Raw genomic sequence first — 44838 nt, forward strand, 5'->3', positions numbered from 1 at the left:
GTCAGCTCAAACAGCTTGAAAGATACTCGCTTAATCAGAGGAACAACTTTGTTGCACTTGACTTGACAATTGGGGATTCTTATATTTTACTTAGACATGCTCATTCAAGATTTTCAAGTGATGATTTTAATAGAACTTTGTCAGAAAAAGGATTTTCATCTCTTGATCAGTTAGAGTTTTTGAATTCTTTTAATATTGATTATTATTTTTCTAGTCCTTATAAACGAGCATTTGAAACAATTAATAGCTCGCCAATTCAATTTGATAAAATAGTTCTTGATAATCGGTTACGAGAGCGAAAATTATCTTCAACCTTTATAAAAGATTCTGAGTTTGAAGACAGTATTAAATATTTATGGCAAAATCCCAGTGAATCTCTTTCAGAAGGGGAATCAAATCAAGATGCACTAGCTAGAGTACTAAATTTTTTAATGGAATTGGAAGAGAGATACTCAGAAAAAACGATTTTACTTAGTTCACACGGGAATTTGATAGGAATACTACTACATCATTTTGATTCCAGTTTTGATTATGAAAAATGGGAGCAGATGACCTTTCCAGATTGTTTTCTAATTGATAGAAATGGGATTGTGAAAAGAATTATGAAAGATTAGTTCTTTGATTAAATAGTGATTCATATTGATCAAAATAGTTTGCCTTTTTACAATTCGTAACCTGCCCCTAATGGCAGGTTTTTTGGTGTTTTAAGGAAACTATTAAACCAGAATTTCTGACTCAAAAGCATTATTTTAAGAGAGAAATATCTAATTTCATAATCTATAAGCAAACGCTTGCATTCTTTTTTTTATTGGACTATAATAGGTTGGTATAAATCCTTCTGTAATAATATTGAGAAGGTGTAGAAAGTAAGGATTTAGAATATTTGTAGTCAAAAATACAATGTTGTTTCTTACGATAAGGAGATAGATATGGCAATGATAGAAGTGCAACATCTTCAGAAAAATTTTGTGAAGACAGTAAAGGAGCCAGGATTGAAGGGAGCTTTGCGCTCCTTTATTCATCCTGAAAAGCAGACCTTTGAAGCGGTCAAAGATTTGACCTTTGAGGTGCCCAAGGGGCAGATTTTAGGATTTATCGGAGCAAATGGTGCTGGGAAGTCGACCACCATCAAAATGTTGACAGGAATTTTGAAACCGACATCTGGTTTTTGTCGGATTAACGGCAAGATTCCACAGGACAATCGCCAAGATTATGTCAAGGATATTGGAGTCGTTTTCGGACAACGTACCCAGCTATGGTGGGATTTGGCACTGCAAGAGACTTATACGGTCTTAAAAGAAATTTACGATGTACCAGACTCGCTCTTCCATAAACGCATGGACTTTTTGAATGAAGTTTTGGATTTGAAGGAATTTATCAAGGATCCTGTGCGGACTCTTTCACTAGGTCAACGAATGCGGGCGGATATTGCAGCTTCCTTGCTTCACAATCCCAAAGTTCTCTTTTTAGATGAACCGACAATTGGTTTGGATGTGTCGGTCAAGGATAACATTCGCCGGGCTATTACTCAAATCAATCAAGAGGAAGAAACAACTATTCTCTTGACCACTCACGATCTGAGTGACATTGAGCAACTCTGTGATCGGATTTTTATGATTGACAAGGGTCAGGAGATTTTTGATGGGACGGTGAGCCAGCTCAAGGATACCTTTGGAAAGATGAAGACTCTTTCCTTTGAACTGCTACCAGGTCAAAGTCATCTCCTTTCTCACTATGAAGGCTTGCCTGACATGACCATTGATAGACAAGGAAATAGTCTCAACATTGAATTCGATAGTTCTCGCTACCAGTCAGCTGATATTATCAAGCAAACCCTGTCTGATTTTGAAATCCGCGATTTGAAGATGGTGGATACGGATATCGAGGATATTATCCGTCGCTTCTATCGAAAGGAGCTCTAAGATGACCAAATTGTGGAGACGTTATAAACCCTTTATCAATGCAGGGATTCAGGAGTTGATTACCTATCGAGTTAACTTTATTCTCTATCGGATTGGTGATGTCATGGGGGCTTTTGTGGCCTTTTATCTCTGGAAGGCTGTCTTTGATTCTTCGCAAGAGTCTTTGATTCAGGGCTTTAGTATGGCAGATATCACCCTCTACATCATTATGAGTTTTGTGACCAATCTGTTGACCAAGTCAGATAGCTCTTTTATGATAGGGGAAGAGGTCAAGGATGGGTCCATTATCATGCGTTTGTTGCGACCAGTGCATTTTGCGGCCTCTTATCTCTTTACCGAGCTTGGTTCCAAGTGGTTGATTTTTATCTCTGTTGGACTGCCATTTTTAAGTGTCATTGTTTTGATAAAAATCTTATCTGGGCAAGGTATTGTAGAAGTGCTGGGATTAACTGTCCTTTATCTCTTTAGCTTAACTCTGGCTTATCTGATTAACTTTTTCTTTAATATCTGCTTTGGATTTTCAGCCTTTGTATTTAAAAATTTATGGGGTTCCAATCTACTCAAGACTTCAATAGTGGCATTTATGTCTGGAAGTCTGATTCCCTTGGCTTTCTTTCCAAAGGTTATTTCAGATATTTTATCCTTCTTGCCTTTTTCATCTTTAATTTATACCCCGGTTATGATTATCGTTGGGAAATACGATGCCAGTCAGATTCTTCAGGCGCTTTTGCTACAGTTCTTCTGGCTCATAGTGATGGTGGGCTTGTCTCAGTTGATTTGGAAACGAGTCCAGTCATTCATCACTATTCAGGGAGGTTAGTATGAAAAAATATCAACGTATGCATCTGATTTTTATCAGACAATACATCAAGCAAATCATGGAATACAAGGTTGATTTTGTGGTAGGTGTCTTGGGAGTCTTTCTGACTCAAGGCCTGAACCTCTTGTTTCTTAATGTACTCTTTCAACACATCCCTTCGCTAGAAGGTTGGACCTTTCAAGAGATTGCCTTTATCTATGGATTTTCCTTAATTCCAAAGGGATTAGATCATCTCTTTTTTGACAATCTCTGGGCTTTAGGTCAACGACTAGTTCGAAAAGGGGAGTTTGACAAGTATCTGACTCGTCCTATCAATCCTCTCTTTCACATCCTCGTTGAGACCTTTCAGATTGATGCCTTGGGTGAGCTCTTGGTCGGTGGAATCCTACTAGCAACAACGGCGACTAGCATTGCTTGGACTCTTCCCAAATTCTTGCTTTTCCTAGTCTGCATTCCTTTTGCGACCTTGATTTATACTTCTTTGAAAATCGCAACAGCCAGTATCGCTTTTTGGACCAAGCAGTCAGGTGCTATGATTTACATTTTCTATATGTTCAATGATTTTGCCAAATACCCGATTTCTATATACAATTCACTTCTTCGTTGGTTGATCAGTTTTATCGTGCCTTTTGCCTTTACGGCTTACTACCCTGCCAGCTATTTCTTGCAGGATAAAGATGGAGTCTTTAATATTGGTGGTTTGATTCTGATTTCTCTTATCTTCTTTGGAATCTCTCTAAAACTCTGGGACAGGGGCTTGGATGCCTATGAAAGTGCGGGTTCTTAATAGCAAAAATTGGACCAAATCATGAAAGGATTTTATGATGTTTGTAATTGAAGAAGTGAAAGATGCCAATCAAAAAATGGCAGTTGTCGCTGAAGTTTTAAAGGATTTGCCAGAATGGTTTGGAATTCCAGAAAGTACGCAAGTCTATATCGAAGAAGCCAAGGACTTGCAAGTCTGGGCTACCTATCAGGAGAGTGATTTGACTGGATTTGTAAGCTTGTCCTATTCTAGTAAAGATTGTGCAGAGATTGATTGTCTAGGTGTAAAAAAAGCTTATCAAGGCAGAGGAATTGGGAGTCAATTGCTTGCTGCTTTAGAGAGTGAAGCACGCAAAAACGTTGATTATTTACAAGTGAAAACAGTAGCAGAAGGCTCTAATAAAGATTATGATCGAACAAATGTCTTTTACCGCAGTCTTGGCTTTAAAAAATTAGAGATTTTTCCACAACTTTGGGGGCCTCAAAATCCTTGTCAGATTTTGATTAAAAAGATGGGTTAAGAATCCCTTGACATCCTTTCTTATAGTGCTATACTATAAGTGGAATCGCCGATTTAGCTCAGTTGGTAGAGCACCGCATTCGTAACGCGAAGGTCACAGGTTCGATCCCTGCAATCGGCATAAGAAAGAGCAATAAAATAAATATTATATTAGTTTATTAGAATCATCAATACTCATCAAAATGAGGAGGAGTATCATGAAAAAGAAAGAACGGATAAAACAAGTAGATAAGACTCACGTTCGAAAAGGAACTTCATCTAGATTGGCAGAAACCCTTTCTACAATTAATAATATAAAAATGTATATCGGTCTTGCCATAACAGCTCTAGTTATAATCATTGTTGCTAGCATCTTTTTAAATTCACCTAATCTCAAGCAAGAAGCAAATCAAACTTCTTCCTCATCTAAGACTGAAGAGACGACAAAAAGTCAGGGGAAAGAGGATGATAAGGATAAGGTAAAGGAAGAGGAAATTCAAAAGCTAAAGGAGCAATTGGCTGATTTGGATACCAAGATCTCAGAAGCGGAGCAGCATGTTAGTCAATTAAAAAAAGAAGCTTCTGTTCTCAAATTAGATATTGAAGCCCTCAGAAATAATGATTTATCAAGTTTAGAGGGTACTTGGCGGACACAGTCTGGTAATGAATATATCATTAATGATTCAGGGGAAGTCCAATCTTCTTGGATATACAATGATCAAAAGCATGAGTCTATTGTTGAATTGAAAGTATCAAAAAGTCAGAATGATCGCAACCCAGAAACAGTAGCCCTTGGTGCTTGGGCAAAAGGTTCTCAGGCGGGAGGGTTTGTGGTAGTCGTTGTACCAAGTGGTGTTGTCATGGAACCTGGTGGTGATGGTAAAATAACAGACAATTCCAATCACACTGAGGATAGACTCTTTGCAGGACAACAATATGAAGGAATGTTGATGCATCCAGAAAATGTTTACTATCGCGTTAAACCAGATACGAGCCAATTAGAATCAGAAGAGAAGAATTTAGCGAAATTGAAAGCTGATCGTGATGCCATCAAATCAGCTTTAGAGTCTAAAGAAAAATGAAAAATGAATGAAAAGAAGCCAGCAATGGCTTCTTTTTTAGAAAAATTCTGACCACATAGTCTATCATATCTGCCACATAGACAAAAGCTATTGTTTGCGATTTTTATTTCTGTTATAGTTGTAATTGTTAAAGGGAGATAAAACTTCCTAACAAAATAGAAAATGAGGTCGTATCATGAAAAAAGTAGTAGGTATCGGATTTTTAGTCGTTGCAGTAGCAGTTTTGTATTTTGGTTTTGTTGGATGGCCAAGTTTAGATGTCAACATCTGGGCCCTCTTTCCAGTAGGTCTATTTCTATTTTTTACTCTTGAAAATCTAGTAAAAAAAGATTACAGGGCCAGTATCATGTGCTTGATTATTGCTTTTATCATTGCTAATGCCATTCTTGATATCTTGCCTATTTCAAATGGTGTAGTTATCGGTGCTGGAGTTCTGGCTTGTGTCGGTCTAGGTTTTCTATTTCCAGATAAAAATGTAAATTAGTTACAAAAAGTCTCGAGAACTCTCGAGACTTTTGATTTATTTTCCAGCGTAATATTTTTGGATACCCTTGACAATACCTGCAACCAATTTATCTTGGTAGCGAGAGTCACGGATACGTTGGCTTTCATCAAAATTATCCATATATCCTAATTCGAGTAAAACAGCTGGTTTATTAGTTTCACGCAGTACTGCAAAGCTACTTCGTAGACGACCTGCATCCTTAGCACCAGTTTCAGCTAAAAGAGAAGAGTGGATGTCTGCAGCAAGTCGATTACTTTCACTGATACGATCAGGATGATTATGCCAGTATGGATTGATCTTAGAAGGATAGCCAGTAGCTTCTTCATAAGAATAAGTCTGAATCCCAGCTTTATTTGAAGCTGGATTTCCAGTAGCATTGAAGTGAATACTGATAAATATATCTGAGTCCGTCTTATTGACCATTCTTGAACGTTCGGTGACAAAGTCGACAAAGACATCACTATCTCTTGAAGTCAGAACAGTGTAACCAAGGGCTTCAAGTTCTTTTCGAAGTTTCTTGTAAACTTGCATGTTCAGTTCTTTTTCAGTGATGTTATAATAAGCAGCACCAGGGTCTTTACCTCCATGGCCTGGATCTAGGAAAATAATATTGTTGTATTTTCCTTTTTCAAACCCGTGGCTTGCAGAAGCTTCGCCAAGCCATTTTCCATCACTTTGAAATTGCTGGTTTTTCCCATTGATTTTATAGGTCCCTGTAACATAGACTCCATTTTCATCTACATAGTAACGAGCTTTATAATAACTGTCATCAATCCATTCGCTCTTAGCCATGTAGCCACCTGACTTGAGATAGTAGGAGCCAATCCATTCACGCTCTGCATAGGTACCACCAGATTTTAAGTAGAACCAGCTATTATAGTTATTATCGAAAATCCATTCTTTTTCAGCCATAGCTCCGCTAGCTTTTAGGTAGTAGCTACCTTGCCATTGGTTGCTTGCCATAGTAGCATCTTTGTTAAAGTAGTACCAGGTACCACTAATTTTATCCCACTTATTTTTGATTAGCTTACCAGAAGTAAGAGCATAGTACCATTGTCCATCTTGTTTTACCCAAGAATTTTCAGCCATTGCCCCACTATTGGTAAACAGATAGTCATCAAAAATTGTGTTGCTGAGCATGACACCTTCTTTGTCAAAGTAGTACCAGACGCCACCGATCTTTTCCCATTTTTGTTGAGAAATTTTTCCATAAGCATTAGCGTAATACCATTTTTCTTGGAGTTTACTCCAACCAGAATCGACCATTGCGCCACTACTAGTAAGGATATATCCATCAAAAATAGTATCACTCAGCATGACCCCATTTTTATTAAAGTAGTACCATTTCCCGTGGATTTTTTTCCAGTTAAGAACAGGGGCATTGTTTTCATAGAAACGCCAGTGGTTTTCCTCTAATACCCAACCTTCTTTTTGGACTTCGGGAACCTTCTCTTCCTCTTTCTTAGATGGATTTGTCGTTTGATTGGCATTTGCTTCAGTTGAAGATTCAGTTTCCTTAGCTGGGAGACTATTTTTCTCCACTTTGTCAGTAGAGGTTTCACTGTGTGTTGTTTCTACTGGGGTTGACTGTACTTTGTTTTCCTCAGCATAGCTAAGGTTGGTTGTTAGACCAAAAACTGAAAGTGTAATGGCGCTTGCCAAGAGCGTTTTTTTCACTTGATTCATCTCCTATTTTTACTTTTTTATAATTTTATCAGAAAAGTGTTTCCTATGGAACATTTAGTGGGCAATTATTAAGGTGCTGGTGGACTGTATTGTTATAGTTGACTATTTCATCATAAAAATTTGAACAATCATGATGATATAGATGAGCAGTGTTAGTAAAAATCCAGCTCGCCAAAAAAATTTAATAAATTTTGGATAATAAAAACTACGTCTTTTGTTTAAGAAGAAAAAGACTAATACAATTGCTAGTATTGATAGGGCTGCCCCCAAAATGGGAAGTTGATTGTGGGTAAAAACCTTTGCACTGATTAAATAGTATTCAAAAATCAGAAAAGGAAAAGCCAAATCTGCAAAGTTAATCCCCTTTTTCTTTAACTTAAAAAATCTACTAAAGATAATAGCCAAAGCCAAGGTTAGTACCAAAAGCAAGACGGAAGCGAGTTTCATTAAAATCATAACAATATTGTATCATAAAATTTGAATAAAAGGAAAGCATATTCCTTGATTTAACAGTGTTTTTCTAAAAATTCTTGTTTAGAAATTGATTTTTTATACTATATCAAACATCAATGTGATTTACTTTGTAAAGTTGGAGTAGTTTGAACCTTCATGATAAATCTTTTTTATGGTGACAATAAAAAATATATATTAGTCAGGAGAGAAGAATAGTAGTAGAATGAGTAGCAAATAAAACAAAGGAGTTTCTTATGAAATTAGTTACTTTATGGTCAAAACTCTCACTAGGCATTCAATTATTGGTGGCTTTGGTCTTGGGTGTTATCGCTGCCCTTATCTGGCCACAATTTGCAGGCTTTTATCAATTTTTAGGTCAAGCCTTTATTAAATTGATCAATATGGTTATCATTCCGCTAATCTTCCCAACTATCGTTGTTGCAGTAGCTGGAGTTATCGGAAAAAAATCTTTTGGAAAAATCTTGACCAAGAGTTTGGTTTACTTTTTTACCGTAACAACTGCCATTACTCTTTTGTTTGTATTTGCTAGTTACTATTTAGGATTTGGTCAAGGAGTGAACATCGGTCAAACTGGTGGAAACCTTGATGGGATTGCTAACAATGTCAAGTTCAGCGAATTTTTGCTTGGTTTCATTCCATCAAATATCGTTAAATCTCTTTCAGATGGCGCTCTATTGCCAATTATCGTTTTTGCAATCTTTCTTGGTTACGGAATTGGGAATCTTAAGTCTGATAAATCTCAGAAGATTATCGAAGGTTTCCAAATCTGGATTGAAGCCATTTACAAGATTGTTACAGTAATTATCAAACTATCACCGATTGGAATTTTTGGATTTATCGCTAAAGATGTTGCAACTACGGGTGTCGACAAGTTGATTGGGCTTGGTCAGTTTGTAATTGGAACTTATCTGGCTTATGCTGTTTTGGTTCTTCTTATTTTCCCTTTGATTGCTTTCTTCTTTAAAGTACCGTATTTATCAGCCTTTCGTGAAAATTGGAGTCTCTTGACCCTGGCTTTTGTTACTGGAAGTTCTAGTGTTGTCTTGCCTTCACTTCTTAAAGATTTGAAAAAACAGGGGCATGACGAGCATACAATTGATTTAGTTGTTCCTTTAGGATATACTTTTAACTTAGAAGGAGCAGCAGTTTATTTCTCAGTAGCGACAATATTTATCGCCCACGCCTATGGTATTCAATTTTCTTTATCAAGTCTCTTGTTTACTGTTTTACTCTTGACTTTGATTGGAAAAACTGCAGCAACTGTGCCATCAGGAGCTATCGTAGTTCTATTAGCTGCAGCACCTCAATTGGGCTTGCCAGTTGAAGGAGTGGCCTTGATTTTTGCAGTTGATTTCTTTGTCAATGCAGGCCGTACCATGATCAATGTTTTGGGTCAAATCTTAACAGTTAGCGTTATCGAAAAAACAGAAGGATATATTTTAGAAGAGGAAAAGGAAAGCCAATTATCAGTCAGCTTTTCTTAAGGAGATATAAATAATGAGTGAAGCAAAAGTTTATGTGATTCATGAGAATTTAGAATGGACTCAACATTTAGTGAAATGGTTGGAAGAATTAGAAGTCCCTTATGAACTATGGGATTTGTCTAGTGGGATTTTAGATTTGCAAAGCCCACCGCCACAAGGTATCTTTTACAATCGTATGTCTGCCTCTTCTCACACAAGAGGACATCGTTATGCGCCAGAATTTACAGAGCAAGTGATTACTTGGTTAGAAGCACACGGACGCAAAGTTGTGAATGGTACCGGTGCTATCAACCTTGAAATTAGTAAAATCAAACAATATTTGAAGTTAAACGAATCTGGTATCGAGACTCCCGCAACAGTTGCAGTTTTGGGTCAAGAAAACATCATTGAAGCAGCAAGAAAATTAAACATTTATCCTTTGATTACTAAGCACAATAGAGCAGGTAAGGGATTAGGCGTTCAACTCTTCCAAAATGAAGAGGAACTTGAAGCTTACGTCAATAGTCCCCTCTTTGAACCATCGGTTGACGGGATTACCTTATTACAAGCCTACATTAAACCAAGTGATGGACGTATCCGTCGTTCAGAGTTTATCGATCAAAAATTCCTCTATACTGTTTCGATTGATTCTTCAGATGGATTCCAACTGTGTCCAGCAGATGGTTGCCAAATCGGTAAGAGACCAGAGCAACTAGAAACGTCTGAAAAATTCCAGATTACAGAACCTCTACCAGATGACCGGAGAGAAGCTTATGAGAATTTCTTGAAAAATGCTCAGATTGAAGTTGCGGCGATTGAATGGGTTCAATCAGAGAGTGGAGACATTTATGTTTATGATGTAAATACCAACACCAACTACAATCCTACGGCAGAAAAGAATGCCAATATTTATGCGCATCAACACTTGGCTCAGTATCTAAAAACAGAATTGCAAGCCCTCACTAGTGAACAATAAAGTACTCAATTCAAAAATCCCCCAGTATCAAATGACTGGGGGATTGATTTGTTTATGCTCTTCGAAAATCTCTTCAAACCAGGTCAGTTTCGCCTTGCCGTACTCAAGTAATGCCTGCAGCTAGCTTCCTAGTTTACTCTTTGATTTTCATTGAGTTTTAATCGATAAAAAATTATTGATTTGTTTTAAATTCTGGATCCTTCAAGCTTTGAACACTAGCATTGATGACTGCACCGATGATCAATATCTTTGCAATGATAATGAACCAGAACATCATCACAACAACGACGATAGAACTGAAAAAACGGACGTCTACGAGATAGTTGACATAATTGTTGAAATAGGCTGCAAAGATATTTAATAAAGCAATAGTAGTAGCTAGTACAAACAGACTTCCAGGTATGACGTAGCGAATCCGACTGACTTTAACATTTGGTAGGAAATAATAGAGCATCATCACGGTAGCGAATAGAAAGGCATAGATCAGAGGTCCTGTAAAATCCTGTAGATAAGAAAATAGAGTACTTTCGGATTTCCAGTAGTTTTTAAGCAGGTCCAATAGCATATGGCCAAACATACTTAGGAATAAGGAAAGTGCAAAGAGAATTTGAAGGCCAAAGCTGACCAAGAGGCTCATCAGCTGGTGTGAGATAATTCCCCTATTCTTTGCAATTCCATAGGCTTTATTAAAGGCTTTCTGAAGAAAATTCATGGATTTGGAGAAAGTCCAAAGTGCTGATAAGATAGCAAAACTTAGTAAACCTGTCGATGGTTGAGTCAGAACTTCTCTGGCAATTTTTGCAACCACTTCATAGATTGTATCTGGTAAAAATTCCTTGATTGTTAATAGAAAGTTGGAGATTGGAATTTGAAAGTAGGGTAAGATGTTGACCACTATCATGAGTAAGGGGAAGATTGAAATCAACCAATAGTAGGCAACAGCAACGCTGGTTAACTCACTATCAGAGGCTTGATAGTAGTGCAAAAAAGCTTTTAATAAGGGTCTATCAATCAGCTGTTTCCACAACTTTTTCATTGCATAATCCTCCACAATAATAACCTAAATCTTAATTTCTGCGAACTAATTCCATCATATCATAAGGTAGTGTGTTGGCTGCTTCTTTTAGAGAATAGGTTTCTAGGTTGTTTACATTTTGTCGTAATTTTTTGGCATACTGGGCTGAGATGAGTTTTTGTTTTTCGTATTCAAAGATAGACTTACGTTCTAGATAGTAGCCTCTCAACATTTCATCGATGTTATTGGGTTTGATACGATTGATAACCCGTTCCACAAAAGCACCACTGGTAATATGACTGGTTTCACGGAGACGTGATTCCTGCATAAAGCTGATCAGAGAACTCTTATAAATCCCTTTGAGGTTTTCTAAACTTTCGATAATGATTTCAGTGTTGGCTAGATAGAGCTCTGCAATCTGATCATAATCGATGGCAAGAAGTCTTTGGTTTTCCTTGTCTCTCCAAGAACGAAAGGTTTTTCCAAATGTGAGCAACTCATGAAGGAGAAAACGCACAATCCGTATAGAAACAAGGAAGTAGTAGGTTAGGCGAGAAGCAAAGTTTCGCTTAATATTTTTCTCCATACTTTTCAAGTAGTGTTGATAAACACGATAACCTCTTTCACCGATTTTGCCCTCTTCATAGGCTTGTTCCAAACCATCGTTCTCGATACTGAGAATCAAGAGTTTAAGAGCTTCCCAGTCTTCTTGGATTTCTTTGTTTTCTTGGCTGAGGATGAGATTTTCAATCCGTCCATGATAGTTATCAATCGCAGCATAGAGGGGAACCTTGTTTTTAGTATGGTTCAGATCTCTCTCTAACTCCATGGCAACATCATTTAGGATAGCAATGTGCATGAGATGATCCTTAGATGGCTCTTGCTCTTCAGAAAGGTGTGGCAAGACCAATAATCCAGTAAGAAAACTGACCAGGGTTACACCAGCTACGAGGAAGAGAAGGAGCGGATATTCTTGCTCTAAGTTAGACGGTATCAAGAGGATAGTAGCAATAGAAACGGTTCCCTTAACTCCAGAAAATGTTAGAAGGAGCATATCTTTGACATACTTGTGGAGACTTTTTTGAAGTTTCTTTATTCGAAACGCGTAAAAGCCGTAAATCATCACAAAGCGGATGGCAAAGAGTAGGAAGGTTAAAAGAAAGACTGTGACGAGAAGAAGCACATTGTTATAAAAAGCACTCTTAAGAATCGGCTCAGCAATCATCTCCAGTTCCATTCCTAACAGGACGAAGACAGAACCATTGAGCATAAAGGTAACAGTGTGCCAAACGGTCTCGGTCACTGTATCCACTTGAGCTTCGAGAAGATTTATCTTTTTAAAACGACTAACTTTTAAAATACCAGCGACAACGACCGCGATAATTCCAGAAACATGAATCTCTTCAGCGATGAAGAATGTTAAGAGTGGTAAACTAAGATCCAGCAAGAGTTCACTGGCTATATCAGTAGCTCGAACACTAAGTAGAAAAGTATGGAGGAAACGATTGATTAAGGCTGTTATAAAGCCGACTGCAAACCCTCCAATGATGGAAATAGCTAGGGAAATTCCTGCTTGAGCGATTGAAAAGGTTCCCGTTGTCCATGCGATGAGAGCAACACGAAAGGCAATTAGCCCAGAAGCATCATTAAGGAGTCCTTCCCCTTTTAAGATATTTGAAATTCGTTTTGGAAATGTAAACCGTTCAGAAAGGGAAGCAAAGGCAACCAGGTCAGTAGGACCAAGTGCAGCCCCTACTGCTAGGCAGGCTGCTAATGGTAAGCTCGCCCAAAGAACATGGGCAAGTCCTCCCATACTTAGAGTAGATATAAAGATGACAGGAAAAATTAGATAGAGAACGATTCTCCAGTGCTTTAGGATAGAGGTTACATCTGCTTCTTGAGCTTCTCGAAAGAGGAGCGGTCCGATAACTAAAGCAAGAAACAATTCAGTATCTAGATGATATTGGTTATTGGGTAAGCAAAGCCCAATTCCTATCCCTAACAAAATTTGAATCAGGGGCATGGGTAGGAAGGGAAGAAGTTTATTGGTCGTACTAGAAACAATGAGAACAAGCAAAAATATCAAGAGATAAAAAAGTAAATCCATCTTCTACCTCCTTATTTTTGTTTTCGACAAGCTTCAAAAAGTTCCTTTTGTTCTTGGATTTTTTGATCAATTTTCGAGCAGTCCTTGTGCTCGATTTTCTTCTGACAACGCTCCATTTCAAGTGTTATCATTTTTTTCTTGATTTTCAACATTTTCTTGCTCATGCGAGCTTCGTCTAGAATCCCGACTGCACGTTCGTGTTGAGTAGATTCAACAAAGTTGTGACGCATGGCTTCTATTTTATCTTTTAGGTACTGTTTATCCATGTCGATACCTTTCTAATTTTTCAATCATGACCAAAAATGGTGGATTGTTAATTTGGTTGAGAGTGCGATAGATAGAGGCAGTATATTCTTGTTGCGGTAACTGACTGACAAAATCCATGACTGAATCCCGTTCGATATCTCCGCCTTCATGCCCGTAGTATATCATAATGGCAATCCGCCCGCCCTTAACGAGCATCTGACAGAGTTTTTCTAGTGCCTCAAGGGTTGTCTGAGGTTGGGTGATAATGCTTTTATCAGCTGAAGGAAGATAACCTAGATTAAAGATGGCAGCTTTCACCTCAGTTACAAACTGATCTACGGTTTCATGACCTTGTAGGATTAATTCTGCATTGGTCAAACCAGCTTCTTGTAGACGTTGACGAGTCTTTTCTAGAGCTTGTTCCTGTATATCGAAAGCATAGACTTGTTTAGCTAACTTAGCTAGAAAAAGGGTATCATGGCCATTTCCCATGGTCGCATCAACGACAATATCCTCTTGGGTGATGACTTGGGCAAGAAAATCATGCGCCATTTCAAGTGGTCTTTTCATTCATAAACTCCTGTTTTACAGCCTTGCATCCTTGGACGCTACCGCGTCGTTTCATTTCAGCTTCAATGCTATTTAGAACTTCCCATTTATTGAGACTCCACATAGGACCAATCAGCATATCTCTAGGTGCATCACCCGTAATCCGATGGATGACGATATGCTTGGGAATAATTTCTAGTTGGTCACAGATGACCTTGACATATTCATCCTGACTCATGAGCTGCAAACGACCTTCATGATAGTCGCGTTGCATCCGAGTATTGGTCATGAGGTGAAGTAGGTGAAGTTTAATCCCTTGGATATCATTGTCCCTTACACAACGCCGAACGTTTTCCACCATCATTTCATGAGTTTCACCTGGCAAACCATTGATCAAATGGGCAACAATCTCGATTTTAGGATATTTTCTCAAGCGCTTGACAGTCTCCACGTAGAGTTCATAGGAGTGGGCGCGGTTAATCAATTCTGAAGTTTCTTCGTAAGTAGTTTGTAAGCCTAACTCTACGGTAACATGCATTCGTTCTGATAATTCTGCCAAGTATTTAATTGTCTCATCAGGAAGGCAATCTGGTCGAGTTCCGATATTGATGCCGACAACCCCAGGTTCATTGATAGCTTGTTCATAGCGTTCGCGAATCACTTCCAGCTTTTCATGTGTATTGGTAAAATTTTGGAAGTAAACCAAATACTTTTTAACATCTGGCCATTTACGATGCATAAAGTCAATTTCTTTATAGAATTGCTCACGGATAGGAGCATCAGGTGCAACGATTGCATCTCCAGAACCGGAAACCGTGCAAAAAGTACAGCCCCCATGTGCTACAGTTCCATCTCGATTGGGACAATCAAAGCCAGCATCAATAGGGACTTTAAAAGTCTTTTCTCCAAAAAGTTTTCGATAGTAATCATTTAAGGTATTATAGGATTTCATAGCTAATATTATATCAGAAAAGCCCTACAAACTCAAAAAAGGTCAGTAAGAGAGAGCGTGCCTAGAAAGTGAAACGAAAGAAAAAGTCAAATTTTTTTTTATAAAAGTCTTTACAAAAAAATAAAAAGTGGTATAATTAAGTCACAAACAAGTGCAAACGTTTTCGTAAAACGTTTGCCTAATAAATATAAAAGGAGATTTGAATGATGAAAGATACATTCAAAAATGTCTTGTCTTTCGAATTTTGGCAGAAATTCGGTAAGGCTCTAATGGTGGTTATCGCTGTTATGCCAGCGGCTGGATTGATGATTTCAATCGGTAAGTCACTTGCAATGATTGACCCAAACCTTGCTCCCCTAGTTATTACTGGTGGCGTACTAGAGCAAATTGGTTGGGGAGTTATCGGTAACCTTCATATTTTGTTTGCCCTCGCTATTGGAGGAAGTTGGGCTAAAGAACGTGCTGGTGGTGCTTTTGCGGCAGGTCTTGCATTTATCCTTATTAACCGTATCACTGGTACAATCTTCGGTGTATCAGGGGATATGTTGAAAGATCCTAACGCTATGGTTTCAACAATCTTTGGTGGATCTATCAAGGTTGCTGATTACTTCATTAGTGTACTTGAGTCACCAGCCCTTAACATGGGGGTATTTGTAGGGATTATCTCAGGTTTTGTTGGAGCGACTGCATTTAACAAATACTATAATTTCCGTAAACTTCCTGATGCCCTTTCATTCTTTAACGGGAAACGTTTTGTACCATTTGTAGTTATTCTTCGCTCAGCAATCGCTGCAATTCTTCTTTCAGCTTTCTGGCCAGTTGTTCAAACAGGTATCAACAACTTCGGTATCTGGATTGCTAATTCACAAGAAACAGCACCAGTTCTTGCACCATTCTTGTATGGTACTTTGGAACGCTTGCTCTTGCCATTTGGTCTTCACCATATGTTGACTATCCCAATGAACTATACAGCTCTTGGTGGTACTTACGATATTTTAACTGGTGCAGCAAAAGGCACTCAAGTATTTGGACAAGATCCACTTTGGCTTGCATGGGTAACAGACCTTGTAAACCTTAAAGGTACTGATGCTAGTCAATACCAAACATTGCTAGATACAGTTCATCCAGCTCGTTTCAAAGTTGGACAAATGATTGGTTCATTCGGTATTTTGATGGGTGTGGCTGCTGCTATTTACCGTAATGTTGAAGCAGACAAGAAACACCAATACAAAGGTATGATGATTGCGACAGCTCTTGCAACTTTCTTGACTGGTGTTACTGAGCCAATTGAATATATGTTCATGTTCGTTGCAACACCTCTTTACCTTGTCTACGCTGTTGTTCAAGGTGCTGCCTTTGCTATGGCTGATATTGTTCACCTTCGTGTGCACTCATTCGGTTCAATTGAATTCTTGACTCGTACTCCACTAGCTATCAATGCTGGTCTTGGTATGGATATCATTAACTTTATCTGGGTAACAGCACTATTTGCAGTTATCATGTACTTTATCGCCAACTTCATGATTCAAAAATTCAACTATGCTACTCCAGGACGTAACGGAAACTACGAAACTGCTGAAGGTTCATCAGAATCTGCTGCTTCTGGTGAGTCAAAAGTTGCAGAAGCTTCTCAAGCTGTTAACATCATTAACCTTCTTGGTGGACGTGCTAACATCGTTGATGTGGACGCATGTATGACTCGCCTTCGTGTTACTGTAAAAGACGCTGAAAAAGTTGGAACAGAGGAACAATGGAAAGCTGAAGGAGCTATGGGACTTGTCATGAAAGGACAAGGTGTCCAAGCTATCTACGGACCTAAAGCTGACGTTTTGAAATCAGATATTCAAGACCTTCTTGACTCAGGTGAAGTGATTCCTGAAACTCTTCCAAGTCAAAAGGCAGCAGCTCAACAAGATGCTGTTGTATACAAAGGTGTGACTGAAGAAGTATACTCAGTTGCTGACGGTCAAGTGATTGAATTGGACCAAGTGAAGGATCCTGTATTCGCACAAAAAATGATGGGTGATGGATTTGCAGTGGAACCAGCAAACGGAAACATTGTATCTCCAGTATCAGGTACTGTGTCAAGCATCTTCCCAACTAAACACGCTCTTGGTCTTGTAACTGAAGCAGGCCTTGAAGTACTTGTTCACATTGGTTTGGACACAGTAAGTCTTGAAGGAAAACCATTTACAGTTCGTGTTACTGAAGGACAACAGGTTGCAGCTGGTGATCTTCTTGTCACAGCTGACTTGGGTGCTATCCGTGAAGCTGGTCGTGAAACTACAACTGTAGTTGTCTTCACAAATGGTGATGCGATCAAATCAGTTAAATTAGAAAAAACAGGTTCTCTTGCTGCTAAAACAGCAGTTGCAAAAGTAGAATTGTAATATTTAGGAGGTTGGAAGCTGTTTCCAACCTCTTGTTTATAGGAGAAAAGCATGAAGTTTTTAACACTCAATACCCATAGTTGGATGGAAAAAGATCCTGAACAAAAGTTTCAACTTTTACTTCAAGATATACTTGAAAACAGTTATGATTTGATTTGTTTTCAAGAAATTAACCAGGAAATTACTTCAGCGCAAGTAGAAGCTGGTGTACTTTATCAGCCATTACCATCTGCTGAGCCGATTCATCAAGACCACTATGTGCGACTTTTGGTAGAGAAGTTGGCTGAGCAAGGTCAAAACTATTATTGGACTTGGGCCTATAACCATATCGGTTATGATCGTTACCATGAAGGTGTTGCAATTCTATCTAAAACACCAATTGAAGCGCGTGAAATTTTGGTTTCAGATGTAGATGATCCGACAGATTACCACACTCGTCGAGTTGCTCTAGCAGAGACAGTAGTTGAAGGTAAAGAACTTGCAGTTGCCAGTGTCCATCTCTCTTGGTGGGATAAAGGCTTCCAAGAGGAATGGGCGCGCTTTGAAGCAGTTCTGAAAGAATTGAACAAGCCACTCTTGCTAGCAGGTGATTTTAATAATCCTGCAGGTCAAGAGGGCTACCAAGCTATTTTAGCTAGTCCACTAAACTTACAAGATGCATTTGAAGTTGCAAAAGAAAGAAGTGGTAGTTACACTGTTCCGCCTGAAATTGATGGTTGGAAGGGAAATAGCGAACCTCTTCGAATCGATTATATCTTTACAACAAAGGATGTGCAGGTAGAAAAACTTCACGTGGTCTTTGATGGTAAAAACAGTCCTCAAGTTAGTGATCATTACGGTCTGCAAGCAACACTATCTTGGAAAGACTAAATCAGGTATTTTAGTAAAAACAATCAAGCCCCCTTCTACAAACAGAAGGGGGAATTTAATTTAAAGAGTTAATATAGTTAAAGTTTTTTATTGAATAACTTGTAAAAAAAGATAAAATCCTTTAAAATAAAAAGTGTTGGAGGAATTTATGATTGTAAATCAAATAAAGCGTATGATCCCGACGCTAAAGGTAAATAATAGAAATTTAAATGAGTTGTTTTATATTGAGACTTTGGGGATGAAACCCTTGCTTGAAGAGTCTGCATTCCTATCACTTGGAGACCAGTCAGGCATTGAAAAGTTAGTTTTAGAAGAGTCACCAAGTATGAGGAGCCGTAAGGTTGAAGGGATTAAAAAATTAGCTAGATTACTTGTAAAGGTAGAGAAGCCATCTGAGATTGAAGCACTACTAGCTAGAATGGAAGAAATCCCTCAACTCTATAAAGGAAATAAGGGATATGCTTTTGAGGTTCTTTCTCCAGAAGGGGATTGTATTCTTATTCATGCCGAAGATGATATCAAGGATTTGAAAAAAGTTGAGGAAGAAGTCACTTTTTCAAAAGATGAGAAACTGAGATATTTGACAGCCTTTGAAATCTCGGTGGAAATTAACTTACCAGATAAGACATCAAGCCTACTTGATAAAGAAGAAATCGAAAACCGACTAGCTTTTAATCAAGCTCAAAGGAGCGATTTACTGGTTGAAAATAATGTAACTTGGGACTTGTCCATGTTGAAATTTCAAGTAGAGAATTTGGATTTGCCTGTATTGCGTCAGCGATTTGAAGAAGCTGGTTACTTTATTCCAAAATCTGAGAAGTTTTTCTTAACTAAGGATACCAACAATATTGAATTGTGGTTTGAAGCAGTATGAAACAAAAAATCATTCAAAAAATAAATCAACAAATTGAGGCAGGGATTTATCCTGGTGCCTCTTTTGCATATTATCAGGATGGCGTTTGGTCTGACTGGTATCTAGGAGAAGCAAATCCAGAAATTGGTGAGAAGACGCGTGAAGGTTTGGTCTATGATTTGGCCAGTGTCAGCAAGGTTGTTGGAGTTGGAACAGTCTTATCTTTCTTGTGGAAGGAAGGTAAGATTGAGCTTGATAACTCCATAAGAGACTATCTTCCAGAAGTAGATTATCCAGACATCACTGTTCGTCAACTCCTAACGCATACAACAGACTTGGATCCTTTTATCCCAAATAGGGATCAGCTTTCAGAGGACCAGTTGAGAAATGCCATGTTTCATCTTAATCGCCGAGAGAAGAGAGCCTTTCTCTACTCGGATGTGCACTTTCTCTTACTAGGTTTTCTCTTAGAAAACTATTTTAAAAAGAACTTGGATCAGATTTTACAAGAGCAAGTTTTGGATCCTTGGGGAATGAAGGAAACTCAGTTTGGTCCAGTTATCCGTGCTGTTCCAACGGTCCGTGGACAGAAAGCAGGAGTGGTACATGATCCTAAGGCTCGTTTGCTTGGAAAGCATGCAGGTAGTGCAGGCTTGTTTTCAACAGTTCATGATTTAAAAATCTTCTTGGAGCATTATTTGCGGGATGATTTTGCTGAAGGATTGAGTCAGAATTTTTCGGATCTGAGTGATAAAGAACGCTCATTGGCCTGGAATCTTGAAGGTGATTGGATGGACCATACAGGCTATACTGGAACCTTTATCATGTGGAATCGTAAGAAGCAAGAGGCGGCAATTTTTCTATCTAACCGAACCTATGAAAAAGATGAGCGTGCCCAGTGGATTTTGGATCGTAATCAGGTCATGGACTTGATTCGAGAGGCAGACTAGGGAGGAAGTATGTCAAAAGCTTTAAAAGGAACTCTTTATACAGTCATTGCAGGTATTGCCTGGGGCTTGTCGGGAACCAGTGGTCAGTACCTGATGGCTCATGGAATATCAGCCCTAGTTCTGACCAATATCCGTTTGATAATTGCTGGTTTACTCCTGATTCTTCTTGCCTATACTAAATCAAGGGATAAATTTATGGCTTTTCTGAAGGATAAATCAAGCCTGTTTTCTCTCTTGCTATTTTCTTTATTTGGTCTTTTTCTAAATCAATTAGCTTATCTATCAGCTATTCAGGAGACAAATGCTGGGACAGCGACAGTTCTCCAGTATGTCTGTCCAGTTGGAATCCTTGCTTACACATGTATCAAGGATAAGGTGGCTCCGATGCTTTCAGAAATCATCTCTATGTTTTTAGCTATAGGTGGGACCTTTCTCATTGCAACTCATGGGCAATTGGATCAACTCTCGATGACTCCAGCTGGTCTATTTTGGGGTTTGTTCTCGGCCCTAACCTATGCTCTTTATATCATTTTACCCATAAAATTAATTCAAAAATGGGGGAGCATATTGGTTATTGGTGTTGGAATGACCATCTCAGGTTTTCTAGCAGTACCTTTTACAGGCCTTATTGGGGCTAGTATTCCCTTATCTTTTGATATCTTTCTAGCTTTTGCAGGCATCATTCTGATTGGAACGGTCTTTGCCTATACAGCCTTCCTCAAGGGAGCAAGTATGATAGGACCAGTCAAGTCTAGCCTTTTGGCTTCGATTGAGCCTATCTCGGCAGTATTTTTTGCCTTCATGATTATGGGGGATATCTTTTATCCTGTAGATTTTCTTGGTATGGCAATGATTTTACTAGCCGTGACTATCATTTCATTGAAGGATTTAATGTTGGAAAAGAAACATCATTCCGTTTAATGGATTAAAACAGTCTTTGATAAGGCTGTTTTTTAATCTTCCAGCAAGTTGGTTCATACAACTTTAAGAATGAATGTTTATAATCAATCCATATATTTAAAGATAAGGAGGAAATATGAATTTGCTACAAAGTATTCATCCATCAAAACCTTTAAGATACTTAAAATGGTTCGATGTCTTAATCGTTACTGTTTTAATGTTTGGGGAGTTTATCATTCGTTCTACTCAACAATTTATGGAGAGTTTATCGACTTCAACTCTTACTAGTGTCACAGAAACTACGACAAATCTAGCAAGTGATGGGGCAGCTTATTCTAGTAATTTTACTTTTCAATTGATGATGTTAGGGATTACTTTCCTTTATCTCTTGATTCGAAATTATGATTTTAAACAAGACCTATACTCTGGAGCTGGTCTGTTTTAATTTGGGTACTCCTTATCTTTGCTGTAGTTGGGATATTTGGTGATATTGTAACAACCCTTAGTGGTGAGTACAATTATTTTAATACTCAGTTGATCCCTTTTATAGATTCCATGGAAATCATTCGAAAATTTATGGTTTTGACGCCAATGGTCATTGGTTATGCTCTTCTAAATGGTTTTTATGAAGAATTTTTCTTCTTGGGATTGCTGACTTCAGTAAAAGAAAAGCATCAGTAGCTGGTTCTAGTATATTCTGTAATTATACGAATTTCTTTCCATACCTATCAAGGCTTACTCTGGGCCTTGGTTATTGGGCTTGTTTATGGTCTCTTTTATTATTTCTTGTACAAGTATGTGGTCAAGAATTTACTCCCATTCTTTATCATGCATGCTCCTGCAGATATGTTTGGTTCAAGTCTCTTGTATCTCTTAATTGCTTGGGGAAATTAGGAATTTAGGACAGGAAATTGAGAAACCAAATTTTTTGACAACAGTCCAATGAGTCACTGTATCAAAGTCTTCTTGTGAATAAAAATTGAGGTCGGGATTTTGGTCCCGACCTCTTGTTGATTCTATATGGATTAGTCTTTGTTTTCGTATGGCAGGATCAAGTTTAGGATGATACCTGTCATAGCTGATAGGGCAGTACCTGAAAGGGTAACTGGACCAAGTTTAAGGATTGCTCCACCAAGTCCAAGTACCAACATGGCACTTGCGATGATAAGATTACGCATTTGTCCGAAGTCAACACGTTCTTTGATCAAGACTTTCAAACCGTTACTTGCGATAACCCCGTAAAGAAGGATAGACATACCACCAAGTACAGCGTTTGGAATTGTTGAAATCAAAGCAGTAAATTTACCAAGGAAGCTAAGGGCAATCGCAATAAAGGCAGCATTACGGATAACTGAGACAGAAGCGATACGAGTCATACCGATAACCCCTGTATTTTCTCCGTAAGTTGTATTGGCTGGTCCACCAAGGAAGGCAGAAACAGAAGTTGCGATACCGTCACCAAGAAGAGTACGGTGAAGACCTGGTTCTTTCAAGAATTGGCGTCCACAGATTTGACCTAGAACAGTGTGGTCTCCGATATGTTCTGAAATGGTTACGATTGCGATTGGTAAGATGGCAATCGTTTCAGGGCCGAAGTAAAGGTCGTATTGTTTGAAGGCACCACCTGTATTGAACGGTAGGTAGAAACCAGGGATTTCAAACCAGTTAGCTTCAAGAACAGGAGTGAAGTCAACCAATCCAAGTGCTAGGGCAAAGAGGTAACCACCGATAATGGCAAAAAGGAATGGGATGATTCGTAGGAAGCCTTTTCCTTTTGTATTGATAAAGGCAGCAATCAAGAAAGTAACAACGGCTACAAGAGCGTTTTTCCAGTTTCCGTCAGCTACAAGACCAGCGTTGGTAACAGCTGAACTAGCAAGTCCAAGACCGATAACGATGATCATAGGACCGATAATGATTGGAGGTAAGAGTTTGTCGATCCACTTTGTACCTGCAAAGCGAACACTTGCAGCAACAAGGACATAGACAAAACCTGTAAGAATAACCCCAGTTTGAGCGGCAGATACATCGCCACCCATTTCTTTCATAGCAAGTGACATAGCTGTGATAAAGGCGAAAGAAGAACCCAGATAAACTGGAACTTTAAAGCCAGTACAAACCATGTAAATGAGTGTTCCTACACCTGATGCAAAAAGGGCAACAGATACAGGCATTCCCAAGATTAAAGGTACCAAGATAGTAGCACCAAACATGGCGAATACGTGCTGGAAGCTAAGAAGAATTCCCTTTCCAGCTGAAGGACGTTGGTCAACGTCTAAAAGCAAATCAACAGTTGATTCCTGTTTCATAATAACCTCACTTTTGGGCATCAAAAAAGAGCCCATTATTTTATAGCAATAGGCTCCCAGAGTAAGACCTCTCTAAAACAAGCTTTCTTCATCAAGTTTTAAAGAGTTTTATATAGATCTGCGCCTTCGTCACCTCACGGGATGACATTAAAAACCTTTGCTTAGGATAGTATAGCAGAAAAAAATGATTTTGTAAATCATTTTTTCCTGAGTCTTGAAATGGGAAAGCGAGGTATGATTTTGTAAATCATTTTTTCCTGAGCCTTGAAACAAAGATGCGAGGTAGGACTTACTAAGGAATGTGTTTTTGCATCAGGATAGAGGTGACTGATAGACGCAGTGGTTGAGTGGTCCATCTTACGCTATGATTCTAGCTTTGATGGACCTACTCAACTTTGCGGGGGAGGGACGACGAAATCGTCATTTTAAATGGTAATCGATTTCTGTTCCTCTCCCTTTTCCCGAGCTTTAAAATGAGAGAGCGAGGTATGAGTTTGCAGATTCTTTTATATCTTTCTAAAGCGGACGTTTGTTAGGCATGCCAGCCTTACGTGGATATTTGTTTGGAGTTTCCTTTTTCTTCTCAACAATAGTAATGTAGCGAGGGTCTCCGTTAGGAAGTGTGTAACTGAGATTTTCTTCAACCTTACTAAAGAGAAGATTGAGGGCATTTTTAGCTTCAGTTAATTCCTCAGGTGCATTGCTAGCCTTGAGTGCAAGCAATTTTCCACCAACTTTTAAGTAGGGAATAGTCAACTCGGATAAGACCTGCATACGGGCAACAGCACGAGCTGTAACAATATCAAACTGAGCACGGAAGTTCTTATCTTGGGCCAAGTCTTCGGCACGTCCATGATAGAAGTGAACATTTTCTAAACCTAGTTCTTGGGCTAATAGATTCAGAAAGTTGATTCGTTTATTGAGAGAGTCAATAATGGTTACATCTAGATGAGGATAGAGGATCTTCATAGGAAGGCTAGGAAATCCTGCTCCAGCACCGATATCTAAGAGTTTAATAGGCTGGTTTTCAATCAATCCCTGTGTAATAGGAGCGATGGAATCATAGAAGTGTTTGAGATAGACTTCTTCCTTTTCTGTAATAGCAGTCAGGTTGATTTTTTCATTCCATTCAACCAAGAGTTCAAAATAACGCTCAAATTGAACTTTTTGCTGGTCAGAAAGAATAATATTTTGTTCAGCTAGCAAGTTATAAAATGTTTCTGGTTTCATAGTAGTTTCCTTCTTTAGTATCATCTTATTTTACCACAAAAAGATGGAAATTTGATATACTGGTACTAATCTAAAAGCAGAAAGGAATTATATGATGACTTGGATTATTCTTGGAGTTCTTGCTCTTATTGTTATTTTCGTAATTGTTAGTTATAACGGTTTAGTTAAAAATCGTATGCAAACAAAGGAGGCTTGGAGCCAAATTGATGTTCAGTTGAAACGTCGAAATGACCTCTTGCCAAACTTGATTGAGACTGTAAAAGGTTATGCCAAATATGAAGGTTCTACCCTTGAAAAGGTGGCAGAACTTCGCAATCAAGTTGCTGCAGCAACTTCACCAGCTGAAGCTATGAAAGCTAGTGACGCCCTCACTCGTCAAGTTTCAGGTATTTTTGCAGTTGCAGAAAATTATCCAGACCTAAAAGCGAGTGGCAACTTTGCACAATTGCAAGAAGAGCTGACCAATACTGAAAATAAAATTTCTTACTCTCGCCAACTCTACAATAGTGTTGTTAGCAACTATAATGTTAAATTGGAGACTTTCCCAAGTAATCTAATTGCAGGACTTTTTGGTTTTAAAGTGGCTGATTTCCTTCAAACACCTGAAGAAGAAAAGGCAGTACCAAAGGTTGATTTTAGTGGTTTAGGTGACTAGGATGTTGTATGATCAAATCGCGAGTAATAAGCGAAGAACTTGGATTTTACTACTAGTATTCTTTTTACTTTTGGCTTTGGTTGGATATGCAGTTGGTTACCTCTTTATGCGGTCTGGTCTTGGTGGCTTAGTTATCGCTCTGATTATCGGCTTTATCTATGCCTTGTCCATGATTTTTCAATCAACAGAGATAGTCATGAGCATGAATGGTGCGCGTGAGGTGAATGAGCAGACCGCACCAACTCTTTATCATGTTGTTGAAGATATGGCTATGGTGGCGCAAATTCCTATGCCACGTGTCTTTATCATCGATGATGCCAGCTTAAATGCCTTTGCCACAGGCTCAAATCCTCAAAATGCAGCTGTAGCCGCAACTTCAGGACTCTTAGCGGTTATGAATCGTGAAGAGTTAGAAGCGGTTATAGGCCATGAAGTCAGTCACATTCGTAACTATGATATTCGGATTTCTACTATTGCGGTTGCCCTTGCCAGTGTCATTACACTTCTATCAAGTATGGCTGGACGCATGATGTGGTGGGGTGGTGCAGGCCGTGGTCGTAGAAGTGATGACCGTGATAGTGGTGGACTTGAAATTATTATGCTAGTTGTTTCCCTCCTAGCAATTGTTTTGGCTCCCCTAGCAGCAACTTTGGTACAACTAGCCATCTCTCGTCAACGAGAATTTTTAGCAGATGCTTCCAGTGTAGAGTTGACTCGTAATCCTCAAGGGATGATTAATGCTCTACGTAAGTTGGACAATAGTAAACCCATGAGCCATCATGTAGATGATGCTAGCAGTGCACTTTACATCAACGATCCTCAAAAACGAGGTGGGTTACAAAAACTCTTTTATACCCATCCGCCAATCTCAGAACGGATTGAGCGTTTGAAACATATGTAAAAGAATCCAGAGATTTTCCTCTGGATTTTTGAGATTTTCTACATTTATAAATCCTGTAGATCAACGACTTCCAAACCATGTTCTGTCAAACGATAGATATTCGTACAGACTTCTTTTAAGAAACGTCGATCATGCGAAACAGTGATGAGGCCCCCAGGGTAATTGGCAAAGAGTTTTCTGATTTCGGGTTGAGAAGTTGGAGAAAAGTTTCGTGTGGGTTCATCCAGAAGGAGAAAGTTTGGTTTTCGCAGAACTAAATTCAAAAGAAGGAGTTTGCCTTGTTGACCTCCAGATAAAGAGTGAATCTTGTGGTGCATCTCTGGATAACTGAAATTGAGACTGGCTAGGAAGGATTGAATTTTCTGTATTTCCTCTTTATTTCCAGTTTGGCTGAGAAATTCTACTGGGGATAGATCCAATTGCAGTGTTTCTTGGTAATTTTGTGGCATAAATCCAAGTGAAATCTCACTTTTGCCACTTAGTAGTTGCTGCAACTTGGCTAACAGAGTCGATTTGCCAACACCATTTGGTCCGATGATACCGATTTTATCTTGACCCCAAACAGTTAGTTGGAGTTTTTGAGACAAAATTCGTTGGCCAATGGATAAAGTCTCCTTTTCCAGTCGAAGTAAGACTTTAGAAGCTGCTAATGGCTCTATATCTGAAAAGAAAAGTTGGATTTCTTCCTCTTCAAGTGGCTTTTGGGTCATGGACTGAGCTGTTTTTCATAGCGTTTTTCTTGAGAAAGAACATTTTTCATCTTTTTAGCCAGTAGTCGTCCGGCAGTACTATCTTTGGTATTGCGAAGTGCAGTTTCTACCTTTTGCTTGACTCGGCGATGCTTTTCTATGGCTTTATCATAGGATCGTTGGTCGTTGTCAGCTTGCTGGCTCTGTCTGGCAAAGTTAGCCTTCCTTTGGGCACTATAGCGATCATAATCTAAGTGCTCGACTAGGGTTTCAGCTTCCTTTCGATGCTTGACCAGTCGCAAGTGGATAATGGTGTCTGCAGTTTGAGAGAGGAAGTCTTCATCATGAGAAATGAAAATAACGGTCTGCCTGATCTTCTGAATCTGAATTTTTAGCCAATCAACTGTCTCAAGATCTAGGTCATTTGAAGGTTCATCTAAAAATAGAATCTCAAAGGGTTTGGATAATTCATGGATGAGCTGAATTTTCAAAGCTTCGCCACCCGATAGGCTACCAATCTCTTGATCACTAGCAAAACGACTGCTATCAAATTGCAATTCCTCAGCCAAACGATAGAGAATACTGAAGTCCAAATCAGCAGACTCTAAAAAGAAGTAGTCCTGTAGAGATTTTTTCTTCAATTTTTCAGGGAGATGTTGGGGAATGTAGGCCAAGGACTGAAGGTCAGACTGGATTTCTCCACTGATTGAGAAATCAGCTAATCTTTCGCCCATTAAAGTTTTAAGTAAGGTTGATTTTCCATTTCCTTCTTCGCCGATAATAGCGACCTTTTCTCCGTCTTGGATAGTAATATTTAAATCGGAAATAAGGTCTCGTAGGTCTTTATTTTGTGTTATAGTTAGATGATTAATTTTTATCATATCATTGCCCTTTCTAAATTTGGATAATACATAACAAAAGCTCTACTTTACCTAGTAGAGCCAATTGTCTATGTCAAAAAATCCTCTTTTAAAAGGGCTGCAAAAAGCAGCAGAAAAAAGAGCACACAAAAAGAGACAGAAACAAGATCTACTAAATAAAGGTTCTTTATTTGATAGACTTAGTTGTTCATGTCTCCCTTACCTCCGAAAATTATTATGTTTATTTTATACCTTTTGGAACACTTTGTCAAAAGAAATGAGAAATTCAAATCTTTCTAGAAACCAAAAACGGGTCCATAGAGAGTCAAAACGTGTTTGACTTGATCGTAGTGGAATTTGTCATAGTTTCGCCAAGCTGTGCGAGCTTCTTCATTGAGTTTAAGGGTGCCAAGTCCAATCAAGAGACTGGTACTTTGGTAAAATTTCTCCAGATCAATTAAGATAGAGTTATCTAGTTTCTCTGTCTTTTTAAGTTGTTTGAGTAGCTCGTCAATATTTTGCTGCAAGAGTATATCATCAGGCAATCCTTGTTTGCAGGTCTGGTAAGCTTTGTTTAACTCGGAAATGAGTTGATAAGCTTCTAAGATTAGTTCTTTGTCTTCCATATGAGCGTCCTCCTTTGCTCATGTATTGATGTCTATAGTATAGCACCAAAAACAAAAAATGTCATAGTAAATATATCAAAAAATCAATCATATAAAACAAAAAGGATTTAGCTCTATCAATAACAGAACTAAACCCTTAGAAGCAATAGATTTTTAAGGATTTGAATTTTGATAGTCAATCAGCAATCAGTTTTTCTAATTTCCAGATGCTGAATCAAAATGAAATGGTAAGGAGTATTAGGAAAATAAGGAAAGTGGTGCCATCGACCAAACTATTATTCATGCCACACAATCCTTTCGCTAGATAGTGAACTAGGGGGTATAAGATACACTGTATAAGGGTGACTGTTTTCTATTTAATGACGGTTAATCATACTGCAGAGCTGGCTACAGTATACTCCTTTCTACTTTATCTTTCCTGTCTTCATTATTGTCTTTTGAATATCGGAATTCAATTATTGATAGGTAAAAGTAGAGTTAGGAAGTTCATATTCCTACTAGTTCTCTGAATCATTTTTAAATTTTCTATCTCACAATTTTAGTTACTTTGATAGAAAAATACCTACATTTGTAATGATAAACTCTGACTTTTAAATTCAAAGTTTGGAAGGCTTACTTCTAGCATTTTCATGGTATAATCAAGATAGTAAATCTTTATGGAGGAAGTATGAAATTAAATATTCAAGAAATCCGTAAGCAGCCTGAAGGCTTGCACTTTGAGCAGACTTTAGACTTAGCAGCTGACTTGCGTGCCCGTAATCAAGAAATTTTAGATGTAAAAGATATTGTTACGGTAGGGAAAGTTCAGTACGAAGACCGTATGTTTTTCCTAGACTATCAGTTATCTTATACAATTGTCCTAGCCTCTAGTCGTAGCATGGAACCGGTAGAATTGAAAGAGTCTTATCCAGTAACGGAAATCTTTATGGAAGGTGCTACCAATCAACTGGACCAAGAAGTTCTAGATGATGACTTGGTTTTACCGATTGAAAATGGGGAAATCGACCTGGCTGAAAGTGTCTCAGATAATATCTTGCTCAATATTCCTATCAAAGTCCTAACAGCTGAGGAAGAAGCTGGTCAGGGATTTGTTTCTGGAAATGACTGGCAAATCATGTCTGAGGAAGAGTATCAAGCCCAACAGGCAGTAAAGAAAGAAGAAAATAGTCCTTTTGCAGGTTTGCAAGGACTGTTTGACGGAGACGAATAGATGGTTTTATCCAAGAAACGTGCCCGTCATGTCATTGAGGAAATCATTGCTCTTTTTCCAGATGCAAAACCAAGTCTAGATTTTCGTAATCATTTTGAACTTCTGGTTGCTGTTATGCTGTCTGCTCAGACGACAGATGCGGCAGTCAACAAGGCTACCCCTGGCCTTTTTGCAGCTTTTCCAACCCCACAAACCATGGCAGATGCAAGTGAGAGTGAGATTGCCTCGTATATTTCTCGCCTAGGCCTTTATCGCAATAAGGCTAAATTCCTCAAAAAATGTGCCCAGCAACTACTGGATGATTTTGACGGTCAAGTTCCTCAGACAAGGGAAGAATTAGTGAGTTTAGCAGGAGTAGGGCGTAAAACAGCTAATGTAGTCATGAGCGTGGGATTCGGTATTCCGGCCTTTGCAGTAGATACCCACGTTGAACGAATCTGTAAACACCATGATATTGTTAAAAAATCAGCTACGCCCCTTGAAGTCGAAAAACGTGTCATGGATGTTTTGCCACCAGAAGAATGGCTAGCAGCTCATCAAGCCATGATTTACTTTGGTAGGGCCATCTGCCATCCGAAAAATCCAGAATGCGAACACTATCCACAGTTATACGATTTTAGTTCGTTATAAAATTGATTTCATGTGTTTTTTCTTGCATCGATTCCTACTTTGTGATATAGTAGTAGCAATCAAATATTCCTTTAATCCTGTCCTGTGAGGCAGGCAAGGAGCTGGATCAAATAGAAGGTTGGAGTCTCTGCTGTTTTAGTAGGGCTAGCTTAACTATACATTTTCAAGTCTCCTTGTTTAAGGAGACTTTTCTTTTTGGAGGTTTGTCATGAAGACAAAAGAAGTTGTTGACGAATTAACCGTCAAGCGAGCAATTACGCGTATCACTTATGAAATTATCGAACGCAACAAAGATTTGAATAAAATCATCTTAGCGGGAATTAAAACACGTGGTGTCTTTATTGCTCACCGTATCCAAGAGCGTTTGGAACAATTGGAAAATATCTCTGTTCCCGTTGTAGAATTAGATACCAAACCTTTCCGCGACGATGTCAAAAGTGGTGAAGATACTTCCTTGATTTCTGTTGATGTGACGGATCGCGAAGTTATTTTGGTTGATGACGTCCTTTATACGGGTCGTACAATCCGTGCCGCTATCGATAACATTGTCGGACATGGTCGTCCAGCGCGCGTGAGTCTTGCGGTACTTGTTGACCGTGGACATAGAGAATTGCCTATCCGTCCGGATTACGTTGGGAAAAATATTCCAACCAGTCGTTCTGAAGAAATCATCGTTGAGATGACAGAACTTGATGGACAAGATAGAGTTTTGATTACTGAAGAAGCTTAATAGCTAAAGGAGTAGCCATGTCAGAAAATCAACAAGCACTGAAACATGTTGTGTCCATGGAAGATCTCACTGTAGAACAAGTCATAAAATTGATCAAACGCGGGATCGAATTTAAAAATGGAGCAAAAGCGTCTTACGAGGACCAACACATCGTCTCTAATCTCTTCTTTGAGAGTTCGACTCGTACCCACAAATCTTTTGAAGTAGCAGAGATTAAACTGGGACTTCACCTACTGGACTTCGATGTAAAAACAAGTTCAGTCAACAAGGGTGAAACACTCTACGATACAATTTTGACCTTGTCAGCCTTGGGAGTAGATGCCTGTGTCATCCGACATCCAGAGGTGGATTACTACAGAGAGTTGATCGATAGTCCGACGATTACGACTTCAATTATCAATGGTGGGGATGGTTCGGGTCAACACCCAAGCCAGAGTTTGCTTGATTTAATGACGATTTATGAAGAATTTGGACACTTCGAAGGACTCAAGGTAGCAATTGCTGGTGACCTAGATCATTCGCGTGTGGCTAAATCCAATATGCAAATCTTAAAACGCTTAGGAGCAGAACTCTACTTTGCAGGCCCTGAGGAATGGAGAAGTCAAGAGTTTGCAGACTATGGAAAGTTTGTAAATATTGATGAAATTATTGATCAAGTTGATGTCATGATGTTTCTCCGTGTTCAACATGAGCGTCATGAAAGTGGAACAGTCTTTTCAAAAGAGGGCTATCATGCTCAGCATGGTTTGACTCAAGAACGTTATGATCGCTTGAAAGATAAAGCTATTCTGATGCATCCTGCTCCTGTAAACCGCGATGTTGAAATTGCTGATCACTTGGTCGAAGCACCAAAATCACGTATTGTTCAACAAATGACCAATGGTGTCTTTGTCAGAATGGCAATTTTAGAATCTGTATTGACTTATAGAAACGCAAAATAGAACACAAAACGTTAAAAGACGCCAGCGAGCGTCCACGAGAGGTGAATTTATGACTAAACGACTTCTAGTTTTAGAAGATGGAACAATTTTTGAAGGAAAAGCCTTTGGGGCTGATATCGATGTAACTGGTGAAATCGTCTTTAATACAGGGATGACTGGCTACCAAGAATCCATTACAGACCAGTCTTACAATGGGCAAATCCTAACCTTTACTTATCCCTTGGTTGGAAATTATGGGATTAACCGTGATGACTACGAGTCTATCATTCCAACCTGTAAAGGTGTAGTGGTATTTGAAGAAGCTCGTAGAGCTAGTAACTGGCGCAACCAGATGACGCTGGATGAATTTTTGAAGTCTAAGAAAATCCCTGGTATTTCAGGTATTGATACACGCGCTTTGACAAAAATCATTCGCAAACATGGGACTATGAGAGCGACTCTGACACATGTGGGAGATAGTATCGATCACATCACAGATCAGCTTCAAGCAACCGTTCTTCCAATTGATAATATCAAACAGGTTTCAACAAAAACTGCTTACCCAGCTCCAGGAGTAGGTTTAAGTGTGGTACTCGTTGACTTTGGCCTCAAGCATTCAATCTTAAGAGAATTGTCTAAGAGAGATTGTAATGTAACGGTCGTTCCTTATACTACAACGGCAGAGGAAATCCTTCACCTAAACCCAGACGGGGTTATGTTATCAAATGGACCGGGAAATCCAGAAGATGTACCAGAAGCACTCGATATGATTCGTGGTATTCTTGGCAAGATTCCTATCTTTGGTATTTGTATGGGACACCAGCTCTTCGCTATGGCTAATGGTGCCAAGACCTATAAGATGAAATTTGGTCACCGTGGTTTTAACCATGCGGTACGTGAAATCGCAACAGGGCGCGTGGACTTTACTAGTCAAAACCATGGATATGCAGTGAGTCGTGAAGATTTTCCAGAACATTTGATGATTACTCACGAAGAGATTAATGACAAGTCTGTCGAAGGTGTTCGTCACAGATATCAGCCAGGTTTCTCTGTGCAATTCCACCCAGATGCTGCGCCAGGTCCTCATGACGCAAGCTATCTATTTGACGAGTTTATCGAGATGATGGAAGCTTTTAAACAAGCAAACTAAAGACGAGTGCAAAATCGTCGGAGAATTTATAGAATTGAACACGGACGGAAAGCTCGGAATTTAGATAAACCAACAAGGATAGAAATCCTTCCTTGGTTTCCTAAAATTCAGTCGCTTTCTTATCGTCCTATGTATCTTATTTAATGGCAACCTGAGAGTTGCCAAATAGAAAGGAGAAGGGTGATCCGTATTTGTTGAACTGAATACGGGCTACGGACGGTGCTAAAAAGATAGTTATTCCTAGAACTGACAGTTCTTCGTCATAACTCCTATTTTAGCTTTGTCCGCTTGACGCCCTTAATATCTTATAAATGCCTAAACGTACTGATATTCAAAAAATTATGGTGATTGGTTCTGGTCCGATTATTATTGGTCAGGCTGCTGAGTTTGACTACGCTGGAACCCAGGCCTGCTTGTCTTTGAAAGAGGAAGGTTATGAGGTTGTCTTGGTAAACTCAAACCCTGCAACCATCATGACGGATAAAGAGATTGCAGATAAGGTCTACATCGAACCGATTACACTTGAGTTTGTAACTCGTATTCTCCGAAAGGAACGTCCAGATGCCTTGCTTCCAACCCTTGGAGGTCAAACAGGACTTAACATGGCCATGGAATTGTCTAAAAATGGTATCTTAGATGAGCTTGGAGTGGAGCTTCTGGGAACTAAATTATCTGCCATCGATCAAGCTGAGGACCGCGATCTCTTTAAACAATTGATGGAAGAACTCAAACAACCAATTCCAGAATCAGAAATTGTCAACACAGTAGAAGAAGCAGTTGCCTTTGCAGCCACTATTGGCTATCCAGTTATCGTCCGCCCAGCCTTTACTCTAGGTGGTACTGGTGGTGGTATGTGTGCCAATGAGGAAGAATTGCGTGAAATTGCTGAAAATGGTTTGAAGTTGTCACCTGTTACCCAGTGTTTGATTGAACGTTCCATTGCTGGTTTTAAGGAAATCGAGTATGAGGTCATGCGTGACTCGGCTGACAATGCCCTTGTTGTATGTAACATGGAAAACTTTGACCCTGTCGGGATTCACACAGGGGACTCTATCGTATTTGCCCCTGCGCAAACCATGTCCGACTATGAAAACCAAATGCTTCGTGATGCTAGCTTAAGCATTATCCGCGCTCTCAAGATTGAAGGCGGATGTAACGTTCAGCTTGCGCTTGATCCACACAGCTTTAAGTACTATGTCATCGAAGTAAATCCTCGTGTATCTCGTTCTTCAGCTCTTGCCTCTAAGGCAACAGGTTATCCAATTGCTAAATTGGCTGCTAAGATTGCGGTAGGGTTGACCTTGGATGAAGTTATTAACCCAGTTACAGGTTCAACCTATGCTATGTTTGAACCAGCCCTTGACTATGTGGTGGCTAAGATTCCACGTTTCCCATTTGACAAGTTTGAAAAAGGGGAACGTCGTCTTGGTACCCAGATGAAGGCAACTGGAGAAGTTATGGCCATCGGTCGTAACATTGAAGAGTCACTTCTTAAAGCTTGTCGATCACTTGAAATCGGGGTGCACCACAATGAAATGCCTGAACTTGCAAATGTTACAGACGATGCCTTGATTGAAAAAGTTGTTAAGGCTCAAGATGACCGTCTCTTCTACGTATCAGAAGCCATTCGCCGTGGTTATACACCAGAGGAAATTGCTGAGCTTACAAAAATTGATATTTTCTATCTGGATAAACTCTTGCATATCTTTGAAATTGAGCAAGAATTGGGGTCACATCCACAAGATCTTGAGGTCCTAAAAACAGCAAAATTGAATGGTTTCTCAGATCGTAAAATTGCTGAGCTTTGGAACACTACAGCTGATCAAGTTCGCCAACTTCGTTTAGAAAACAAGATTGTCCCAGTTTACAAGATGGTCGATACTTGTGCTGCAGAATTTGAATCAGAAACTCCATACTTCTACTCAACATATGGTTGGGAAAATGAATCTATCAAGTCTGATAAGGAATCCGTTCTAGTTTTAGGTTCAGGTCCAATCCGTATCGGTCAAGGGGTTGAGTTTGACTACGCAACCGTTCACTCTGTTAAGGCTATCCAAGCTGCTGGATACGAAGCCATCATTATGAATTCAAACCCAGAGACAGTTTCAACCGACTTCTCTGTATCAGATAAACTATACTTTGAGCCATTGACTTTCGAAGATGTAATGAATGTCATTGATTTGGAGCAGCCGAAGGGTGTTATTGTTCAGTTCGGTGGTCAAACAGCTATCAACCTTGCAGAGCCATTGGCAAAAGCAGGGGTGACTATCCTTGGTACTCAAGTTTCTGATTTGGACCGTGCGGAAGACCGAGACCTCTTTGAACAAGCCCTCAAAGACTTGGATATTCCACAACCGCCTGGACAGACTGCAACCAATGAAGAAGAAGCAGTGCTTGCAGCTCGTAAGATTGGTTTCCCAGTTCTAGTTCGCCCTTCATATGTCTTGGGTGGACGTGCCATGGAAATCGTTGAGAATGAAGATGATCTTCGTTCTTACATGCGTACTGCGGTTAAGGCAAGTCCAGACCATCCTGTTCTTGTTGACTCTTATATTGTCGGTCAAGAGTGTGAAGTCGATGCTATTTCAGACGGAAAAAATGTTCTTATTCCAGGTATCATGGAACATATCGAACGTGCTGGGGTCCACTCAGGTGACTCCATGGCTGTTTATCCTCCACAAACCTTGTCTCAAAAGGTTCAGGAAACTATCGCAGACTACACCAAACGTCTTGCGATCGGCCTCAACTGCCTTGGTATGATGAACATTCAGTTTGTCATCAAGGATGAAAAAGTTTACGTTATTGAAGTCAATCCACGTGCCAGCCGTACAGTTCCATTCCTTTCAAAAGTAACCAATATCCCTATGGCGCAAGTAGCGACTAAGTTGATTCTCGGTAAGAGTCTTGAAGAGCTTGGTTACCAAGATGGACTTTATCCTGAAAGCACACGCGTTCATATCAAGGCACCAGTCTTCTCCTTTACCAAGCTAGCTAAGGTAGACAGCCTTCTTGGACCTGAAATGAAGTCAACAGGGGAAGTCATGGGTTCTGATACTACTCTTGAAAAAGCTCTCTACAAGGCCTTTGAAGCTTCTTATCTACACTTACCAACCTTTGGTAATGTTGTCTTTACTATCGCAGACGATGCAAAAGAAGAAGCTTTGGATTTAGCTCGTCGTTTCCAAAATATTGGCTACGGAATCCTGGCAACTGAAGGAACAGCAGCTTTCTTTGCAAGTCATGGCTTGAAGGCTCAACCTGTAGGTAAGATTGGTGATGATGAACACGATATTCCAAGCTATGTCCGCAAAGGAAAAATTCAAGCTATCATTAACACAGTTGGTACCAAGCGAACTGCAGATGAAGACGGTGAACAAATCCGTCGTTCAGCTATCGAACATGGTGTGCCACTCTTTACAGCACTCGATACAGCAGATGCTATGCTTAAGGTACTTGAAAGCCGTAGCTTCGTTACAGAGGCAATTTAGTTTCTTAGTAAATGAACTAAAAAGCTTTTTATCCAGCGTCAAAAGACGCTGGTTTTTGCTTTTTTATAGATTGATAGAAAGATCGAGTGACGAAAAAAGTTACAGATCATCATTAAATGTAAAAGTTTGAAAAAAAGAGTGGAACAGAAATCCTAGCCTCTTAATTGTCTTTGGATTGTCGAGCAAGGCGCAGTGGTTGAGTGGGCTCTACTACGCTGATTTCATCAGCTTTTACAGCCCTACTCAACTGTGCGGAGGTGGGACGACGAAATCGAATTCTAACGAATTACCGATTTCTGTTCCACTCTCTTATTCTGTCTTTCCCTAAAAATTTGTTGAATTTTTATGATATAATAGGGGCAAATTGAGAAAATGAGTAAGTATTTTCATAAGTCCTTTCAAAAAGTGATGTAAAGATGTAAGCTCTGCTTTTTAAGACTATAATAGTAGGAAAAGACAAGATTAGAAAGAGGTAAGTATCTATGTCTTCTCATAAAAAAGTGTCACTCTCTGAGATTAATCAGTCGATTGATACTCCAAATAATAATCATTTCTGGCAAAATTTAAAGGCCTTCTTGGGGCCAGGTGCCCTTGTAGCGGTAGGTTACATGGATCCAGGGAACTGGATCACCAGTGTTGTTGGAGGGGCTTCCTATAAGTACAGTCTCTTATTTGTTATCCTGATTTCATCGCTTATTGCCATACAACTTCAACAAATGGCAGGAAAACTAGGGATTGTAACCCAGATGGACTTGGCACAAGCAACGGCTCATCACTCATCAAGGTGGCTTCGGTATAGCCTATGGGTTATTTTGGAATTGGCCTTGATGGCGACAGACTTGGCAGAAGTACTAGGCTCTGCAATTGATCTAAATCTTCTCTTTAAGATTCCGATTATGATAGCAATCCTATTGACCGTTTTGGATGTCTTTCTCTTATTGCTCTTGATGAAGTTTGGCTTTAAGAAGATAGAAGCTATCGTGACAACTCTGATTTTAACGATTTTAGCAATCTTTACCTATCTAGTAGCCCTGTCAAATCCAAGTTTCCAAGGGATCGCTGAAGGTTATTTACCAAATGCTACCTTGTTTGAGAGTCCGATACCAGGACATGAAAGTCAATTAACCTTGGCTCTTGGGATTGTAGGTGCTACCGTTATGCCCCACAACCTCTATTTGCATTCTTCCTTGTCTCAGACTCGAAAAATCAATCACAAGGACAAGAATGATGTTCGAAAAGCGGTGCGCTTTATGACCTGGGACTCGAATCTTCAACTGTCCTTGGCCTTTATCGTTAACTCCCTTCTTTTGATCTTAGGGGCGGCCCTCTTCTTCGGACATGCCTCTGAAATCTCTGCTTTTTCTCAAATGTATAATGCCTTGCAGGATTCTACTATTGCGGGAGCCATAGCTAGCTCAACCCTATCGACTTTGTTTGCCTTGGCCCTATTAGCCAGTGGTCAAAATTCGACGATCACAGGTACCTTGACAGGACAAATTGTTATGGAAGGTTTCTTGCATATGCGATTGCCTCAGTGGTTCATTCGTTTGGCGACTCGTCTCTTTGCCTTACTGCCTGTCATGATTGTAGCCGTTCTCTTTGGTCATCAGGAAAAAACCTTGGACCAGTTACTGGTTTATTCACAGGTTTTTCTTTCGATTGCCTTACCATTCTCGATTTTCCCTCTGATTTATCTAACCTCAAAAAAATCACTGATGGGAGAATTTACCAATGCCAAGTGGAATACTATCCTTGGTTATATCGTTTCCATTATCTTGACTATCCTCAATGTGAAATTGCTATTTGATATTTTTTAAAAGCATCTGAGATGAAGTAGAAGAAATATCATTTTGATGATTAAAATTGCAGAAAAAAATCACCCGAGAGTTGAATCTTGGGTGATTTTTTAGAATTCTCATCTTAGACGAAAAACAATTATAAAAAGCTGCATGATGATGCAGCCACACTATATATAGCTACGGAAGACATGGGATTCGAACCCACGCACGCTTTAACACGCCTACCGCGTTTCCAACACGGCCTCTTAAGCCTCTTGAGTAATCTTCCAATACTTACTAACCTAGTCTACCATAAAGCCTTCTTTCTTGCAAATTTATTTAAAGTTGAGGAGTCAGTGATAGAAATTGAAAGAAAGTGACAAAAAATGCTTGACTTTGATTTTTTTTATGATAGAATGAATAATGTAATCGTTAACAGGAGGTAAACTAATGCTAAAAAGTGAACGAAAACAGTTGATTTTAGAAGAATTGAGTAAGCATAAAATCGTCTCTCTAGAGAAATTGGTAGGCTTGTTAGATACTTCAGAATCAACAGTTAGACGTGATTTAGATGAATTGGAGTCTGAAAATAAACTTCGTCGAGTGCATGGAGGAGCAGAGTTGCCTCACTCCTTGCAAGAAGAAGAAACCATTCAAGAAAAATCTGTCAAAAACCTTCAAGAGAAAAAGTTGATTGCTCAAAAAGCATCTTCCCTCATCAAAGAAAAAGATGTTATCTTTGTGGATGCAGGGAGTACGACAGCCTTTCTCATTAAAGAATTGGAGCGAAAAGACATTACAGTGGTAACCAATTCCATTCACCATGCGGTTCAATTAGTGGATAAGCAAATCCCAACAGTCATTATCGGTGGTGGAGTCAAGATGACAACTGATGCCAGTATCGGAGGAGTAGCTCTCAATCAGATTAACCAACTGCACTTTGATCGTGCCTTTATTGGAATGAATGGTGTAGATGAAGGTTACTTTACAACTCCAGATATGGAGGAGGGCGCTGTCAAGCGTGCTATCTTAGAAAATGCTAAACAAACCTATGTCTTGGCAGATTCATCCAAGATTGGTCAGTCTTGTTTTGCTAAGGTAGCTCCTATAAAACGTGCTATTGTCATTACATGCAAGGGTCATGATCTCTTGCCAGCTATCAAAGAGAAAACGGAGGTAATAGAAGTATGATTTATACAGTCACACTCAATCCATCTATAGACTACATTGTCCGTTTGGACAAAGTGGAAGTTGGTAGTGTTAATCGTATGGATAGTGATGATAAGTTTGCTGGTGGTAAAGGTATCAATGTTAGCCGTGTCTTGAAGCGTTTGGATATTCCAAATACAGCGACAGGTTTCATCGGAGGCTTTACTGGAAAATTTATCACAGATACTTTAGCTGAAGAACAAATTGAAACGCAATTTGTCCAAGTGGCAGAAGATACGCGTATCAATGTCAAGATCAAAGCAGACCAAGAAACTGAAATCAATGGGACAGGTCCTAATGTTGAGCCCGAACAACTTGAAGAGTTAAAAGACATTCTTTCAAATCTTACAGCAGAAGATACAGTTGTATTTGCAGGTTCGAGTGCTAAAAACTTGGGTAATGTCATCTATAAGGATTTGATTGCCTTGACCCGTCAGACAGGCGCACAAGTAGTCTGTGACTTTGAAGGTCAAACCTTGATTGATAGTTTGGATTATCAACCACTTTTGGTCAAACCAAATAATCATGAACTGGGAGCTATCTTTGGAGTCAAGCTTGAAAGCCTTGATGAAATAGAGAAATACGCTCGAGAATTGCTGGCTAAAGGTGCTCAAAACGTTATCATCTCTATGGCTGGTGATGGTGCCCTTCTGGTAACATCAGATGGAGCATACTTTGCTAAACCGATTAAAGGAACCGTGAAAAACTCAGTTGGTGCTGGTGACTCTATGGTTGCTGGATTTACGGGTGAGTTTGTCAAATCAAAAGACGCAGTAGAAGCCTTCAAGTGGGGAGTGGCATGCGGAACAGCAACCACCTTCTCAGATGATTTAGCAACTGCAACATTTATTAAAGAAACTTATGAAAAAGTTGAGGTAGAAAAAAGATGAAAATTCAAGATTTATTGAGAAAAGATGTCATGTTGCTTGATTTGCAAGCAACTGAAAAAACAGCAGCTATCGAAGAAATGATTCATAGCTTGGTGGAGCATGGATACGTGACAGATTTTGAAACCTTTAAAGAAGGAATCTTAGCACGTGAAGCTTTGACTTCTACAGGCTTGGGCGACGGTATCGCTATGCCACATAGCAAAAATGCTGCTGTAAAGGAAGCTACTGTTCTCTTTGCTAAGTCGAACAAGGGTGTTGACTACGAAAGTTTAGACGGACAAGCAACCGACCTCTTCTTTATGATTGCTGCTCCAGAAGGTGCCAATGATACTCACTTGGCTGCCTTGGCAGAATTGTCACAATATTTGATGAAAGACGGATTTGCTGATAAACTTCGTCAAGTAACATCAGCTGATCAAGTCATTGAACTCTTTGACCAAGCTTCAGAAAAAGCTCAAGAACCAGTTCAAGCTCCTGCAAATGAATCTGGCGACTTTATCGTAGCAGTTACAGCTTGTACAACAGGAATTGCCCACACATACATGGCCCAAGAAGCTCTTCAAAAAGTGGCTGCGGAAATGGGTGTTGGTATCAAGGTTGAAACCAACGGTGCAAGTGGTGTAGGCAACAAATTAACAGCAGAAGATATCCGCAATGCCAAAGCTGTTATCATCGCTGCAGATAAAGCAGTTGAGATGGATCGTTTTGATGGTAAACCATTGGTGAACCGTCCAGTTGCAGATGGTATTCGTAAGACAGAAGAGTTGATCAACTTGGCTCTTTCTGGTAATGCTGAAGTATATCGTGCTGCTAATGGAGCGCAAGCTTCAACAGCATCTAATGAAAAACAAAGTCTAGGTGGTGCCTTCTACAAACACTTGATGAGTGGTGTATCACAAATGTTGCCATTCGTTATCGGTGGAGGTATCATGATTGCCCTTGCCTTCTTGATTGATGGTGCTTTGGGGGTTCCAAATGAGAGTCTTGGAAATCTTGGTTCTTACCATGAACTCGCTTCTATGTTCATGAAAATCGGAGGTTCTGCCTTTGGTTTGATGTTGCCAGTATTTGCAGGATATGTTGCTTACTCAATCGCTGAAAAACCAGGTTTGGTAGCCGGTTTCGTAGCTGGTGCTATCGCTAAAGAAGGTTATGCCTTTGGTAAAATCCCTTACGCTCAGGGTGGTGAAGCAACTTCAGCCCTTGCAGGGGTATCATCAGGTTTCCTTGGAGCCCTCGTAGGTGGATTTATCGCAGGTGCCTTGGTGCTTTTGGTTAAGAAATACGTGAAGGTTCCTCGCTCACTTGAAGGTGCTAAATCAATCCTTCTCTTGCCACTTTTTGGAACAATCTTGACAGGTTTTGTCATGCTAGCTGTTAATATCCCAATGGCCGCAATCAATACTGGTATGAATAACTTCCTTGGTGGTCTTGAAGGTGGATCAGCTGTCCTTCTTGGAGTCGTTCTTGGAGGAATGATGGCTGTCGATATGGGTGGCCCTGTCAATAAAGCAGCCTACGTCTTCGGTACTGGTACTCTTGCAGCAACAGTTGCAACAGGTGGTTCAGTAGCTATGGCAGCAGTTATGGCTGGAGGAATGGTTCCACCACTTGCAATCTTTGTGGCAACACTTCTCTTTAAGAATAAATTTACCAAAGAAGAACGTAACTCTGGTTTGACGAACATCGTTATGGGCTTGTCATTCATCACTGAAGGTGCGATTCCATTTGGTGCAGCAGACCCAGCTCGTGCAATCCCAAGCTTCATCCTTGGTTCAGCGGTAGCAGGTGGACTCGTTGGTCTTGCAAATATCAAACTCATGGCTCCTCACGGAGGAATCTTCGTTATCGCCCTTACTTCAAACGCTCTTCTTTACCTTGTCTTTGTCTTGGTAGGAGCACTTGTCAGTGGTGTAGTTTACGGTTACCTTCGTAAACCACAAGCAGTGAAATAAGTCAAATATATTTAGGGAACTATATATCTGTTTACAACAACAAGATGTAGTACTTCAATAATATCGAAAAAGACGATTTCCGTTTGGAAATCGTCTTCTCATTATTTCAATAGTTCATATTCAAATAATTTACTTTCAAGCTCATTTTCGTAGTAATCTGCTAGCCTTGTTTTAAGCTCTTTTAGTTTGGTGTTAACTTTTTCATTGTTGAATATCTTTTTATCATTACTATCTTTGTATGATGTGTTTATCTCTAATTCAATTTGATAAGTGCCATAATTGTATTCCGGATTGTATTCTTGAGTATCTTTGACTAGTTCAAGTAATTCATCGAAGACACCTAACAACATTAAGTCCGCTCTATCAAGCTTCCCATACTTTTCTTGTTCGACCAATTCTTTACGGACTATAGAGTTCTCATCTAAGCACATCTCGTTATTGTAAAATTTCCCATCAGAACCATGGAAGCTTAAACAATGATTCTTTTGAGATATGCAAGTCCATAACGTAGATTTTCTAAGAAAATCTATATCCTTTTTATACAAATCTCCTTTGTCGGCAGTTGTATAGTAAATATCTCTTTCATACCAGTTTTTTTGAGGATACTGCTTGGCAACAAACAAAACTGTCTGCTCTGCATAATTAGTTGTTCTAACTTGACTACCTCGTCCATGATATATAGCAATTCTAGTCATTCGTATGTCCTGCGGAGTAATACCAAAACCACTGGCTTCTATAACCGCTAAAATATTATCATTATAAACAGGTTTCCCATAGCTTTTCAGTGGCACTTCTCTACCATCGTAGCCAGTAGCAATTTTAGACAATACATCTGTTTTTACCTTTTTAGAATAAAATTCTCCTAGCGTTTTGTATACTTTTCTTATAGTGACATGCTTCACATCTTTAAGAATAGCATCCTCAGGTACATCAATGACTGCAGCCCCTTTCCCAGTTCCCCACTTTTTGTCATCTTTCCAAATCTCTTTAGCTGGAACAGTTAAACTTTCTGTTATGGTATCAACTTCATTCTTCCATTGTGCGACTAAAACAGAACTTTCTTGTGCTTTAAAATTCCCTCTATTTGCTAAAAAACCATCAACGAAAATTTTTTTCATCAATCCTACAGACTTCCAATACTTTACTGGTGCAAATAGGATGTAATAATCATGTTCATTTCTCATAAAATACTTCTCAAACGACCAAACAAATTGATTGAGTAAATCTTTTGCATGACTACTATCCCCAGTAAATTCATCGGACATCAATTTTCTTATATAGCTGTATTTATCTTTAGATTTAACATTTCCTTCTTGAGCACGGGCTAACTCGTTAGAATAAGGGGGATTTTCGAAACCAATAATCGCAACATTTTTGTCATCTATGACTTCTTGTAATGTATTATGTTTTCCATCTGTTTCCATTGGAATTGATAAAAACTCTTCTGATAAAGCATCTCCACCTGTTACTAAGTTTCCTTTGTTTGCTTGTACCAATGAAAGTGGTGGTATGATAGCCCGTACCTTCCCAATATATTTGTTATACAAAACAAGCCATTCTTTTATTTCATAAGTATTCAAGATGACATGGCTTAACTCTTCTTCAGTTAAATAATGCTCTAATGCTCCTGTACCAGCACATCTATCCAAAATAACATAGTCCATACCTTTAGGAAGACTGCTAATAGCTTGATGAACAAGTTTAGTTGCTTCTTTAACATAGGGTAGTGGTGTATAAAACGCTCCTAAATCTTTTCTATTTGCAGGGTCATTTAATGCGTCCATTACGGTGTCAAAATCGCTTTCGTCTCCACACCAAGGTAAGATATAGTTTTCGACTATTGAATTAGATGGTTGTTTGAGCATCTCAAACATTTGAGATTTAGTTGTTGTTTTATCGTGACGGTATATGTAGTTCGCCCACCCTAAAATGTTTGGAAAATCAATTTCAAATTTTTGATACTCGTCTATTTGGAATAATTCAAGCAATTCATGATTTTTAGGGCTTTTTGGTTGAAGAACATCAAATTCAATTACTTTTTCAGGGTTAGTAGCATCTTTTAAAGTCTTCTGATTTACATTTTTTGATGCACTATTCGTATAATTTTGTAAAATTTCTAAACGATATTTAGTTGCATCATAAACACTTGCACGATTTTTATTTATATCAACTAAAACGATTTTGCTTGGTATAGGAATACCACCTTTAATCCTTAATTTAGACAGATAGTGGATAGCTTGAGTAAGCACAGTATTAAGATCAGCAATGCTATTTTTAAATTCAAACAGAGCTCCGTTAACGATACCATCAGTATTTTCGATTAAAATATCCTTTTCGTCAAAACCGAAACTTCTCCAGAAAAATAAATTGTCAGCTCTTTCATTTCCAGATTGCCAACTTCTATCAATAGCTAGAGGCGTCATTTTACACCTCCAACAATCAACCCATATAGTTGAGGAACAGCAGAAAAGACTTCTCCACAAAAACGTGAAAAAGCCTGTTTTAGTGCTTGACAAAAAACACGTCCGATTACATAATCAGCGTGAGCTGTGAGCTGTGAGCTGTGAGCTGTGAGCTGTGAGCT

37 protein-coding genes, 2 tRNA genes and 2 pseudogenes are annotated in these 44838 nt (G+C 39.2%); 28 read left to right on the forward strand and 13 right to left on the reverse strand.

The features are described 5' to 3' along the window. Positions 1-68: 68 nt before the first annotated feature. From K1I67_RS06195 to K1I67_RS06230, 8 genes are all read left to right on the forward strand, one after another. On the forward strand, positions 69-614 hold the full coding sequence (locus K1I67_RS06195; RefSeq protein ID WP_223339298.1) for a histidine phosphatase family protein: 546 nt from the start codon (positions 69-71) through the stop codon (positions 612-614). Positions 615-929: 315 nt separating this feature from the next. Next, the gene (locus tag K1I67_RS06200; protein ID WP_045613969.1) at positions 930-1922 is read left to right on the forward strand and encodes an ABC transporter ATP-binding protein; all 993 of its coding nucleotides are present in this window, start codon (positions 930-932) and stop codon (positions 1920-1922) included. Between the two features lies 1 nt (position 1923). Continuing rightward, positions 1924-2742, forward strand: coding sequence for an ABC transporter permease (locus K1I67_RS06205; protein WP_223339269.1), 819 nt, complete (start codon positions 1924-1926; stop codon positions 2740-2742). A gap of 1 nt (position 2743) precedes the next feature. Beyond that, positions 2744-3529, forward strand: a complete 786-nt coding sequence (locus K1I67_RS06210; RefSeq protein ID WP_223339270.1) for an ABC transporter permease — start codon at positions 2744-2746, stop codon at positions 3527-3529. 37 nt (positions 3530-3566) lie between these two features. Further along, positions 3567-4028 carry a GNAT family N-acetyltransferase gene (locus tag K1I67_RS06215; protein WP_223339299.1) on the forward strand — a complete coding sequence of 154 codons (462 nt, stop codon included), beginning with the start codon at positions 3567-3569 and terminating at the stop codon, positions 4026-4028. Positions 4029-4075: 47 nt separating this feature from the next. Then, positions 4076-4148 (forward strand) — tRNA-Thr (locus tag K1I67_RS06220). A 76-nt stretch (positions 4149-4224) separates the two neighbouring features. Continuing rightward, positions 4225-5088, forward strand: a complete 864-nt coding sequence (locus K1I67_RS06225) for a DUF6287 domain-containing protein (RefSeq protein ID WP_223339271.1) — start codon at positions 4225-4227, stop codon at positions 5086-5088. 175 nt (positions 5089-5263) lie between these two features. After that, on the forward strand, positions 5264-5572 hold the full coding sequence (locus K1I67_RS06230; protein WP_223339272.1) for a hypothetical protein: 309 nt from the start codon (positions 5264-5266) through the stop codon (positions 5570-5572). Positions 5573-5608: 36 nt separating this feature from the next. Here K1I67_RS06230 and K1I67_RS06235 read toward each other — a convergent pair whose 3' ends face one another. Further along, a complete protein-coding gene (locus tag K1I67_RS06235) occupies positions 5609-7270 on the reverse strand; it encodes an N-acetylmuramoyl-L-alanine amidase (RefSeq protein WP_223339273.1) in 1662 nt (553 codons plus the stop codon). Between the two features lie 111 nt (positions 7271-7381). Beyond that, positions 7382-7741 (reverse strand): DUF3397 domain-containing protein, encoded by a 360-nt coding sequence (locus tag K1I67_RS06240; protein WP_223339300.1) that lies wholly within the window; start codon positions 7739-7741, stop codon positions 7382-7384. Positions 7742-7986: 245 nt separating this feature from the next. Here K1I67_RS06240 and K1I67_RS06245 point away from each other — a divergent pair, with 245 nt between their 5' ends. Together K1I67_RS06245 and K1I67_RS06250 are read left to right on the forward strand one after the other, a co-directional pair. Beyond that, the gene (locus tag K1I67_RS06245; RefSeq protein ID WP_223339274.1) at positions 7987-9237 is read left to right on the forward strand and encodes a dicarboxylate/amino acid:cation symporter; all 1251 of its coding nucleotides are present in this window, start codon (positions 7987-7989) and stop codon (positions 9235-9237) included. Positions 9238-9250: 13 nt separating this feature from the next. After that, complete coding sequence (locus K1I67_RS06250; protein WP_223339275.1) at positions 9251-10192, forward strand: ATP-grasp domain-containing protein; 942 nt, start codon at positions 9251-9253, stop codon at positions 10190-10192. Between the two features lie 172 nt (positions 10193-10364). Here the strand turns inward: K1I67_RS06250 and K1I67_RS06255 are convergent, their stop codons facing one another. Genes K1I67_RS06255 through K1I67_RS06275 form a run of 5 tightly spaced genes read right to left on the reverse strand, consistent with a single transcriptional unit; the run spans position 10365 to position 15061 of the window. After that, on the reverse strand, positions 10365-11228 hold the full coding sequence (locus K1I67_RS06255) for a YihY/virulence factor BrkB family protein (protein WP_223339276.1): 864 nt from the start codon (positions 11226-11228) through the stop codon (positions 10365-10367). Positions 11229-11259: 31 nt separating this feature from the next. Next, entirely contained in the window at positions 11260-13314 is a 2055-nt protein-coding gene (locus tag K1I67_RS06260; protein ID WP_223339277.1) for a cation:proton antiporter, read from the reverse strand. Positions 13315-13325: 11 nt separating this feature from the next. Beyond that, a complete protein-coding gene (locus K1I67_RS06265; RefSeq protein WP_223339278.1) occupies positions 13326-13580 on the reverse strand; it encodes a hypothetical protein in 255 nt (84 codons plus the stop codon). Beyond that, positions 13573-14130: a tRNA (mnm(5)s(2)U34)-methyltransferase gene (locus K1I67_RS06270; protein WP_223339279.1), complete on the reverse strand. Its 558-nt coding sequence runs from the start codon at positions 14128-14130 to the stop codon at positions 13573-13575. Before K1I67_RS06270 ends, K1I67_RS06265 begins: the two co-directional genes overlap by 8 nt. Next, positions 14114-15061 (reverse strand): TIGR01212 family radical SAM protein, encoded by a 948-nt coding sequence (locus K1I67_RS06275; protein WP_263284477.1) that lies wholly within the window; start codon positions 15059-15061, stop codon positions 14114-14116. Before K1I67_RS06275 ends, K1I67_RS06270 begins: the two co-directional genes overlap by 17 nt. Positions 15062-15264: 203 nt before the next feature. Between K1I67_RS06275 and K1I67_RS06280 the strand changes: the two genes are divergently transcribed. The 6 genes and pseudogenes from K1I67_RS06280 (at position 15265) to K1I67_RS06305 (ending at position 21918) form a co-directional block, all read left to right on the forward strand. Continuing rightward, positions 15265-17451, forward strand: coding sequence for a PTS transporter subunit IIBC (locus K1I67_RS06280; RefSeq protein WP_223339280.1), 2187 nt, complete (start codon positions 15265-15267; stop codon positions 17449-17451). 51 nt (positions 17452-17502) lie between these two features. Beyond that, the gene (locus tag K1I67_RS06285) at positions 17503-18321 is read left to right on the forward strand and encodes an endonuclease/exonuclease/phosphatase family protein (protein WP_223339281.1); all 819 of its coding nucleotides are present in this window, start codon (positions 17503-17505) and stop codon (positions 18319-18321) included. Positions 18322-18469: 148 nt separating this feature from the next. Then, positions 18470-19195: a CppA family protein gene (locus K1I67_RS06290; protein ID WP_223339282.1), complete on the forward strand. Its 726-nt coding sequence runs from the start codon at positions 18470-18472 to the stop codon at positions 19193-19195. Further along, positions 19192-20124 carry a serine hydrolase domain-containing protein gene (locus K1I67_RS06295; RefSeq protein WP_223339283.1) on the forward strand — a complete coding sequence of 311 codons (933 nt, stop codon included), beginning with the start codon at positions 19192-19194 and terminating at the stop codon, positions 20122-20124. The genes K1I67_RS06290 and K1I67_RS06295 overlap by 4 nt, the downstream gene beginning before the upstream one ends. A 9-nt stretch (positions 20125-20133) precedes the next feature. Beyond that, complete coding sequence (locus tag K1I67_RS06300) at positions 20134-21045, forward strand: DMT family transporter (RefSeq protein ID WP_223339284.1); 912 nt, start codon at positions 20134-20136, stop codon at positions 21043-21045. Positions 21046-21160: 115 nt separating this feature from the next. Continuing rightward, positions 21161-21918, forward strand: a pseudogene (locus K1I67_RS06305) (CPBP family glutamic-type intramembrane protease). A 131-nt stretch (positions 21919-22049) separates the two neighbouring features. On the opposite strand, the gene K1I67_RS06310 reads toward K1I67_RS06305, so the two are convergent. Both K1I67_RS06310 and rsmG read right to left on the reverse strand, forming a co-directional pair. Next, complete coding sequence (locus K1I67_RS06310) at positions 22050-23333, reverse strand: uracil-xanthine permease family protein (protein WP_045763816.1); 1284 nt, start codon at positions 23331-23333, stop codon at positions 22050-22052. 516 nt (positions 23334-23849) lie between these two features. After that, the gene (rsmG, locus tag K1I67_RS06315) at positions 23850-24563 is read right to left on the reverse strand and encodes a 16S rRNA (guanine(527)-N(7))-methyltransferase RsmG (protein ID WP_223339285.1); all 714 of its coding nucleotides are present in this window, start codon (positions 24561-24563) and stop codon (positions 23850-23852) included. A gap of 94 nt (positions 24564-24657) precedes the next feature. On the opposite strand from rsmG, the gene K1I67_RS06320 reads away from it, so the two are divergent. Then, a complete protein-coding gene (locus tag K1I67_RS06320) occupies positions 24658-25218 on the forward strand; it encodes a LemA family protein (RefSeq protein WP_049504224.1) in 561 nt (186 codons plus the stop codon). Between the two features lies 1 nt (position 25219). Next, positions 25220-26119, forward strand: coding sequence for a zinc metalloprotease HtpX (htpX, locus tag K1I67_RS06325; protein WP_223339286.1), 900 nt, complete (start codon positions 25220-25222; stop codon positions 26117-26119). 44 nt (positions 26120-26163) lie between these two features. On the opposite strand, the pseudogene K1I67_RS06330 reads toward htpX, so the two are convergent. Both K1I67_RS06330 and K1I67_RS06335 read right to left on the reverse strand, forming a co-directional pair. Further along, a pseudogene (locus K1I67_RS06330) lies at positions 26164-27689 on the reverse strand (ATP-binding cassette domain-containing protein). A 275-nt stretch (positions 27690-27964) separates the two neighbouring features. Beyond that, positions 27965-28294 (reverse strand): helicase BlpT, encoded by a 330-nt coding sequence (locus K1I67_RS06335; protein ID WP_223339287.1) that lies wholly within the window; start codon positions 28292-28294, stop codon positions 27965-27967. 667 nt (positions 28295-28961) lie between these two features. Here K1I67_RS06335 and K1I67_RS06340 point away from each other — a divergent pair. From K1I67_RS06340 to K1I67_RS06370, 7 genes are all read left to right on the forward strand, one after another. Further along, a complete protein-coding gene (locus K1I67_RS06340) occupies positions 28962-29504 on the forward strand; it encodes a YceD family protein (RefSeq protein ID WP_223339288.1) in 543 nt (180 codons plus the stop codon). Continuing rightward, positions 29505-30134, forward strand: a complete 630-nt coding sequence (gene nth, locus K1I67_RS06345; RefSeq protein WP_223339289.1) for an endonuclease III — start codon at positions 29505-29507, stop codon at positions 30132-30134. Between the two features lie 208 nt (positions 30135-30342). After that, the gene (gene pyrR / locus K1I67_RS06350; protein ID WP_000850019.1) at positions 30343-30864 is read left to right on the forward strand and encodes a bifunctional pyr operon transcriptional regulator/uracil phosphoribosyltransferase PyrR; all 522 of its coding nucleotides are present in this window, start codon (positions 30343-30345) and stop codon (positions 30862-30864) included. A gap of 17 nt (positions 30865-30881) precedes the next feature. Beyond that, positions 30882-31805, forward strand: coding sequence for an aspartate carbamoyltransferase catalytic subunit (locus tag K1I67_RS06355; RefSeq protein ID WP_223339290.1), 924 nt, complete (start codon positions 30882-30884; stop codon positions 31803-31805). A gap of 49 nt (positions 31806-31854) precedes the next feature. Beyond that, positions 31855-32934 (forward strand): carbamoyl phosphate synthase small subunit, encoded by a 1080-nt coding sequence (locus tag K1I67_RS06360; RefSeq protein WP_223339291.1) that lies wholly within the window; start codon positions 31855-31857, stop codon positions 32932-32934. Positions 32935-33245: 311 nt separating this feature from the next. After that, positions 33246-36422, forward strand: coding sequence for a carbamoyl-phosphate synthase large subunit (gene carB, locus K1I67_RS06365; protein ID WP_223339292.1), 3177 nt, complete (start codon positions 33246-33248; stop codon positions 36420-36422). 482 nt (positions 36423-36904) lie between these two features. After that, complete coding sequence (locus tag K1I67_RS06370; RefSeq protein ID WP_223339293.1) at positions 36905-38239, forward strand: Nramp family divalent metal transporter; 1335 nt, start codon at positions 36905-36907, stop codon at positions 38237-38239. Positions 38240-38401: 162 nt separating this feature from the next. Here K1I67_RS06370 and K1I67_RS06375 read toward each other — a convergent pair. After that, positions 38402-38489: transfer RNA gene (locus K1I67_RS06375), tRNA-Ser, on the reverse strand. Positions 38490-38650: 161 nt separating this feature from the next. On the opposite strand from K1I67_RS06375, the gene K1I67_RS06380 reads away from it, so the two are divergent. Genes K1I67_RS06380 through K1I67_RS06390 form a run of 3 tightly spaced genes read left to right on the forward strand, consistent with a single transcriptional unit; the run spans position 38651 to position 42254 of the window. Further along, positions 38651-39391, forward strand: coding sequence for a DeoR/GlpR family DNA-binding transcription regulator (locus tag K1I67_RS06380; protein WP_223339294.1), 741 nt, complete (start codon positions 38651-38653; stop codon positions 39389-39391). Next, positions 39388-40299 (forward strand): 1-phosphofructokinase, encoded by a 912-nt coding sequence (gene pfkB, locus K1I67_RS06385; RefSeq protein ID WP_223339295.1) that lies wholly within the window; start codon positions 39388-39390, stop codon positions 40297-40299. Before K1I67_RS06380 ends, pfkB begins: the two co-directional genes overlap by 4 nt. Beyond that, positions 40296-42254, forward strand: coding sequence for a fructose-specific PTS transporter subunit EIIC (locus tag K1I67_RS06390; protein WP_223339296.1), 1959 nt, complete (start codon positions 40296-40298; stop codon positions 42252-42254). The genes pfkB and K1I67_RS06390 overlap by 4 nt, the downstream gene beginning before the upstream one ends. Positions 42255-42355: 101 nt before the next feature. Here the strand turns inward: K1I67_RS06390 and K1I67_RS06395 are convergent, their stop codons facing one another. After that, positions 42356-44677, reverse strand: a complete 2322-nt coding sequence (locus tag K1I67_RS06395) for a hypothetical protein (protein WP_223339297.1) — start codon at positions 44675-44677, stop codon at positions 42356-42358. Between the last annotated feature and the right edge of the window lie 161 nt (positions 44678-44838).

This window comes from Streptococcus infantis, assembly GCF_019929575.1.
Taxonomy (GTDB): Bacteria; Bacillota; Bacilli; order Lactobacillales; family Streptococcaceae; genus Streptococcus; species Streptococcus infantis_L.

What these genes read in the sequence shown, in the direction of transcription:
- K1I67_RS06200 (WP_045613969.1), top strand. Translation starts at nt 930, where the DNA reads ATGGCAATGATAGAAGTGCAACATCTTCAGAAAAATTTTGTGAAGACA.
- K1I67_RS06205 (WP_223339269.1), top strand. Translation starts at nt 1,924, where the DNA reads ATGACCAAATTGTGGAGACGTTATAAACCCTTTATCAATGCAGGGATT.
- K1I67_RS06210 (WP_223339270.1), top strand. Translation starts at nt 2,744, where the DNA reads ATGAAAAAATATCAACGTATGCATCTGATTTTTATCAGACAATACATC.
- K1I67_RS06215 (WP_223339299.1), top strand. Translation starts at nt 3,567, where the DNA reads ATGTTTGTAATTGAAGAAGTGAAAGATGCCAATCAAAAAATGGCAGTT.
- K1I67_RS06225 (WP_223339271.1), top strand. Translation starts at nt 4,225, where the DNA reads ATGAAAAAGAAAGAACGGATAAAACAAGTAGATAAGACTCACGTTCGA.
- K1I67_RS06230 (WP_223339272.1), top strand. Translation starts at nt 5,264, where the DNA reads ATGAAAAAAGTAGTAGGTATCGGATTTTTAGTCGTTGCAGTAGCAGTT.
- K1I67_RS06245 (WP_223339274.1), top strand. Translation starts at nt 7,987, where the DNA reads ATGAAATTAGTTACTTTATGGTCAAAACTCTCACTAGGCATTCAATTA.
- K1I67_RS06250 (WP_223339275.1), top strand. Translation starts at nt 9,251, where the DNA reads ATGAGTGAAGCAAAAGTTTATGTGATTCATGAGAATTTAGAATGGACT.
- K1I67_RS06255 (WP_223339276.1), bottom strand. Translation starts at nt 11,228, where the DNA reads ATGAAAAAGTTGTGGAAACAGCTGATTGATAGACCCTTATTAAAAGCT.
- K1I67_RS06260 (WP_223339277.1), bottom strand. Translation starts at nt 13,314, where the DNA reads ATGGATTTACTTTTTTATCTCTTGATATTTTTGCTTGTTCTCATTGTT.
- K1I67_RS06265 (WP_223339278.1), bottom strand. Translation starts at nt 13,580, where the DNA reads ATGGATAAACAGTACCTAAAAGATAAAATAGAAGCCATGCGTCACAAC.
- K1I67_RS06270 (WP_223339279.1), bottom strand. Translation starts at nt 14,130, where the DNA reads ATGAAAAGACCACTTGAAATGGCGCATGATTTTCTTGCCCAAGTCATC.
- K1I67_RS06275 (WP_263284477.1), bottom strand. Translation starts at nt 15,061, where the DNA reads ATGAAATCCTATAATACCTTAAATGATTACTATCGAAAACTTTTTGGA.
- K1I67_RS06280 (WP_223339280.1), top strand. Translation starts at nt 15,265, where the DNA reads ATGATGAAAGATACATTCAAAAATGTCTTGTCTTTCGAATTTTGGCAG.
- K1I67_RS06285 (WP_223339281.1), top strand. Translation starts at nt 17,503, where the DNA reads ATGAAGTTTTTAACACTCAATACCCATAGTTGGATGGAAAAAGATCCT.
- K1I67_RS06290 (WP_223339282.1), top strand. Translation starts at nt 18,470, where the DNA reads ATGATTGTAAATCAAATAAAGCGTATGATCCCGACGCTAAAGGTAAAT.
- K1I67_RS06295 (WP_223339283.1), top strand. Translation starts at nt 19,192, where the DNA reads ATGAAACAAAAAATCATTCAAAAAATAAATCAACAAATTGAGGCAGGG.
- K1I67_RS06300 (WP_223339284.1), top strand. Translation starts at nt 20,134, where the DNA reads ATGTCAAAAGCTTTAAAAGGAACTCTTTATACAGTCATTGCAGGTATT.
- K1I67_RS06310 (WP_045763816.1), bottom strand. Translation starts at nt 23,333, where the DNA reads ATGAAACAGGAATCAACTGTTGATTTGCTTTTAGACGTTGACCAACGT.
- rsmG (WP_223339285.1), bottom strand. Translation starts at nt 24,563, where the DNA reads ATGAAACCAGAAACATTTTATAACTTGCTAGCTGAACAAAATATTATT.
- K1I67_RS06320 (WP_049504224.1), top strand. Translation starts at nt 24,658, where the DNA reads ATGACTTGGATTATTCTTGGAGTTCTTGCTCTTATTGTTATTTTCGTA.
- htpX (WP_223339286.1), top strand. Translation starts at nt 25,220, where the DNA reads ATGTTGTATGATCAAATCGCGAGTAATAAGCGAAGAACTTGGATTTTA.
- K1I67_RS06335 (WP_223339287.1), bottom strand. Translation starts at nt 28,294, where the DNA reads ATGGAAGACAAAGAACTAATCTTAGAAGCTTATCAACTCATTTCCGAG.
- K1I67_RS06340 (WP_223339288.1), top strand. Translation starts at nt 28,962, where the DNA reads ATGAAATTAAATATTCAAGAAATCCGTAAGCAGCCTGAAGGCTTGCAC.
- nth (WP_223339289.1), top strand. Translation starts at nt 29,505, where the DNA reads ATGGTTTTATCCAAGAAACGTGCCCGTCATGTCATTGAGGAAATCATT.
- pyrR (WP_000850019.1), top strand. Translation starts at nt 30,343, where the DNA reads ATGAAGACAAAAGAAGTTGTTGACGAATTAACCGTCAAGCGAGCAATT.
- K1I67_RS06355 (WP_223339290.1), top strand. Translation starts at nt 30,882, where the DNA reads ATGTCAGAAAATCAACAAGCACTGAAACATGTTGTGTCCATGGAAGAT.
- K1I67_RS06360 (WP_223339291.1), top strand. Translation starts at nt 31,855, where the DNA reads ATGACTAAACGACTTCTAGTTTTAGAAGATGGAACAATTTTTGAAGGA.
- carB (WP_223339292.1), top strand. Translation starts at nt 33,246, where the DNA reads ATGCCTAAACGTACTGATATTCAAAAAATTATGGTGATTGGTTCTGGT.
- K1I67_RS06370 (WP_223339293.1), top strand. Translation starts at nt 36,905, where the DNA reads ATGTCTTCTCATAAAAAAGTGTCACTCTCTGAGATTAATCAGTCGATT.
- K1I67_RS06380 (WP_223339294.1), top strand. Translation starts at nt 38,651, where the DNA reads ATGCTAAAAAGTGAACGAAAACAGTTGATTTTAGAAGAATTGAGTAAG.
- pfkB (WP_223339295.1), top strand. Translation starts at nt 39,388, where the DNA reads ATGATTTATACAGTCACACTCAATCCATCTATAGACTACATTGTCCGT.
- K1I67_RS06390 (WP_223339296.1), top strand. Translation starts at nt 40,296, where the DNA reads ATGAAAATTCAAGATTTATTGAGAAAAGATGTCATGTTGCTTGATTTG.
- K1I67_RS06395 (WP_223339297.1), bottom strand. Translation starts at nt 44,677, where the DNA reads ATGACGCCTCTAGCTATTGATAGAAGTTGGCAATCTGGAAATGAAAGA.